The 55680-nt window shown below is 72.1% G+C and carries 56 protein-coding genes and 1 riboswitch (1 of these 57 running past the window's edge); of the genes, 27 read left to right on the top strand and 29 right to left on the bottom strand.

Features of this window, described 5'->3' with window-relative positions:
* Positions 1-1544, bottom strand: partial view of a sacsin N-terminal ATP-binding-like domain-containing protein gene (locus ACZ52C_RS18300; RefSeq protein WP_469075672.1) — the beginning only. The gene continues 1606 nt to the left of window position 1, outside the view; only the first 1544 of its 3150 coding nucleotides appear in the window; the start codon lies at positions 1542-1544; its stop codon lies beyond the left edge, outside the window.
* A 300-nt stretch (positions 1545-1844) separates the two neighbouring features.
* A complete protein-coding gene (locus ACZ52C_RS18305) occupies positions 1845-2774 on the bottom strand; it encodes a DUF3027 domain-containing protein (RefSeq protein ID WP_469075673.1) in 930 nt (309 codons plus the stop codon).
* A gap of 685 nt (positions 2775-3459) precedes the next feature.
* Here ACZ52C_RS18305 and ACZ52C_RS18310 point away from each other — a divergent pair.
* The 4 genes from ACZ52C_RS18310 to ACZ52C_RS18325 all read left to right on the top strand — a co-directional run bounded on the left by ACZ52C_RS18310 (position 3460) and on the right by ACZ52C_RS18325 (position 7033).
* On the top strand, positions 3460-4806 hold the full coding sequence (locus ACZ52C_RS18310; protein ID WP_469075674.1) for an MFS transporter: 1347 nt from the start codon (positions 3460-3462) through the stop codon (positions 4804-4806).
* A 74-nt stretch (positions 4807-4880) separates the two neighbouring features.
* A complete protein-coding gene (locus ACZ52C_RS18315; protein ID WP_469075675.1) occupies positions 4881-5375 on the top strand; it encodes a hypothetical protein in 495 nt (164 codons plus the stop codon).
* A gap of 16 nt (positions 5376-5391) precedes the next feature.
* Positions 5392-6144: a futalosine hydrolase gene (locus ACZ52C_RS18320; RefSeq protein WP_469075676.1), complete on the top strand. Its 753-nt coding sequence runs from the start codon at positions 5392-5394 to the stop codon at positions 6142-6144.
* Positions 6145-6205: 61 nt separating this feature from the next.
* A complete protein-coding gene (locus tag ACZ52C_RS18325) occupies positions 6206-7033 on the top strand; it encodes a 1,4-dihydroxy-6-naphthoate synthase (protein WP_469075775.1) in 828 nt (275 codons plus the stop codon).
* A 21-nt stretch (positions 7034-7054) separates the two neighbouring features.
* Here the strand turns inward: ACZ52C_RS18325 and ACZ52C_RS18330 are convergent, their stop codons facing one another.
* Complete coding sequence (locus ACZ52C_RS18330; protein ID WP_469075677.1) at positions 7055-7438, bottom strand: cold-shock protein; 384 nt, start codon at positions 7436-7438, stop codon at positions 7055-7057.
* A gap of 214 nt (positions 7439-7652) precedes the next feature.
* Here ACZ52C_RS18330 and ACZ52C_RS18335 point away from each other — a divergent pair, with 214 nt between their 5' ends.
* The gene (locus ACZ52C_RS18335; RefSeq protein WP_469075678.1) at positions 7653-7904 is read left to right on the top strand and encodes a hypothetical protein; all 252 of its coding nucleotides are present in this window, start codon (positions 7653-7655) and stop codon (positions 7902-7904) included.
* Here ACZ52C_RS18335 and ACZ52C_RS18340 read toward each other — a convergent pair.
* Positions 7901-8551 (bottom strand): HAD family hydrolase, encoded by a 651-nt coding sequence (locus ACZ52C_RS18340; RefSeq protein ID WP_469075679.1) that lies wholly within the window; start codon positions 8549-8551, stop codon positions 7901-7903. The two genes, ACZ52C_RS18335 and ACZ52C_RS18340, sit on opposite strands and share 4 nt — an antisense overlap.
* A gap of 193 nt (positions 8552-8744) precedes the next feature.
* Positions 8745-9851, bottom strand: a complete 1107-nt coding sequence (locus ACZ52C_RS18345; RefSeq protein WP_469075680.1) for a hypothetical protein — start codon at positions 9849-9851, stop codon at positions 8745-8747.
* Positions 9852-10080: 229 nt separating this feature from the next.
* Between ACZ52C_RS18345 and ACZ52C_RS18350 the strand changes: the two genes are divergently transcribed.
* Positions 10081-12771, top strand: coding sequence for a helicase-associated domain-containing protein (locus ACZ52C_RS18350; RefSeq protein WP_469075681.1), 2691 nt, complete (start codon positions 10081-10083; stop codon positions 12769-12771).
* A gap of 207 nt (positions 12772-12978) precedes the next feature.
* A complete protein-coding gene (locus tag ACZ52C_RS18355) occupies positions 12979-13185 on the top strand; it encodes a hypothetical protein (protein ID WP_469075682.1) in 207 nt (68 codons plus the stop codon).
* Here ACZ52C_RS18355 and istB read toward each other — a convergent pair.
* On the bottom strand, positions 13169-14626 hold the full coding sequence (gene istB, locus ACZ52C_RS18360) for an IS21-like element helper ATPase IstB (protein WP_469075683.1): 1458 nt from the start codon (positions 14624-14626) through the stop codon (positions 13169-13171). The genes ACZ52C_RS18355 and istB overlap by 17 nt on opposite strands.
* 142 nt (positions 14627-14768) lie before the next feature.
* Here istB and ACZ52C_RS18365 point away from each other — a divergent pair, with 142 nt between their 5' ends.
* Positions 14769-16412 (top strand): DNA repair helicase XPB, encoded by a 1644-nt coding sequence (locus ACZ52C_RS18365; protein ID WP_469075684.1) that lies wholly within the window; start codon positions 14769-14771, stop codon positions 16410-16412.
* A gap of 46 nt (positions 16413-16458) precedes the next feature.
* On the opposite strand, the gene ACZ52C_RS18370 is transcribed toward ACZ52C_RS18365, so the two are convergent.
* Together ACZ52C_RS18370 and ACZ52C_RS18375 are read right to left on the bottom strand one after the other, a co-directional pair.
* Positions 16459-16797 carry an SH3 domain-containing protein gene (locus tag ACZ52C_RS18370; RefSeq protein WP_319105195.1) on the bottom strand — a complete coding sequence of 113 codons (339 nt, stop codon included), beginning with the start codon at positions 16795-16797 and terminating at the stop codon, positions 16459-16461.
* A 274-nt stretch (positions 16798-17071) separates the two neighbouring features.
* Positions 17072-17269, bottom strand: coding sequence for a hypothetical protein (locus ACZ52C_RS18375; RefSeq protein WP_469075685.1), 198 nt, complete (start codon positions 17267-17269; stop codon positions 17072-17074).
* Between the two features lie 291 nt (positions 17270-17560).
* Between ACZ52C_RS18375 and ACZ52C_RS18380 the strand changes: the two genes are divergently transcribed.
* Positions 17561-19621 carry a HelD family protein gene (locus tag ACZ52C_RS18380; RefSeq protein ID WP_469075686.1) on the top strand — a complete coding sequence of 687 codons (2061 nt, stop codon included), beginning with the start codon at positions 17561-17563 and terminating at the stop codon, positions 19619-19621.
* On the opposite strand, the gene ACZ52C_RS18385 is transcribed toward ACZ52C_RS18380, so the two are convergent.
* Positions 19618-20229: a hypothetical protein gene (locus ACZ52C_RS18385; RefSeq protein ID WP_469075687.1), complete on the bottom strand. Its 612-nt coding sequence runs from the start codon at positions 20227-20229 to the stop codon at positions 19618-19620. The genes ACZ52C_RS18380 and ACZ52C_RS18385 overlap by 4 nt on opposite strands.
* A gap of 76 nt (positions 20230-20305) precedes the next feature.
* Positions 20306-21562 (bottom strand): trypsin-like serine peptidase, encoded by a 1257-nt coding sequence (locus ACZ52C_RS18390; RefSeq protein WP_469075688.1) that lies wholly within the window; start codon positions 21560-21562, stop codon positions 20306-20308.
* A 328-nt stretch (positions 21563-21890) separates the two neighbouring features.
* Here ACZ52C_RS18390 and ACZ52C_RS18395 point away from each other — a divergent pair, with 328 nt between their 5' ends.
* Positions 21891-22676: an NPP1 family protein gene (locus tag ACZ52C_RS18395; RefSeq protein ID WP_469075689.1), complete on the top strand. Its 786-nt coding sequence runs from the start codon at positions 21891-21893 to the stop codon at positions 22674-22676.
* Between the two features lie 138 nt (positions 22677-22814).
* On the opposite strand, the gene ACZ52C_RS18400 is transcribed toward ACZ52C_RS18395, so the two are convergent.
* Positions 22815-23531, bottom strand: coding sequence for a copper homeostasis protein CutC (locus ACZ52C_RS18400; protein WP_469075690.1), 717 nt, complete (start codon positions 23529-23531; stop codon positions 22815-22817).
* 171 nt (positions 23532-23702) lie between these two features.
* On the opposite strand from ACZ52C_RS18400, the gene ACZ52C_RS18405 reads away from it, so the two are divergent.
* On the top strand, positions 23703-24053 hold the full coding sequence (locus ACZ52C_RS18405) for an SGNH/GDSL hydrolase family protein (protein WP_469075691.1): 351 nt from the start codon (positions 23703-23705) through the stop codon (positions 24051-24053).
* A gap of 10 nt (positions 24054-24063) precedes the next feature.
* Here ACZ52C_RS18405 and ACZ52C_RS18410 read toward each other — a convergent pair whose 3' ends face one another.
* Positions 24064-24741, bottom strand: a complete 678-nt coding sequence (locus ACZ52C_RS18410; protein ID WP_469075692.1) for a maleylpyruvate isomerase family mycothiol-dependent enzyme — start codon at positions 24739-24741, stop codon at positions 24064-24066.
* A 55-nt stretch (positions 24742-24796) separates the two neighbouring features.
* On the opposite strand from ACZ52C_RS18410, the gene ACZ52C_RS18415 reads away from it, so the two are divergent.
* The 4 genes from ACZ52C_RS18415 to ACZ52C_RS18430 all read left to right on the top strand — a co-directional run bounded on the left by ACZ52C_RS18415 (position 24797) and on the right by ACZ52C_RS18430 (position 29105).
* Positions 24797-25519 (top strand): HD domain-containing protein, encoded by a 723-nt coding sequence (locus ACZ52C_RS18415; protein WP_469075693.1) that lies wholly within the window; start codon positions 24797-24799, stop codon positions 25517-25519.
* Positions 25520-25671: 152 nt separating this feature from the next.
* Complete coding sequence (locus ACZ52C_RS18420; protein WP_469075694.1) at positions 25672-26952, top strand: Cmx/CmrA family chloramphenicol efflux MFS transporter; 1281 nt, start codon at positions 25672-25674, stop codon at positions 26950-26952.
* Positions 26953-26981: 29 nt separating this feature from the next.
* Positions 26982-28091, top strand: coding sequence for a GNAT family N-acetyltransferase (locus ACZ52C_RS18425; RefSeq protein WP_469075776.1), 1110 nt, complete (start codon positions 26982-26984; stop codon positions 28089-28091).
* Positions 28092-28259: 168 nt separating this feature from the next.
* On the top strand, positions 28260-29105 hold the full coding sequence (locus ACZ52C_RS18430) for a hypothetical protein (protein WP_469075695.1): 846 nt from the start codon (positions 28260-28262) through the stop codon (positions 29103-29105).
* Positions 29106-29122: 17 nt separating this feature from the next.
* Here ACZ52C_RS18430 and ACZ52C_RS18435 read toward each other — a convergent pair whose 3' ends face one another.
* Together ACZ52C_RS18435 and ACZ52C_RS18440 are read right to left on the bottom strand one after the other, a co-directional pair.
* Entirely contained in the window at positions 29123-29401 is a 279-nt protein-coding gene (locus ACZ52C_RS18435) for a DUF4031 domain-containing protein (protein WP_469075696.1), read from the bottom strand.
* Positions 29398-29781 (bottom strand): hypothetical protein, encoded by a 384-nt coding sequence (locus ACZ52C_RS18440; RefSeq protein WP_469075697.1) that lies wholly within the window; start codon positions 29779-29781, stop codon positions 29398-29400. The genes ACZ52C_RS18435 and ACZ52C_RS18440 overlap by 4 nt, the downstream gene beginning before the upstream one ends.
* Positions 29782-29836: 55 nt before the next feature.
* On the opposite strand from ACZ52C_RS18440, the gene ACZ52C_RS18445 reads away from it, so the two are divergent.
* Positions 29837-30772, top strand: coding sequence for a MurR/RpiR family transcriptional regulator (locus ACZ52C_RS18445; protein WP_319105213.1), 936 nt, complete (start codon positions 29837-29839; stop codon positions 30770-30772).
* A gap of 505 nt (positions 30773-31277) precedes the next feature.
* Positions 31278-32177, top strand: a complete 900-nt coding sequence (gene murQ, locus ACZ52C_RS18450; protein WP_469075777.1) for an N-acetylmuramic acid 6-phosphate etherase — start codon at positions 31278-31280, stop codon at positions 32175-32177.
* Between the two features lie 18 nt (positions 32178-32195).
* Here murQ and ACZ52C_RS18455 read toward each other — a convergent pair whose 3' ends face one another.
* Both ACZ52C_RS18455 and ACZ52C_RS18460 read right to left on the bottom strand, forming a co-directional pair.
* Positions 32196-32612 carry a PIN domain-containing protein gene (locus ACZ52C_RS18455; protein WP_469075698.1) on the bottom strand — a complete coding sequence of 139 codons (417 nt, stop codon included), beginning with the start codon at positions 32610-32612 and terminating at the stop codon, positions 32196-32198.
* Entirely contained in the window at positions 32609-32833 is a 225-nt protein-coding gene (locus ACZ52C_RS18460) for a type II toxin-antitoxin system VapB family antitoxin (RefSeq protein WP_469075699.1), read from the bottom strand. Before ACZ52C_RS18460 ends, ACZ52C_RS18455 begins: the two co-directional genes overlap by 4 nt.
* A 183-nt stretch (positions 32834-33016) precedes the next feature.
* Between ACZ52C_RS18460 and ACZ52C_RS18465 the strand changes: the two genes are divergently transcribed.
* A complete protein-coding gene (locus ACZ52C_RS18465) occupies positions 33017-33595 on the top strand; it encodes a hypothetical protein (RefSeq protein ID WP_192332411.1) in 579 nt (192 codons plus the stop codon).
* 27 nt (positions 33596-33622) lie between these two features.
* Here the strand turns inward: ACZ52C_RS18465 and ACZ52C_RS18470 are convergent, their stop codons facing one another.
* Together ACZ52C_RS18470 and ACZ52C_RS18475 are read right to left on the bottom strand one after the other, a co-directional pair.
* Positions 33623-33841 carry a hypothetical protein gene (locus ACZ52C_RS18470; protein WP_045556013.1) on the bottom strand — a complete coding sequence of 73 codons (219 nt, stop codon included), beginning with the start codon at positions 33839-33841 and terminating at the stop codon, positions 33623-33625.
* On the bottom strand, positions 33838-34074 hold the full coding sequence (locus ACZ52C_RS18475) for a hypothetical protein (protein WP_469075700.1): 237 nt from the start codon (positions 34072-34074) through the stop codon (positions 33838-33840). The genes ACZ52C_RS18470 and ACZ52C_RS18475 overlap by 4 nt, the downstream gene beginning before the upstream one ends.
* A 116-nt stretch (positions 34075-34190) precedes the next feature.
* Between ACZ52C_RS18475 and ACZ52C_RS18480 the strand changes: the two genes are divergently transcribed.
* From ACZ52C_RS18480 to ACZ52C_RS18495, 4 genes are all read left to right on the top strand, one after another.
* Positions 34191-35030, top strand: a complete 840-nt coding sequence (locus ACZ52C_RS18480; RefSeq protein ID WP_469075701.1) for a helix-turn-helix domain-containing protein — start codon at positions 34191-34193, stop codon at positions 35028-35030.
* Positions 35014-35286 carry a DUF397 domain-containing protein gene (locus ACZ52C_RS18485; RefSeq protein ID WP_469075702.1) on the top strand — a complete coding sequence of 91 codons (273 nt, stop codon included), beginning with the start codon at positions 35014-35016 and terminating at the stop codon, positions 35284-35286. The genes ACZ52C_RS18480 and ACZ52C_RS18485 overlap by 17 nt, the downstream gene beginning before the upstream one ends.
* Before the next feature lie 48 nt (positions 35287-35334).
* Positions 35335-35880 carry a DinB family protein gene (locus ACZ52C_RS18490; RefSeq protein WP_469075703.1) on the top strand — a complete coding sequence of 182 codons (546 nt, stop codon included), beginning with the start codon at positions 35335-35337 and terminating at the stop codon, positions 35878-35880.
* 310 nt (positions 35881-36190) lie between these two features.
* A complete protein-coding gene (locus tag ACZ52C_RS18495) occupies positions 36191-37075 on the top strand; it encodes a hypothetical protein (protein ID WP_469075704.1) in 885 nt (294 codons plus the stop codon).
* A gap of 17 nt (positions 37076-37092) precedes the next feature.
* Here the strand turns inward: ACZ52C_RS18495 and ACZ52C_RS18500 are convergent, their stop codons facing one another.
* The 7 genes from ACZ52C_RS18500 to thrC all read right to left on the bottom strand — a co-directional run bounded on the left by ACZ52C_RS18500 (position 37093) and on the right by thrC (position 45358).
* Positions 37093-38655 carry a carboxylesterase/lipase family protein gene (locus ACZ52C_RS18500; protein ID WP_469075705.1) on the bottom strand — a complete coding sequence of 521 codons (1563 nt, stop codon included), beginning with the start codon at positions 38653-38655 and terminating at the stop codon, positions 37093-37095.
* 144 nt (positions 38656-38799) lie between these two features.
* Positions 38800-39438 (bottom strand): superoxide dismutase family protein, encoded by a 639-nt coding sequence (locus tag ACZ52C_RS18505; protein WP_469075706.1) that lies wholly within the window; start codon positions 39436-39438, stop codon positions 38800-38802.
* A gap of 227 nt (positions 39439-39665) precedes the next feature.
* Positions 39666-40808 (bottom strand): NADH:flavin oxidoreductase, encoded by a 1143-nt coding sequence (locus ACZ52C_RS18510; protein WP_469075707.1) that lies wholly within the window; start codon positions 40806-40808, stop codon positions 39666-39668.
* Between the two features lie 223 nt (positions 40809-41031).
* Complete coding sequence (gene groL, locus ACZ52C_RS18515; protein WP_469075708.1) at positions 41032-42654, bottom strand: chaperonin GroEL; 1623 nt, start codon at positions 42652-42654, stop codon at positions 41032-41034.
* A gap of 363 nt (positions 42655-43017) precedes the next feature.
* Entirely contained in the window at positions 43018-43224 is a 207-nt protein-coding gene (locus ACZ52C_RS18520; protein WP_005486335.1) for a cold-shock protein, read from the bottom strand.
* 462 nt (positions 43225-43686) lie between these two features.
* The gene (locus tag ACZ52C_RS18525; RefSeq protein WP_469075709.1) at positions 43687-43962 is read right to left on the bottom strand and encodes a MoaD/ThiS family protein; all 276 of its coding nucleotides are present in this window, start codon (positions 43960-43962) and stop codon (positions 43687-43689) included.
* Between the two features lie 103 nt (positions 43963-44065).
* Complete coding sequence (gene thrC / locus ACZ52C_RS18530; protein ID WP_469075710.1) at positions 44066-45358, bottom strand: threonine synthase; 1293 nt, start codon at positions 45356-45358, stop codon at positions 44066-44068.
* A 17-nt stretch (positions 45359-45375) separates the two neighbouring features.
* Positions 45376-45531, bottom strand: a riboswitch (SAM riboswitch).
* A 131-nt stretch (positions 45532-45662) separates the two neighbouring features.
* Here thrC and ACZ52C_RS18535 point away from each other — a divergent pair.
* Positions 45663-46607, top strand: coding sequence for a glucosyl-3-phosphoglycerate synthase (locus ACZ52C_RS18535; RefSeq protein ID WP_469075711.1), 945 nt, complete (start codon positions 45663-45665; stop codon positions 46605-46607).
* 287 nt (positions 46608-46894) lie between these two features.
* Positions 46895-48307 (top strand): alpha,alpha-trehalose-phosphate synthase (UDP-forming), encoded by a 1413-nt coding sequence (locus ACZ52C_RS18540; protein WP_469075712.1) that lies wholly within the window; start codon positions 46895-46897, stop codon positions 48305-48307.
* Positions 48308-48341: 34 nt separating this feature from the next.
* On the opposite strand, the gene otsB is transcribed toward ACZ52C_RS18540, so the two are convergent.
* The 3 genes from otsB to ACZ52C_RS18555 form a co-directional block, all read right to left on the bottom strand.
* Positions 48342-49202 carry a trehalose-phosphatase gene (gene otsB / locus ACZ52C_RS18545; RefSeq protein WP_469075778.1) on the bottom strand — a complete coding sequence of 287 codons (861 nt, stop codon included), beginning with the start codon at positions 49200-49202 and terminating at the stop codon, positions 48342-48344.
* A gap of 17 nt (positions 49203-49219) precedes the next feature.
* Positions 49220-49447, bottom strand: coding sequence for a DUF3263 domain-containing protein (locus tag ACZ52C_RS18550; protein WP_060886971.1), 228 nt, complete (start codon positions 49445-49447; stop codon positions 49220-49222).
* 233 nt (positions 49448-49680) lie between these two features.
* Positions 49681-50910, bottom strand: coding sequence for an ABC transporter substrate-binding protein (locus tag ACZ52C_RS18555; protein ID WP_469075713.1), 1230 nt, complete (start codon positions 50908-50910; stop codon positions 49681-49683).
* Between the two features lie 234 nt (positions 50911-51144).
* Between ACZ52C_RS18555 and ACZ52C_RS18560 the strand changes: the two genes are divergently transcribed.
* The 3 genes from ACZ52C_RS18560 (at position 51145) to ACZ52C_RS18570 (ending at position 54489) form a co-directional block, all read left to right on the top strand.
* Entirely contained in the window at positions 51145-52161 is a 1017-nt protein-coding gene (locus ACZ52C_RS18560) for an ROK family protein (RefSeq protein ID WP_469075714.1), read from the top strand.
* On the top strand, positions 52161-53402 hold the full coding sequence (gene nagA / locus ACZ52C_RS18565) for an N-acetylglucosamine-6-phosphate deacetylase (protein ID WP_469075715.1): 1242 nt from the start codon (positions 52161-52163) through the stop codon (positions 53400-53402). Before ACZ52C_RS18560 ends, nagA begins: the two co-directional genes overlap by 1 nt.
* Positions 53403-53562: 160 nt before the next feature.
* Positions 53563-54489 carry a 1-phosphofructokinase gene (locus tag ACZ52C_RS18570; RefSeq protein WP_086802375.1) on the top strand — a complete coding sequence of 309 codons (927 nt, stop codon included), beginning with the start codon at positions 53563-53565 and terminating at the stop codon, positions 54487-54489.
* 24 nt (positions 54490-54513) lie between these two features.
* Here ACZ52C_RS18570 and ACZ52C_RS18575 read toward each other — a convergent pair whose 3' ends face one another.
* Positions 54514-55497 carry a carbohydrate-binding protein gene (locus ACZ52C_RS18575; RefSeq protein WP_469075716.1) on the bottom strand — a complete coding sequence of 328 codons (984 nt, stop codon included), beginning with the start codon at positions 55495-55497 and terminating at the stop codon, positions 54514-54516.
* Positions 55498-55680 lie beyond the last annotated feature (183 nt).

Consider the following 55680-nt stretch of genomic DNA (forward strand, 5'->3'; position numbering starts at 1 on the left):
TCCGCCAGCGGCACCGGCAGACCGGACAGCCGGTCCGGGTCGACCCCGGCGAGGCTGTCGTAGAGGCGCCGCCACCAGTCGGGGGCCTTCTCCAGCCCCGCGAGCCGGTCGATCGCGTCCCCCAGCGGCAGGCGCGCGACACCCAACGTCCGCAGCTCCGTGCGCCGTTCGAGCCCGGCGGGCAGCAGGCTGGGCAGGACGTCCGCGAGCACCTGGACGGTCTCCGCGCCGCCCCCCTCCACGATCTCGGCGTCACGGGGACGCAGCGCGGCGGACAACTCGTCCAGCTCGTCGTCGGGTTCGGGCATCACGGCACGCGGCAGGAACGCGGTCCGCGGCAGCCGTTCCAGGATCGCCTGCCGCAGCGCCCCGTCCAGCTCGCCCTTGCCCAGCGGGCCGGGCACCAGGTCGATGACGCCCTCGCTCACCGGCTCCCAGGCGGCGAGGAGCGCGGCGTACGCGTCCGCCGCGCGCTGCACGAGGAAGTCGGTGAGCGGCCCGGGCGCGGCGTGCCGCCGGGTCGTGTCGAGCGGGAAGGAGGCGATGAGCAGCGCGGGGACGCCGAGGGCCTCGTCGCTGGGGGTGGGCGCGTGCACGACGGGGCTGGTGCGCGGGCGGACCGGCGCGCCGTCGGGACCGGTCGGCACCGCCCAGGTGACGGACCAGTGCGGCCGCAGCCGCTCCTCGACGGACCGGTCGGCCAGCAGCGCGGCCTCGATCGCCCCGTGCTCGGCGACGGTACGCCAGCGCGTGACCCCGTCCCGCGAGTCCTCCACGACGACGTACGCCCCCTCCACGCGCCGTCGCAGCGTCCGCGCCTCGTCGGCGCCGACCTCGATGACGACCTCGTCGAGACCGGGCAGGGCCAGCAGCAGCGCGTCGTCGACCGCGTGCAGCAGCCGCTCGGCGAGATCGGCGGCGGCGGTGTCGCGCAGCGGCAGGATCACGACGGTGTCGTACGACTCCGGAGCGGACCCCTCGGCCGCGAACGGCAGCCGCAGCAGCGGCACATGACCGTCCCGGCGGCGGATCTCGTCACCCAGTCCCGGGCTGTGCCGGGCGGTGTCGGCGGCGAGCAGCCGGGCCTCGGCGAGCGAGAAGCGGATGCCGCCGTGCCGTCCGACGACGGCGGGCTCGTCGGTGACGGCGAGGACGGCGGCGAAACCGACACCGAACCGGCCCACCGCACCCTCGTGGCCGCCGGCCGGGGTGTCGCGCTTCGCGGACGCGCGGAGCGTGGACAGCGACTCCACACCGCCCGCGTCCAGCGGGGCACCCGTGTTGGCGGCGACGAGGACACCGTCCCGGAGGGTCAGCCGCAGCCGTCCCGGCACCTTGGCCTTGGCGGCGGCGTCGGCGGCGTTCTGCGCCAGCTCCACGACGAGGCGGTCCCGGTAGCCGCCGAGAACGAGGTCCTCCTCGGCGTTGGCGTCCTCGCGGAACCGGGCGGGACTGGTCGCCCAGGCGTCCAGCACGCCCCGCCGCAGTCGCGCCGTCCCGAACGGGTCCGCACCCTCGGCTGCCGGCCGCACGAACTTGCTCACGGTTCACTTCTCCCTGTCGCGTGTGACCACGAAGGTACCGGGTCGCCGCGCCGGCTTGGCCGTGTGTCCAGGGGGGTGGGGGGTAGCTGGTATGTCCGAGGGTGCGGGTGGGTGGGGGGCTCGCGCAGTTCCCCGCGCCCCTGGAAAAGCGGGGCTGCGCCCCGGCCTTTTCAGGCCCGCAGGGCCTGAAGCTTTCAGGGGCGCGGGGAACTGCGCGAGAAGCCGCAGCGGAGCCGCACCCGCCGACGCACCCGAACCCCCGAGCTGTCAGGCGAACCCGCGCACAGTGAACCGGCGACCCTACGAATGCCCCAGATCCGCCTCGGACTCGGCCTCCTCGGACACCGGCACCGACCCGGAATCCCGCGCCGGCCGCAGCGGGAAGGGATCCACCCGCGTCTCGTCGAGCCGCGGCGGAGCCGGCCGCGGCGGCGTCGGCATGACCGCCGCCTCCGAGTGCCCCCCGCACCCGTACGTCAGGGACACCATCCGCCCGTCCGCCGGCGCGAACTCGTTCGCGCAGACGCCGAAGGCCTGCCCGAGCGACCCCCCGATCGGCACAAGGAATCCACAGCTCACACACGAGGCGGGCGCGGCCTGGGCCATCGCGGTCTTGGCCCCGAAGCCCTCCTCCCACCGGTCCGCCGCCGTGTGCAGCCCGTAGCGGGACAGGACGCGCGCCCGGCGCATCCCCAGCTCCTCGGCGACCGCGGCGATCGACCCACGGCTCGGCGCGAGCGGCAGATTCGCCGGCACCCCGCCGGTGACCTCGGCGTCCTCCGCCTCCACCAGCTCTGCCATGTCGTGCGAGACCGGCGAGTTGGGCAGCGGTTCGTCCTCGCCGGAGTACCCGGGCTCCAGCCGCAGGTCCTCGGCATCGGTCGGCAGCAGGTCGCCGGGGCCCATGTCGCCGGGCCGCAGCCGCTCGCTCCACGGCACCCACTCCGGCGCGAGCAGCGCGTCCGGGCCGGGCAGCAGCACGACCTCGTCCAGGGTCACGACCTTCGCGCGGGAGGCGCGGGCGACGGTGACGGCCCAGCGCCAGCCGCGGTAGCCCATCTCCTTGCACTCGAAGAAGTGCGTCACGACACGGTCGCCCTCGGAGACGAGCCCCGCGTGCTCGCCCACCACACCGGGTGCGGCGGCCTCCTCGGCTGCGGAGCGGGCGAGGTCGACGGCCTCGGCACACAGACGGTCGGGGGTGCGGCTTCGCGTTGTCGCTGCGCTCACAGGTATCGCTTCTCTCCTACGCCGTCTCACGAGTGCGCCTCCCTCGGCGGGGGGTGCGGACGGAGCGGACCAGGGGGCCGCGTCGACGTCCGCGCCCGATCGCACTCGGGCGCACCTATGTCATCCATTCTGCGGGATGAACGAGAGGCGCGCGGCCGAGAACAACCGCCGCAGGCGCGCTATGCACGCTACCTTCTCCGAGGCTCCGCGCCCACACCGACGTAAGGGTTCCGCGATTCCGCTGCGCTCGGCTCTGGCCGGAGACCGGGGGTGAGGGCGGACTTCGGAGGGTGCGGACGGTTGGCGAAAAACCGCCTTGGCCTGCGGTGGGCTCCGCGGCGGCCGGTGCGGAAGCCGGGGTGACGTGGGCATGCGCGGGCCCGGTGGGGCTTCTCACGCAGTTCCCCGCGCCCCTGAAAAAGCAGGGGCTGCGCCCCGTGCTTTTCGGCCCGCAGCCCCGTTGCCTTTCAGGCCCGCAGGGGCCTGATGCTTTTGGGGGCGCGGGGAACTGCGCGAGAAGCCCCACTCACCCGCACCCGCCGACGAAACAGGCGCCCCCACCCCCAAGGCGCCCCCCACACCTCCCACGGCCATACGAGCGGTAACCGCACTACGCCCCGCCATCTCGGGGCACTATGACGGGGTGACCGGCGCCGAGCGGAGCGGAGCGCGCGGATCGGGTCGGATGACCGGCGTGGTCCGCTCGGTGGGCCGCGCCCTGCACCTCCCGTTCACCGGCCCCGCCCGAGGCATCCGCAAGGCCACCCACGCCCACGGCGCCGGCGAGTCCGGCCTCGGCAAACTCATCGAACTCCACGGAGTGAACGGCGCCGGCGACGTGATGATCACCGTCTCCCTCGCCTCCACCGTCTTCTTCTCCGTCCCCACCGACGAGGCCCGCGGCCGCGTCGCGCTCTACCTCGCCATCACCCTCGCCCCCTTCGCCCTCCTCGCCCCCGTCGTCGGCCCCCTCCTGGACCGTCTCCCGCACGGCCGCCGCGCCGCCATGGCCGGCGCCATGCTGACCAGGGCGTTCCTCGCCCTGATCCTGGTCGGTGCCGTCGAGACCGGCCGGATCGAGATGTACCCCGCCGCCCTGGGCGTCCTCGTCGCGTCCAAGGCGTACGGCGTCGTCAGAAGCGCGGTCGTCCCCCGTCTCCTGCCACCCCGGTTCTCCCTGGTGAAGGCGAACTCCCGGGTCACCCTCTGCGGTCTGCTCGCCACCGGCGTCGCCGCGCCCATCGGCGCCGGACTCCAGGCCCTCGGCCCCCGCTGGCCGCTCTACGGCGCCTTCCTGATCTTCGTGGCGGGTACGTTCCTCTCCTTCACGCTGCCCGCGAAGGTCGACTCGGCGAAGGGCGAGGACCGGGCCCTGCTCGCGGCGGACGCCGAGCATCTGCACGGCCCGCACCGCACCAGCACCCTCAAGCGGCCGGGCCTGCGGACGGTCGGCCCGGCGGTCACCCACGCGCTCGGCGCGAACGCCGCCCTGCGCGGCCTCTCCGGCTTCCTGATCTTCTATCTGGCGTTCCTGCTGCGCATCCACCCGCTGCACGGGCAGAGCGCGGCCCTGTCGCTGGGCATGGTGGCCGTGGCCGCCGGCACCGGAAACGCGCTGGGCACGGCGGTCGGCGCGTGGGTGAAGCAGCGCTCGCCGGAGCTGATCATCGTGACCGTCGTCGCCGTGGAACTCGCCGTGGCGATCCTGGCGGCGCTGTTCTTCGGCACGTTCTTCATCGCCGCGCTCGCCGCGGTCGCCGGGTTCTCGCAGGCCCTGTCCAAGCTGTCGCTGGACGCCCTGATCCAACGGGACGTCCCCGAACTCGTACGGACCTCCGCCTTCGCCCGCTCCGAGACCCTGCTCCAGATGGCCTGGGTGGTCGGCGGCGCCGTCGGTATCGCCCTGCCGCTCAACGGCACTCTGGGGATGGCCGTGGCCGCCGCGATCGTCGCCGCCGGCTGGCTCACCACGGTCCGCGGACTGCTCTCCTCCGCCCGGCACGGGGGTGCGCCCCGCGCCCGGGTCGCCTGACCGGGCACCCGGCCGATCCGGCACGCCGTACCCCACGTAGGGGCACCCCTGGACGGGCCAGATAGCCTTCGCCCATGACCTTCCAGCCCCGCGGCGGAGCCGCTCGTCGACACAACCGTCGCGCCGCAGCCACTCTCGGCGCTGTCTCCGCCGGACTTCTCGTCCTGTCGGCCTGCGACGAGCCGACGCCGATGGCCACCGTCACGATCGGTACCGACTCGATCAGCTCCGAGGCCGCCTGCCACCGCACCCTCACCGCCGAGCAGGCCGTGGAGTGTGCCAAGGAGAAGCCCTCCAAGTCCGTCGAGCTGCCCGATGACGAGACCCTTCGCATCGGCGTCGACCCGGAGGTCGCGGACGCGGGTTGGACCCTGTGGATCGACGGGCGGCCGGTCGTCAACGAGACCTTCGACAAGACGTACAAGGCGTTCCCCAACCCCGGCCTCTTCGCGACCCAGCCCGGGCAGGCCGCCCCGAAGTCGCTGACCATCAGCGTCGTCCAGCAGAACGACGAGGGCTCGAAGATCGAGGGCGTGTGGAACTTCAAGCTGGAGAACCCGGACGCCTGATCCACCGCCGACCCCCATGCGCATCCTCGTAGCCACCGCCGTCCCGGCCGAACGGGACGCGGTGGCACGAGCGCTTCCGGCCCCGGCGACCGAGACCCGCCTCCCGGCCGCCACCCTCCACCGCTTCCGCCCCACCGCCCACGCCCCCGGCACCCTGCCCGCGCCCCCCACCGGACCGGAGTACGACCTCCTCGCCGCCGGTGTGGGTCCCGCGCTCGCCGCCGCCTGCACCGCCGGCGCGCTGACCGCCGCCGTCCTGGAGGGCAGGCCGTACGGGCTCGTCGTGTCCGCGGGGATCGCGGGCGGGTTCCTGCCCGAGGCGCCGCTCGGCTCGCTCGTCCTCGCCGCCGAGATCACCGCCGCCGATCTCGGCGCCGAGACACCGGACGGCTTCCTCCCGGTCACCGACCTGGGCTTCGGCACCGTCACCCACCACCCGCCGCGGGACCTCGTACACGCCGCCGCGACCGCCACCGGCGCCCGCACCGGCACCGTGCTCACCGTCTCCACGGTCACCGGCAGCGCCGAACGCGCGGCCGCCCTGCGCGCCCGCCACCCCCGCGCGCTGGCCGAGGCGATGGAGGGCTTCGGGGTCGCCGAGGCCGCAGCCGCGCACGCCACGCCCGTCCTGGAACTGCGGGCCGTCTCCAACCCCGTGGGCCCGCGCGACCGCGCCGCCTGGCGGATCGGCGACGCCCTGACCGCGCTCACCACGGCCTTCGGGAAGCTGACGCCCGTACTGGAGAGTTGGGACCCATATGAGCCCTGATCCGAGCACGAGCCCTGACACGAGCCCCGCGAGCGCGCCCGAGGCGACCGGCCCGCTGCGGATGGCGTACTCGCCCTGTCCGAACGACACCTTCGTCTTCGACGCCTGGGCGCACGGCCGGATCCCGGGCGCGCCCGCGCTCGACGTGACGTTCGCGGACATCGACATCACCAACGGGATGGCCGAACGCGGCGACCTCGACGTACTGAAGGTGTCGTACGCCGTCCTGCCGTACGTCCTCGACGAGTACGCGCTGCTGCCGTGCGGCGGTGCGCTCGGGCGGGGTTGCGGTCCGCTGGTGCTGACGCGGGAGCCGGGCGCGGACCTCACCGGCCGTACGGTGGCCGTGCCGAGCGAGCGCTCGACCGCCTATCTGCTCTTCCGCCTCTGGGCGGCGGACACCCTGCCCGGCGGGGTCGGCGAGATCGTGGTGATGCCGTTCCACGAGATCATGCCGGCCGTGCGGGACGGGAAGGTCGACGCCGGACTCGTGATCCACGAGGCCCGCTTCACGTACCAGAACTACGGCCTCCACAAGCGCGCCGACATGGGCGAACACTGGGAGGACACGACAGGGCTGCCGATCCCGCTCGGCGCGATCATCGCGAAGCGCTCACTGGGGCGGGAGACCCTGACGACGCTCGCCGACACGATCCGCGCCTCCGTCCACGCGGCCTGGGACGACCCCGAGGCCTCCCGCCCGTACGTCCTGGCACACGCCCAGGAGATGGATCCGGCCGTCGCCGACCAGCACATCGGGCTGTACGTCAACGAGTTCACCGCCGACCTCGGCGAGGACGGTTACGCGGCGGTCAGGGGGCTGCTCACTCGCGCGGCGGCCGAGGGACTGCTGCCGCCCCTCGGCCCGGACGCGCTCGAATTCCCTTGAGAGGGACGGGAGTCGGCGGGGTCACACGTCCAACTGGTCGGCCACGGCGCGCAGCAGACCGGCGATCTTCTTGCCGGCGGCACGGTCGGGATAGCGGCCCCGCTCCAGCATCGGCGTGATGTTCTCCAGCAGTGTGGTCAGGTCCTGCACGATCGAGGCCAGCTCGTCGGGCTTCTTGCGCTGGGCGGCGGCGACCGAGGGGGCGGCCTCCAGGATCGTCACGGAAAGGGCCTGGTCACCGCGCTGACCGGCGACGACGCCGAACTCGACCTTCTGGCCCGGCTTCAAGGTGTCGACACCGGCGGGCAGTACGGAGGAGTGGACGAAGACGTCACCGCCGTCGTCGCGGGAGAGAAAGCCGAAGCCCTTCTCACTGTTGAACCATTTGACCTTGCCGGTAGGCACGTCTGTCCTCGTCCTCGTACTCGTCGGAAACTGCGTCTGAAAGGTGTTCGAAGGTGTTCTGAGTGTGTTCTGAACGTGGTATCGGTGTGCGCAAACTGCTCTGGACAGCACTACAGCGGGTCGTCGGACCCGCCGGTCCCCAGCCTATTGGTCCGGGGGCGGGTGACAAGACGTCGGCCGACTGTTCCCTCGCGCTGGGAACTACCCTGGTCGGGTGCGTGACAAAACCCAACCGAATTCCGCCGAACCCGGTGACCGACTGATCCGAGTCGGCGGCATCGTCTTCATCATCGGCGCGGTGGCCACACTCGTCACCGTGGCCCCGCTCCTCCTCGGAACGACGCCGTTCCCCACCTACATGTTCGTTCTGAGCATGCTCATGGGGGTCGGATTCCTCATCGCCGGCGCGGGCGTCCTCCAGTCCGTCGCGGCGGGCCGCCGAAGGGCCCGCGAGGCGCGCTTCTAGCGAAGGGCCCGCAGGGCACGTTTCCAGCCTCGGTGCGCGGCGAGCCACGCGGGGAAGGCCGTCAGGTCCGCGAGGACGACGTCGGCGCCCGCCTCGCGCAGCTCGCGCTCGTCGCAGGGGCCGGTGGCGACGGCGACCGAGTACGCCTCGGCCGTGCGCGCGCCCCGTACGTCGCCGGTGTGGTCGCCGACGTACACGCTCGCGCCGTACTCGCGCAGCGCGTCCGCCTTGGCCTCCGCCCACAGGTCGCCGACGAGCACGTCGGGCTCGATGCCGAGGTGTTCCAGGTGCAGCTTCGCGTTCGGCTCGTACTTGGCCGTGACCACGATCGCCCGGCCCCCGGCGGCCCGGACCGCCGCGATCGCCTCCGGCGCACCCGGCATCGCGGGGGTCGCGGCGATGGCGATCGACGGGTACATCTCCCGGTAGAGGTCGGCCATGGCCGGGATCTCGGCGGCCGGGAACCAGTGCGCCAGCTCGTCCGCCAAGGGCGGTCCCAGCCGGGTGATCGCGAGGTCGGCGTCTATGTACGCACCCGTCCGCGCGGCCAGCGCCACGTAACAGGCGTGGATCCCCGGCCGCGAGTCGATCAACGTCATATCGAGATCGAACCCGACGGTCAGCATGCGAGAACTCATGCGGTCCATTGTGGGGGCGGGGTGGGGCGGGGTGCGTTGTCGGGTGCGGGTGCGTGGGGCTTCTCGCGCAGTTCCCCGCGCCCCTAAAAGCATCAGGCCCCCGCCGGCCTGAAAGACCACGCACGGCCTCGCGGGCCTGAAAAGCATGGGGCGCAGCCCCTGCTTCTCAGGGGCGCGGGGAACTGCGCGAGCCACCCCCAGCTCACCGAGGCCGCTGCGACCGCCACAACAGATAGAGCGCGGACGACACGGCCGCGACCCGCAGCACCCACGGCCATGTCTCCGCCAACGCCCCGCTCATCTGCCCCTGGGCGATCGGATCCCCCCAGCGCCCGTCGCTGCGTCCCCACAGCCACACCACACCCCCGGCGGCCACGACACCGGGAACCCCCATCACCGCCCACTTCGACTCCGAGGGCGTCAGCCTCCGCGAGAGGTAGGCGATCAACCACCCCAGCCCCAGCGGCACCAGACTCCCCATCACCGCCCCCGCGACCAACAGCACGGCCGCCAGCAACAGCAGCGGATTGCTCCACCCCCCACCCGCGGGCCGCAACCGGGGCAACGGCACCCACCGCCGAGCCGGGGCCCGAACCGTGGCCTCCTCCTCCGCCTCGCCCGCCGAAGCCGCCGCCCCCTTCTCGACGACCGCCCCGCGCTCCCCGCCCTGCGCCCGGTCCCCGGCCCCGTCCCCCTCCCCCTTCACCGGAGGCGGCTTCAGCAGCTCGGGGATCTCCACACCCCCGACGAACCCCGGTACGGAGTCCCCGAGTCCGAACCCGATGTCACCGCCGGGCACCCCGCCCCCGCCGACCCGCCACCAGTCGGGCTGGGCGTCCCCCTCCCCCAGCTCGTGCAGCGGAGCGAGATGCGGTGGAACGGCGCCCCCGGCCACCGGCGGCGGCACGGGATCGGAGGAACGCGGTCGCGGCACGACCCGCCGCAGCCCCCTGGACAGCCCCTTGGTCCGCTCCCCGGCGTCCCTGGCGCCCTTGGTGTCCTTGGCGTCCTCGTCGGCCGCGTCCCCGCCGGTCACCCGCTGCACGGGCACGGCGGCGGCCGGCGGTTCCGGTACGTCACCGGGCGCGCCCGCCGCCTCCACGATCTCGTCCGGCGTACCCAGGCGGGCGATGATGCGGCGCACGGCGGCCGGGCTGTCGACCGGCGCCTTCGCCCGCCGCCGGTCGATCTCGTCCCGCAGCCCCGACACCAGCCGCATCCGCGTCGACGACGGCAACTGCCGCTGCTGGGCCAGGTCACCGACCCGGCTCAGATACTCGTAGACGACCTGGTCGCTCTCAATCCCCACGAAGCCCCTCCGGGGTTGGCGCGCGTACTTCCTCCCGACGGTATCGCTTCCGGGGAGGGCCCTCAGGCGCCGGACAGGCAAGGGGCGCAGCCCCTGCCGTTCAGGGGCGCGGGGAAGGCGCGAGCAACCACGACCCACCCGCACCCGCCGACGAAGCAGGCGCCCCGAGCCATGCGGCACCCCAAGCCAAGAGGCGCCCCCGTCCGGCGCAGCCGCTACCGTTGGCCGGATGAGCACCGAGGAGCAGTTCCCCACGGAGGCGGCGCCCGCCGGTGGCGCCCCCCGTTCGCTGGCGGAAGCCCTGCGCGGGCGGGACGACCGCTCGCTCGCCGTGCTGCTCCGGGCGCGACCGGACCTCATCACGCCCGTGCCCACCGACCTGACCCAGCTGGCGACCCGCGCCGGTACCCGCGCGTCGGTCGTCCGGGCCCTGGAGCGGCTGGACCGGTTCGCCCTTCAGACCGCCCAGGCCCTGGCTGTGGCGGCGGACCCGGCGTCGTACGACGAACTCGCCTCCCTGCTGGCCGGTGACGACGCGGACCCCGCTGTCACCGCCGCGCTGCCCCACGCCCTCGGCACCCTGCGCGACCAGGCCCTCGTATGGGGCCCCGAGCACCGGCTGCGTCTGGTCCGCACGGCCCGTGAGCTGCTCGCGCCCTCGCCGCAGCACCCCTCCCCCACCGGCCTCGGCCCGACCGTCGCGGAGGCCACGGCGGGCATGTCGCCGGGGCGGGTCCAGGAGATCGTCGCGGCGGCCGGCCTGGCGAGCACCCATGACTCGGTCTCGGCGGTCACCTCCCTCGCGGCGCTCTTCACCGACCGCCGCCGCATGGCCGCGCTCCTCGCCACCGCGCCCGCGGAGTCCCTCGACGTCCTGACCCGGCTGGTGTGGGGGCCGCCGTACGGCCAGGTCACCGCCAACCCCGCGCCGCATCTGCGCTGGCTGCTGGACCGGGGGCTGCTCCTGCCGACCGCACCCGGCACCGTCGTCATCCCCCGCGAGGTCGCCCTGCATCTGCGGACGGGCCGGGCGCACCGGGACGTCCAGCCGGTGCCGCCGCCCGTCGAGGCGTCGGGCACGTACCGTCCACAGGTGGTGGACGCGACGGCGGCCGGGCAGGCGTACACCGCGCTGGCGACCGTGGAGGAGCTGCTGAAGGACTGGGACGAGGGCGGTCCCGGTGTCCTGCGTGCGGGCGGGCTCAGCGTGCGGGACCTGAAACGGACCGCGGTGGCCCTCGACCTGCCCGAGCCGGTCGCCGCCTTCTGGGTCGAACTCGCCTACGCCGCCGGGCTGTTGGCCTCCGACGGCGAGGCCGACGAGCGGTACGCCGCGACGCCCGCGTACGACGAGTGGCTGGAGCTGCCCGCCGCCGACCGCTGGGCGCGGCTCGCCACGGCCTGGCTGACGGCGACCCGTACGCCGGGCGTGATCGGGGAGCGGGACGCCAAGGACCGTACGCTGTCGGCGCTCGGCCCGGGGCTGGACCGGTCGGCCGCGCCCGAGGTGCGCCACCGGGTCCTCGCCCTGCTCGCCGGGCTCCCCGAGGGCACCTCGGCCACCCCCGACTCCGTCCTGGCCCGCCTCCACTGGGAGCGCCCCACGCGCGGCGGCCAGCACCCCCACCAGGCCCCCGCACAGTCCTCGCCGGCGCAACAGCCCCCGCAGTCCCAGGCGTCTCAAGCAGCGCCGGCCTCGTCGGCGTCCCAGCAACCGGGCGCCCGGTCGCGGCAGGGCGAGGATCTGCGGGCCCGGATCGCCCGGTGGACCCTGTCCGAGGCCGAGTCGCTCGGGATCACCGGCCGCGGCGCGCTGTCCTCGCACGGCCGCGCGCTCCTCGGGCTCCCCGACGAGGCCCCCGCCCCGGCCGAGCTGCCGGAGACCCCCGGCGACAAGCTGCCGGCCCACCACGTGCCCCTGTCGCACCCTCCCGCGTCCGCGCCCGCCCCCGACCCCGTCGCCGAGCGGGCCGCGGCGGCGGCCCGGGCCGCCCGGCTGCTCGCACCGCTGCTTCCCGAGCCGCTGGACCACGTCCTGCTCCAGGCGGACCTGACGGCCGTCGCGCCCGGACCGCTGAAGCGTCCGCTGGCGGACATGCTGGGGGTGCTGGCGGACGTGGAGTCGAAGGGTGGCGCGACGGTGTACCGGTTCACGCCGGGGTCCGTACGCCGAGCCCTCGACGCGGGCCGCAGCGCCTCCGACCTGCACGACTTCCTGACCGCCCACTCCCGTACGCCGGTCCCGCAGCCGCTCGCGTATCTGATCGACGACGTGGCCCGGCGCCACGGCCATCTGCGGATCGGCGCGGCGTCGGCGTACGTCCGCTGCGACGACGACGCGATGCTCAGCGAGATCCTCGCCGACAAGCGCTCGCAGGGGCTCGGGCTGCGGCGGCTCGCGCCGACCGTCCTCGCCGCCCAGACCGACCCGGCGGCGCTCCTCGACGGGCTGCGGGCGATGGGGTACGCGCCGGCCGCCGAGTCGGCGGAGGGCGATGTGCTGATCACCCGGGCGCACGCCCGCCGCACCCCGCCCCGGACGGCCCCGGAGCCCGTCCCGGACGGCCCCCCGGCCCCGGACGACACCCTGCTGGGCGCCGCGATCCGCGCCATCCGCGCCGGTGACCTCGCCTCCACCACGCCCCGTCGACCGTCCGGCGGTCCGGCCACCGCGCCGGGCGCGCTGCCCCGTACCGGCTCCGCCGAGACCCTGGCGACGATGCAGGCCGCCGTCCTCACCGGCGAGGCCCTCTGGATCGGCTACGTCAACGCCGAGGGCTCCGCCAGCCAGCGCGTCATCGCCCCGGTCCGCGTCGAGGGCGGCTTCGTGACGGCGTACGACCACACGGCGGACGAGGTCCGCACCTTCCCGCTCCACCGGATCACGGGCGTCGCGGAGCTGGCGGACGACTCGACCTGACCCACCGGGTCCGGGTGACGCCGTTGATCAAACCGCCTCCCGGAGATCACCCGTTCGGGCGTACGTCGGCTTTCATGCAGGCCACGCCCGGTTTCCCCCCTCACGGGCGAGCGCGGACCCTCCGGCGCATCGACTCCCCTGACGCCGGGCAGCCACCCTGTGTCCGATCGAGATCGACTCCTGCGCTCGAAAGGCCCACCCGCACGCATGCGCCCTCTCGCCAAGCTCGCCCCGCGCGTCTCCGCGTCCGCCGCCTCCGCCCTCGTCGCCGCCGTCGCCGTCGTCCTGGTGGGCGCCCTCGCCACCCCGGCTGCCGCGAACCCGCCCCTGCCCCTCCCCGAACTCGGCACCCTCGTCGGCGAGGGCATCGGCGTGGAGGGCCCCCTGATCCAGAACGTCAGCCTGCTGAAGTAGCCCTGCGCAGGCGGTAGCTGTCGCCTTCGAGGTGGACGGTTTCGGCGTGGTGCGCGAGGCGGTCGGTCATCGCCGGGGCGGCCCCGCCGAAGATCTCCTCCCACCGGTCGAGCGGGCGGTCGCTGGTCACGATCAGCGAGGCCCGCTCGTAGCGGTGCGCGATCAGCTGGTAGAGGAGCCGGGCGGCGTCCGTGTCGAAGGGGAGGTAGCCGGCCTCGTCGACGATCAGCAGGGGGCAGGCGTCGAGCGCCGACAGTTCCTCGGCGAGCCTGCCCCCGTCCCGTGCCCCGGCCAGCCGTGCGGCCCACTCCGCCGCCGTCGCGAACAGCACCCGGTGTCCGGCCTGGCAGGCCCGTACACCGAGCCCGATCGCCAGATGCGTCTTGCCGGTGCCGGGGGCGCCGACGAACACCACGTTCCGCCCGGTGTCGACGAAGTCCAGCGTGCCCAGCCGGGCCAGCAGCCGGCGGTCGAACGCGCGCGGGTGCCCCTCGTCGAACTCCTCCAGCAGCTTCCGCGCCGGAAACCCGGCCGCCCGCACCCGCGCCTCGCCCCCGGCCCCGGCTGCCGTGTCGACCCCGGCCCCGGCCCCCACTCCGACTCCGACTCCGGGCGCGGTCGTGTGCGGCGCCCGCCGGGCCTCGTACGGCACCAGCCGTGTCCCGCCCCGGGTGAAGCGGGTCTCCCGCCTCTCGCGGCCGTCGAGCCGCTCGCGGTTCTCGTACGACGTGGCCTGGGCCGGGATCGGCAGCGGCGGCGGCGGCCGGAGCGTCACGGGGGCGGGGGCCGGCGCCGGCTCGCCGTGGTCCGTCGGCGCGACCGGCCCGCGCGGGCCCTGCGGCGGCTTCGGGGCGTGGGACGGGCCGTGGTGGGATCCGTGGCCCTTGTCCTCGCGCAGCATCGGCCCCGACATGTACGCGAGGAGGACCGCCGAGGCGATGAAGGCCATGTGGATCACCGTGCCCCACAGCAGGGCGTGGTGGGAGGTGTGGTGGACGTCCACGAACATCTGGAGCAGATGCACGGAGGAGATGCCCACGATGGCGGTGGCGAGCTTGACCTTCAGTACGTTGGAATTGACGTGCGAGAGCCACTCGGGCTGGTCGCGGTGGCCCTGGAGACCGATGCGGGAGACGAAGGTCTCATAGCCCCCGACGATCGTCATGATCAGCAGGTTGGCGATCATGACGACGTCGACCAGTTTGAGCACGGCGAGCATCACATAGGTCTCGGTGGCGCTCCCGCTCACGCACCGGACGATTAACGTCCACAGCTCGTTGAAGAACTTGTAGACGTACACCCCCTGTGCCGCCACCAGACCGAAGTACAGCGGCGCCTGGAGCCAGCGCGTGGCGAACAGGGCGTAGCCGAGCGTGGTGCCCTGCGGGGAGACGGACGGGGTGACCGGGTCGGCGCCGTCGGTCGGGGTGGGTGGGTGCACGGTTCGCATTCTTCGGAACCGTTGCCGCAAATCTGAATTCCAGCCACTCATCGGAATGAATAGACATCCAATAGGACTGGAGGCCTGTCAGGGGGAACGATCAGGCACACTGGACGTTTGGCCGAATCGAAAGGTGTCGCGCGTGAACGGTCCCCTCATCGTCCAGTCCGACAAGACACTGCTTCTGGAAGTCGACCACGAGCAGGCGGACGAGTGCCGTCGGGCCATCGCGCCCTTCGCCGAGCTGGAGCGGGCGCCGGAGCACATCCACACCTACCGGGTGACGCCGCTCGGGCTGTGGAACGCGCGGGCCGCCGGGCACGACGCCGAGCAGGTCGTGGACGCGCTGGTGCAGTACAGCCGCTACCCGGTGCCGCACGCGCTGCTGGTGGACGTCGCCGAGACGATGGACCGGTACGGCCGCCTCACCCTCTCCAAGCACCCGACGCACGGTCTCGTGCTGACCACCACCGACCGGCCGGTGCTGGAGGAGATCCTGCGGTCGAAGAAGGTCGCCCCGCTCGTCGGGGCCCGCATCGACCCCGACACCGTCGCCGTGCACCCCTCCGAGCGCGGGCAGATCAAGCAGACCCTGCTCAAGCTGGGCTGGCCCGCCGAGGACCTCGCCGGGTACGTGGACGGCGAGGCGCACCCGATCGAGCTGGCCGAGGACGGCTGGGCGCTGCGGCCCTACCAGAAGCAGGCGGTGGAGAACTTCTGGCACGGCGGCAGCGGTGTCGTCGTCCTGCCGTGCGGGGCCGGGAAGACGCTGGTCGGCGCCGGGTCCATGGCCCAGGCGAAGTCGACGACCCTCATCCTCGTCACCAACACCGTCTCCGCGCGGCAGTGGAAGCACGAGCTGGTGAAGCGGACCTCGCTGACCGAGGAGGAGATCGGGGAGTACAGCGGGACCCGGAAGGAGATCCGGCCGGTCACCATCGCCACCTACCAGGTGCTGACGACCCGCCGGAAGGGCGTCTACCCGCACCTGGAGCTGTTCGACTCCCGTGACTGGGGCCTCATCGTCTACGACGAGGTGCACCTGCTGCCCGCGCCCGTCTTCAAGTTCACCGCCGATCTCCAGGCCCGCCGCCGGCTGGGGCTGACCGCCACGCTCGTCCGGGAGGACGGGCGCGAGTCGGACGTGTTCTCGCTGATCGGGCCCAAGCGGTTCGACGCGCCCTGGAAGGAGATCGAGGCGCAGGGCTACATCGCGCCCGCCGACTGCGTCGAGGTCCGGGTGAACCTGACCGACTCCGAGCGGCTCGCCTACGCCACCGCCGAGCAGGAGGAGAAGTACCGCTTCTGTTCCACCACCGCGACCAAGCGGAAGGTGGCCGAGGCGATCGTCCGCCGTTTCGCGGGTCAGCAGATCCTCGTCATCGGCCAGTACATCGACCAGCTCGACGAGTTGGGCGCCCACCTGGACGCGCCGGTGATCAAGGGCGAGACCAGCAACGCGCAGCGCGAGAAGCTCTTCGACGCGTTCCGGCAGGGCGAGATCAACGTCCTCGTGGTGTCGAAGGTCGCGAACTTCTCCATCGACCTGCCCGAGGCGACCGTCGCCATCCAGGTCTCCGGCACCTTCGGCTCCCGCCAGGAGGAGGCCCAGCGCCTCGGCCGCGTCCTGCGCCCCAAGGCCGACGGTCACCAGGCCCACTTCTACTCCGTGGTCGCCCGCGACACCATCGACCAGGACTTCGCCGCCCACCGCCAGCGCTTCCTCGCCGAACAGGGCTACGCCTACCGGATCATGGACGCGGACGAGCTCCTGGCGGAGGGCTGAGGCCGGGGCCGGTGACCGGTCTCGGTCACCGGCCCCGGTGCCGGTCCTAGTGGAAGTCCCTGGAGACGACCCAGCCCTTCTTCTTGCCGGCTTTGCCGTAGTACCAGTTGTAACCGTTCTTGTACGTCTCGCAGTACACGCGCACATCGGTGCCGAGTTCGAGGAACTTGACGTCCTTGTACTTGTAGCCCGGGCCCGACTGCATGGTGGTACCGGCGTAGTTGTTGACCATGTAGGTCGCGTCCTTGATGTTCTTCGTGCACGCGGACGAACCGACGGCCGCGGAGGCGCTCGGCGCGGCCACGAGGGTGACGCCGAGGGCGAGTGCGGTGGCGGCGGTCAGGCCGCTCACCGCCGTGCGCAGCCGATGCGAGGCGAAACGCATGAAGAGTCCCCGTTCCTTGATCGATTGGGCTTGATCGATTGAGCTTGTCGATCATGCTGCCACATCGAATCTTTGCGTCTGTGACGGGGGTTGAGGCTGAAGAGGGGGCGGACGGTGCGTGGCGTCGAGGACGAAGGCCGCCTTGAGTGCGGGCAGCGGGAACCACGTCCTCGGGCCGGAGACCGGGCCGGAGATCTGGCCGACGATCGGGCCGAAGGTCCTCGGGCCGGAGAGAGGCATGGGTGATCAGCGGGTCACGCGCGAGGGCCGGCGTTCACCGGCGGCGTACGCCCGCTTCCTCCGCGTACTCGCCGAGGACGACGACGCCGAAGGCGGCGCTCGCGAAGACCTTGACGGCGCGCAGGGCGTCGGCGAGTCGGTGACGGTTGTGGTGGTCGTCGAGGCCGGTCGCGCCGGGCGGCGGACCGGGTCGGCCGGAGGCCGAGGCTGGGATGAAGGTCGCTGCACTCATGTCTCCATGGTGGAACGTCCGCCTGGGGAACGCGTCGGTCTCCGGAGTGAATGCCCTGTGCCCTCGGCTCCCTCTCAGGTCCAGCCCTCCCGTAATACCGGCGGCGTACGAACCCCCTAGGGGTACGGCGGGATCACCGAAAAAAATCCGTTGGCCTCCGCCCCCTCCCCTCACCTACACTCTCCGCTCTTGCCCGCCTCCCATCCGTGGAGCGCCGCCGCCCGGACGGAAACCGGTCGGTCACCGCCGTCAGGCGTACCCCCAGCTCCCGCAGGCCCCGGAGGCACCCCCTTGTCCGCGCAGCCCACCGCCGACCCCGCCGCGCCCGCCGACCCCCTCTCCCGCGAGCGCTCCCATCTCGCCGCCTCCCGTGCCGCGCTGCGGACCATGCGGGAGGACGTGGAGGCGCTGGACATCAAGGACGTCACCGCGAACTGGGTGAACGCGGAGGTGTTGTCCCGCCAGATCGAGGAGCGGATCAAGGCCCTCGCGGACCTCAGCCACACCCCGCTCTTCTTCGGCCGCCTCGACTATCTGCACGCGCCGGGCGCGGAGCAGGCCGAGGGGGCGGAGGGGGAGAGGTTCTACATCGGGCGCCGGCATGTGCACGACGCGGACGGCGATCCGATGGTCATCGACTGGCGCGCCCCCGTCTCGCAGCCGTTCTACCGGGCCTCGAAGACCGACCCCATGGATGTGGGGCTGCGGCGCCGCTTCGGGTACACCGGCGGTGAACTCACCGCGTACGAGGACGAGCACCTGTCCGACCCCGCCGAGGCGGCGGCCACCAGCAAGCTGCTCCAGCAGGAGATCGAGCGTCCGCGTGTCGGCCCGATGCGGGACATCGTGGCGACGATCCAGCCGGAGCAGGACGAGATCGTCCGCTCGGACCTCTCCGGCAGTCTCTGTGTGCAGGGCGGTCCCGGCACCGGGAAGACCGCCGTCGGCCTGCACCGGGTCGCCTACCTCCTGTACGCCCACCGCGAGCGGCTGTCCCGTACCGGCACCCTCGTGATCGGGCCGAACCGGTCCTTCCTGCACTACATCGAGCAGGTGCTGCCCGCGCTGGGCGAGCTGGAGGTCAGGCAGGCGACCGTCGACGACCTCGTCGCGCATGTCGAGGTGCGGGGCACGGACGACGCGGCGGCGGCCGTCGTCAAGGGCGACGCCCGCATGGCCGAGGTGCTGCGGCGGGCCGTACGCGCGCACGTCACGCTGCCCACGGAGCCGGTCGTGGTCGTCCGGGGTTCGCGTCGCTGGCGGTTGCCGGCGTACGAACTCGAGGGGATCGTGCGGGAGTTGCTGGACCGGGACATCCGTTACGGGGCCGCGCGGGACGCCCTGCCGCAGCGGATCGCGCACGCCGTGCTGGTGCAGATGGAGCGGTCCGGTGAGGCGCCGGACGACCGGGTGCAGGACGCGGTGGCGCGCCACGCGGCCGTGAAGGCGGCCGTCAAGGCGATCTGGCCGCCCGTCGACCCCGCGAAGCTCGTCATGCGGCTGCTCTCCGACGCGGACTTCCTGGCCGAGCACGCGGACGGGATCCTGAGCGAGGAGGAGCGGAAGACCGTCCTGTGGGCGAAGCCGGCGCGGAGCGTGAAGTCGGTGAAGTGGTCGGCCGCCGATGCCGTGCTGGTCGACGAGGCCACCGACCTGGTGCAGCGGACGCATTCGCTGGGGCATGTGGTCCTCGACGAGGCGCAGGACCTCTCCCCGATGCAGTACCGGGCGGTGGGCCGCCGTTGCACCACCGGCTCGGCGACGGTCCTCGGTGACCTGGCGCAGGGCACGACGCCCTGGGCGACGCGGAGTTGGGAGGAGGCGCTGGCCCATCTGGGCAAGGCGGAGGCCCATGTGGAGGAGCTGACGGCCGGTTTCCGCGTCCCGACCGATGTGATCACGTACGCCTCCCGGCTGCTGCCGCACATCGCGCCCGGTCTGACGCCGGTGGCGTCGGTCCGGGAGAACCCGGGCTTCTTCGACGTACGGCCGAGCGCCGGCGACTTCGACGTGGTCGCGGCCTGCGAGGAGTTGCTCGGCAACGAGGGGTCGGTCGGCCTCATCGCCGCCGACCTCCGTGTCCCCGCGCTCGCCGAGGCGCTGACGGCGGCGGGCATCGCCTACCTGGCCCCGGGTGAGGAGACGACGCGCGAGATCCGCCTCACCCTGGTCCCGGCCTCTCTCGCCAAGGGCCTCGAATACGACTACGTGGTACTGGACGAGCCCCGGGCGGTGATCGACGCCGAACCGGACGAACGCACGGGCCTGCGCCGCCTCTACGTGACCCTGACCCGAGCGGTCTCGGGCCTGATCGTGACGCACGCGGCCCCGCTGCCGGAACAGCTCGACTAGCCGGCGTCCCGTCCGTCCCGCACGTCCCCTGGCTCCCCTGCATCCCCTGCCTTCCCTCCGTCCCCTGCGTCCCATCGGGCCCGGTCGTCCGGGGTGTGCGGGGAGGCGAAGCGGAAGGGGACCGAGAGACGGGCGGCCAGGGCTCGGCCGCAGCGGCCGGCGGCCACGGCCGACGGGTGGCCCATGACCCGGTCCTTCTCCTCCCCGAGGTACCGCTCGGCCGTCGCCCGGTAGAGGGTGGCCAGCCGGTGTTCACCCGCCGGGTCGGCGGTGAGGGCCAGCAGCTCCACGAACCAGTCGTGGAACGTGTCGCCGTCCCAGACCGCCTCGATCGCGGTGACGCGGCCGGGGCAGCCGGCGGCGAGGGCGGCCAGGGAGTCCGGGTCGAGGGGGCTGTCGGGGGTGCGGGCCACGCGGTCTCCGTGGTGGAGATAGCGGTCGTTGACGACGTGCTGGGCCTCGACGAGCCCCAGGCCGAGGGCCCGGCCGGCGGTGAAGACGACGCGGATCGCCTGGAAGCCGGCGTCCTGGAGGACGTAGCCGTCGACCTGTTCACGGATGCCGGCGGGCAGCCGTTCCCACCACTCGGATGTGTTCGACGCGTTCATGATGCCAAAGGTACGAGGACACGCGCCGGCCCCCGGCGACCGAGGTCGCCGGGGGCCGGTCGGGCGTGGTGCGGGCCTACTTGAACTTGTTGCTGGTCGCCAGGTAGACCTGCTTCGCGTTCTTGCCGAGGCGCGGCCCGGTGATGAACGTGGAGCGGTCGCTGAGGGAGTTGTTGGAGACCAGGTAGGTGCGGCCCTTGTAGGACATGAACCAGGGGCCGCCGGAGGCGCCGCCGTTCATGGTGCAGCCGACCATGTACTGGGCCGGGTAGTCGCTCGGGTAGCTGTAGCCGAGGACGAAGCGCTTGGTGGCGCCCTGGCAGTGGTACATCTTGGAGCCGTCGTACGGGGCCTCGGCCGGGTAGCCGCGCACCTTCATGTTCTTGACCTTGTTGGCGGCGGGGGCGTTGAACCACACCGGCAGCGCCGAACCGAGGCGCTCCTCGAGGGACTTGGCGCCCTTCTCCGGCTTCACATGCAGCACCGCGTAGTCGTACGCGGCGGCCACGGTGCCCTGGCTCGCGGCGCCGCCCTTGATCCAGGGGCCGGAGGTGGTGGCCCAGTCGGCCCAGGCGATGCCGTACGGGGAGACGTTGCTCGCGCGGTAGTTGGCCGACGCCTGGCTGATGTTCAGCTTGCCCGTGTTGTTGAAGGACGGGACGAAGGCGATGTTGCGGTACCAGCCGCCGCCCTTGCCCGCGTGCACGCAGTGTCCGGCGGTCCACACGAGGTTGGACTTGCCCGGGTGCGCCGGGTCCTTCACGACCGCGGCGGAGCAGACGCTGGACCCCTGGGGGGTGGTGAAGAAGAGCTTGCCGACCGGGGGCGCGTACTTGTGGTAGGTCGCCTTGACCCGGCTGGCCTTCTGCTTCTTGACCTTGCCGTCGGGCAGCCAGACCTGGGTGGTCTTTCTCGAACCGGTGGCGGTGTTGCCGGCCTCGGCGACCGCCGGCAGGTCGGGCAGGTTCTCCTTGGCCTCGGCGATGCGCTCCGGCGTCCAGAAGTTCTCGATGTACGGGTTGGCGAAGTCCTCCGCCTTGGAGGCCCAGTCGCCGCTGAAGTCCTGCCAGCCACCGTCCTTCCACTTCTGCAGCGCGTCACCGGTCAGCTCGGTCGGCACGCCCTCGGGGAGCTTGAAGCCGCCGATGGTCGTGTCACCGCCGCTCTCGTTCTCGCCGGTGTCGATGTTGTCGCCCGCGTCCGCCTGGGCGGTCGTGGAGTCGGAGGCCTTGGCCCCGCTCTCCTCGGTCTTGTTGCAGGCGGTGGTAGTGACCATGACCGCGGCGATCACGGCGGCAGCGGCCGTGAGGCCGCGGCGGCGTATGAATGGCATGGAGCCCGTCCCCGTGTGATGAAACTTGTCATGCCCCCGCTTGGCTGGGGCGGAGACCACTATGCACGCGCGCGGGCGCCCGATGATCGCCGGGAGGCCCTTCACGGCGACTTCGCACACAACAACTACGTGGCGGATATCTACCTGTGATGTGGCGGGTCCGTATCCATCGGTCGAGGCAGGGCCCAACGCACAGGTTCTTCACAATGATTGATTCGTCATCACTCCGACACCTCCGGCCCCTTGTGCACTACCCGCGAGTAGCGCCAATCTGACCTGCGCATGCCATGGCGCTCGCCATCCCTCGCGGCAGGCTCAGGAGGTCGCAGTGAAGACAGGTTCGCGCACCCGCGCTTCGCGTCGTTTCCGCAGATCCGCCGTGGTGCTCGGCGCCACCGTCACCCTGGTGGTCGGCGTCGCCGGCAGCGCGTTCGCGGCGCCGCCCGCCGCGCTGCCCGCCAACGCGGAGGCTCTGGAGACGACTTGGCAGCCGGCGTACGACTACGACACGGACGGCTGCTACTCGACACCGGCGATCGGCCCGACCGGTACGGTCAACGGCGGCCTGAAGCCGACCGGTTCACTGAGGGGCGACTGCCGCGACCAGTCCGACCTGGACAACACCAACGGCTACTCGCGCTCCAAGTGCAACAACGGCTGGTGCGCGATCATGTACGACCTCTACTTCGAGAAGGACCAGGCCGTCGCCGGCAGCGGCATCGGCGGCCACCGGCACGACTGGGAGCACGTCGTGGTCTGGGTGCAGAACGGCGCTGCCCAGTACGTGTCGACCTCCGCCCACGGCGGCTTCACCGTGCACGCCGCGTCCTCGGTCCGCTGGGACGGCACCCACCCGAAGATCGTCTACCACAAGGACGGCATCCGGACGCACTGTTTCCGCCTCGCGGGCTCCAACGACGAGCCGCCGGAGAACCACGAGGGCACCTGGCAGTACCCGCCGCTCGTCGGCTGGAACGGCTACCCCGCCGGCATCCGCGACATCCTCGTCTCCTACGACTTCGGCAGCGCCAACTTCGGTCTCAAGGACGGAAGTTTCACCTCCAACCTCACCAAGGCCATGCCGTCGGGGATCTCCTTCGACCCGAACGCGTGACCCCTGCGGGGGGCTTGGCCGGGGGGTGCGGTGGCCTCGGGGTGCGTCGTCGGGTGCGACCGGGTGGGGCTTCTCGCGCAGTTCCCCGCGCCCCTGAAAAAGCGGGGCCGCGCTTCTGCTTTTTCACCCACCCCGTGCTCAGCGTGAAGCCGTCGCGCGGCCGATGCGCACGTCCAGGGCCGTACGCCAGGCGCGTACGGCCTCGGCCTCGACCGGCGCGGTCCAGCCCCCGGGACGGGCCGCGCCACCGATGTGGAAGGCGTCGATCCGGGCGGCGCGCAGCCGGGAGAGGTGGCTGAGGCGGAGACCACCGCCGATCATGAGGCGTTGCGTGTAGCCGGGGTCCCCACGTCTCACGGCCTCCGCCAGCAGGACCGGCACACCGTCGTCCACGCCCCGCGCCGACCCCGCCGTCAGATAGGTGTCCAGCCCCGGCAGGTCCGCGAGCTGCTTACGCAGGGCGTCCCGGTCGGCGGCACGGTCGATCGCCCGGTGGAACGTCCACGGCCGCCCGTCCAGCTCGGCGACCACCCGTTCCACGGCGTCCAGGTCCGGTCCACCGTCCTCCCCGAGGAACCCGAGCACGAACTCCTCCGCCCCGGCGGCCCGCATGTCGCACGCGATCCGCACCAGCGCGTCCACCCGCCCCGCCGCGAACCCGTCCGCGAGCCGCAGCATGACCCGTACGGGGATGTCGACGGCCGCCTGCACCTCCACGAACGTCGCGACCGTCGGGCTGAGCCCGTCGGCCGCCATGTCCGCCACCAGCTCCAGCCGGTCGGCACCTCCGGCCTGGGCGGCGACGGCGTCCTCGGCGTCGAGGGCGATCACCTCCAGAAGCGCGCGCGTGGTCATGGGGCCCCTTCCGTCGGGCTTCGCGTGACGACAACAGGTCTAGTCCAATTTACCAACAACCCGCACCGTTGGATGCGATCGTCACGTTCAGCACGCGGTCGACCACTGTCCGCGTCTACCCTCGATCCGGCGCGCAACAACAAGACCGGCTGTCCGAGAGGGAGTTGCCCCATGCCGAAGCAGGGCATCAAGGCCCGGTCGCCGAAGGCCCTGATCCTCGTCTTCGGCTACCCGCAGGCGCTGTCCACGACCGGTACGTGCTCCCCGGTCGAGCTGAGCGCCACGAAGCGCGCCGGGATGAACGGGCCGGCCGACGCGCTCGCGGAGGGCGGGCGGAAGGCGGCGGCCGACGCGGGTGTCCACTTCGTCGACATGCGGGGGCAGTTCACCGGCCACGGGGCGTGCGGCACGGACCCGTGGATCCACGGACTGAACCTCACCGAATCGGCCGCGACCTTCCACCCGAACACGGCGGGCCAGGACAAGGGCTACGCGGCGAGGTTCAAGTCGCTGTGGGGCTGATCCCCGGCGCTCACGCGTAGAGGTTCAGCTCGGCCTCGGTGGCGCCCGCCAGCTCGTACGACGTACCGGTCGGCGGGCGGCGCCCCGAGTAGAGGCGTACGAGGGTGGGGGCGTCGCCGATGTAACGGGCGGGCGGGGCGTCGCCGCTGGGGGCGCCGAGCAGCAGGGGTGTGTCGGTGTCGTCGAGGTCGGCGTGCAGCGGGCGGGTGCCGCGGACCCGGGTGAGGTGGGTCAACAGCTCGACGGCGAGGCCGAGTTGGGGGCCGCCGTACGCTCCGGGCAGGCCCCACGCCTCTCGGACGTCACCGGCGTGCACCCACTCGCCGAGGGCGAGGCCGTCCAGGGAGCCATCGGCCTCGGCGATGACCGGGCCCGCCTCGGTCATGCCACGCTCCAGCTCGTCCACGATCCGTGCGACGGGCCACTCGTGCCGCTCGGCGATGTCGCGGTCGTTCGCCTCCGGGCTGAACACGCCCTTCTCGAACCGGCCCTCCACCACGCGGGACAGCGCGGCCGCGCAGTGCGCCAGCACGTCCCGCACACTCCACCCCGGACAACAGGTCGCCGCCCCGAAGTCGCCCTCCGGCCGCGCCCGCAACAGCGGCACCAGCGCGTCCCGCTCCCCGGCCAGCAGCCGCGCGGGGAGTCCGGGGTCCCGTACATCGTGCGTATCAGCCACAGTCGTCATGCCCTCCACGCTAGAGGGAGAGGGCCGCTGAGTGCACACACGGCACAATGCGTGCATGCCCGACCCCGAGACCACGCCCGAGACCCCCGGCCCGCCCGGTGTCGACGAGAGCCGGCGTACGGCCCTGCGCCACCGCTGGCTGCCCGCGCTGCTGTCGGCGCGGGACGGGGCCTGCGATCCCGCGCCGCTCCCGTACGCCGACGCCCTGATCGCGCGGTGGGCCGAGCCGCAGCGGAAGTACCACACCCTCGACCACCTCACGGCGGTGCTGGACCGTATCGAGGTGCTGGAGGACCACGCGGCGGACCCGGACCTCGTCCGGCTGGCCGCCTGGTTCCACGACGCGGTGTATCTGCCGGAGCGGTCGGAGAACGAGGAGCGGTCGGCGCGGCTCGCGGAGCGGGCGCTGCGGGAGGCGGGGGTGCCGGAGGAGCGGACGGCGGAGGTGGCGCGGCTGGTGCGGCTCACCGTCACGCACGATCCGGCCGACGACGACCCCAACGGGCAGGTGCTGTGCGACGCGGACCTCGCGATCCTGGCGTCACCGCCGGCGGCGTACGCCGCGTACGCCGCCGCCGTACGGGAGGAGTACGGCTTCGTCCCGGACGACGCGTTCCGCACGGGCCGCACGGCGGTGCTGCGTCAACTCCTCGACCTGCCACGGCTGTTCAGGACGCCGTACGGACAGCGGGAGTGGGAGGACCGGGCCCGGGAGAACCTGCGGTCGGAACTGGCGGAGCTGACGGCACCGACAGGGCGGACGGGAAACCACGGCTGACAACCGACGGGCTGACAACCCACGACTGACAACCGACGGGCTGACAACCCACGGGCTGAGAACCGACGGCTGAGAACCGTCAGCCGTCTCGGTCGGTGGGACGAGCGGCACGTGGGGGAATGCGGTCCCGAGGGAGCCGGTTGCCCAGGGATATGCCCTCTTCCGCCGCCGCTCCTGACCCCGCCGCCCGCTTCCGCGTACCCCTGTCCGTCTACGTCCTCGGTCTCGCCGTCTTCGCGCTCGGGACCAGCGAGTTCATGCTGTCGGGGCTGTTGCCACCCATCGCCGAGGACATGGACGTGTCCATTCCCCGGGCGGGGCTGCTGATCTCGGCGTTCGCGGTCGGGATGGTCGTCGGGGCGCCCCTGCTGGCCGTGGCGACCCTGCGGCTGCCGCGCCGCACGACCCTCGTCAGCCTGATCACCGTCTTCGGCCTCGGACAGATCGCCGGCGCCCTCGCCCCCACCTACGCCGTCCTCTTCGCCTCCCGGATCGTGAGCGCACTCGCCTGCGCGGGGTTCTGGGCGGTCGGGGCGGCCGTGGCCGTCGCCATGGTGCCCGTCAACGCCCGTGCCCGCGCCCTGGCCATCATGATCGGCGGCTTGTCGATCGCGAACGTGCTGGGCGTACCGGCGGGCGCGTTCCTCGGGGAGCACTTCGGATGGCGGTCGGCGTTCTGGGCGGTGGCGGTGGCCTCGGCGATCGCGCTGGTCGGCGTCGTCACGCTCGTCCCGGCCATCCCGCTGCCCGACGAGCGGCCCCGGCTCGCCCAGGAGGTCCGGATCTACCGGGACGGACAGGTGTGGCTCTCCATCGCCGTCGTGGCGCTCGCCGCCGGTGGCGTCTTCTGCGCGTTCAGCTATCTCGCGCCGCTGCTCACGGACGTCTCCGGCCTGGACGCCGGCTGGGTGCCGACGGTGCTCGCGCTGTTCGGGATCGGGGCGCTGATCGGCACGGCGGTCGGGGGCCGGTTCGCGGACGCGCACCTCTTCGGGGTGCTGCTCAGCGGGACCGCCGCCTCCACGGTCCTGCTCGTCGCCCTGGCGCTGCTCGCCCAGTACGCCGTCGCCGCGGTGCTCCTCTCCTTCCTCCTCGGGGTGTCCTGCTTCTACACCGCCCCCGCCCTCAACGCCCGCCTGTTCAACGTCGCCGGCGCCGCCCCGACCCTGGCCGGTGCCACCACGACCGCCGCGTTCAACCTCGGCAACACCGGTGGCCCCTGGATCGGCGGGGTCGTCATCGACGCGGGCCAGGGCTTCGCCGCCACGGCCTGGGCGGGCGGCGCCCTCACCGCGGCCGCCATCGGCACGACCGCCGTCTCGCTCCGTCTGCACCAGCGGACGCGGGCCTCCCGCCGGGTGGCCGGGAGCAGTGACAGCGCCGACGCGGGCGCGGGTGCGGGCACCGTAAATCCGGTACGTACGAAGGCCTGAGCCCACCTATCCTCACCGCCATGCGACACATGGGTGGGGAACAGGTGCGGGAAGCCGTCGAGCACAGCCTCGCGGTGCTGGGGGCGGTGGCCGAACGGGACTGGAAGGGCGTCAAGGCCGGGCGGCTGGACTGGGACTGCCGGGAGACCGCCGAGCACATCGCGTCCGACCTGATCGCCTACGCGGGGCAGTTGGCGGGGCGGCCGACGACCCGCTGGGCACCGTTCGAGATCGAGATGTCGGAGTGCGAGAACAACGCCGACCTGCTGGAGGTGATCCGGACGACCGGCGCCCTGCTCACCGCCGTCGTCCGCACCACCCCGCGCTCGGTCCGTGCCTTCCACCCGTACCCGTTCCGCGCCGCCGACCGCGACGGCTTCGCGGCGATGGGCGTCGCCGAGGTGCTGCTGCACACGCACGACATCGTGGAGGGTCTCGGGCTGCCGGTGTCCGCGGCCGTGCCGCCCGCCGGGCTCGGACTGCCGGAGACCGTGCTCGCCCGCCTCTTCCCGCACGTCAGACCCGGTGACGACCCCTGGACGACGCTGCTGTGGGCCACCGGCCGGGGCGATCTGCCGGGCCGGGCGCCCGTCACGGAGTGGAAGTGGAGCAACCCGTTGCACATCGACGCCGAGCGGCTCGTCCTCCAGGGCGTGCACCCGGCCGCCGCGGCCGATCTCGCCGAGGGCGGCACCGGCGGCTTCGACTGGATCGTGGGCGGCCCGGTCGACGGGACCCGGGTCGGCGCGGGCCTGGTGTTCCAGGCGTACGAGGCGGGGGTGCACCGGCCGGAGTGGGGCATGTTCGTGCTCGTGCGCAGGGAGGACGGGCTGGCCGTCGGCGCGCTCGGCTACCACGGGGCGCCGGACGAGGAGGGCCGCGTCGAGATCGGGTACGACCTGGTGGAGGGGGCGCGCGGGCGCGGTTACATGACCGAGGCGGTGGGCGCGCTGACGGCCTGGGCGCGGGAGCGGAACCGGGAGCAGGGAGATGTACGGTCGCTGTTCGCGGTCGTCGAGAAGGCCAACACCCCTTCGCAGAACGTGGTTTCGCGCGCCGGATTCGACAAGGTGAGCGACGACTGGGGTGACGGGGAGGACGGGGAGCAGTTCGCGTACGAACTCCGTCTGCGCGCCTGACGTACGCCGGGCCCAACCGCTCCGGTTTCTTGCCGTATCCCCTGTCCGGGGCCCTGTCGCAGTCCCGATAATTCGGTCACGGCGGCGCGAATGCCGTCATCGCGGCGCGAAAGCGTCGTGCGCGCTCGCGTGCGTCGGGGGCGCGCGTCGGGGGATCGGGGGATCGCGATGAGTCAGCCCACACCGCCGCCGGGGCCTCCGGTGCCGGACCCGGACGGCGATCACGGACGCCGGAGCGTCCGTATCGCCATGATCAGCCTGGTCGTCAGCAGCGTGCTCACGGTGATCGGCTTCGTGGTGACGGCGACGACAGCGGACAGGGGCGGCGGCTCGAACGGCGGCACGACCGGCGGCACGACCTCCGGCACGACCTCCGGCGGCACGACCTCCGGCAGCACCACGACAACAGGCGGGACGGACGGCGGCGACACGGAGGGCACCGATTCCGGCGGCACGGCGGGCGCGACCGCCGGCGGCACGGACACGAGCGGGACGGACTCCGGCGGCACGGACTCCGGTGCCGACAGCGGCGGCGACGACAGCGGCGGCGACGGAAGCACCGACGACGGCCTCACCACCGCCGAGCGCGACCTGCGCGACTCGCTCAACGACAGCCAGTGGACGCGCGAGAGCTGCGTGAGCGAGATCGCGCCGGGCTCCGACGCCGCCGTGACCTGCACGGTGACCACGGAGAGCGTCACCATGGGCGAGGTCACGACGAAGGCGAGCGTCGCCGTGTATCCGTCCCGGAGCAAGCAGCAGGAGGTCTACCTGGCCTACGGCGGCACCCTCCAGGAGGGCGACTGCTCACAGATGTGGAACGTGCGCGGCTCCTGGTACGAGTCGGACTCCGGCGGGCCCACCGGCGACATGTCCTGCTACACGCCCAACGGCACCCAGTACGTGATCGTCTGCACCTACTACGACCGGAACGCCATCTTCCAGGTGATGGGAGGCGACCCGAGGACCCTGATCACCTGGTGGAAGGGGATGGAGCCGGTCTTCGTCGACTGACCGTACGGGCCGTGCCCTCAGGCCGAAGCCGCCGTCCCCCGCCGCTTCGGCCGGCGCAGCCCCGCTGCCGTCAGTCTGCGCAGCAGCTCCTTCGACCCCACCTCGACCGCACCCGCCCGCACGACCTCCGCGTACCGGTGGGACGGGATGTCGTAGTGGTCGCGCTCGAAGGCGCGCTCGGGGACGCCCGCCTCCCGGGCGAACGCGTGCAGTTCGTCGAAGGACACGTCGCTCACGAGGTGGGACCACATCCGCCCGTGCCCCGGCCAGGTGGGCGGGTCGATGTAGAGGGTCACGAGGACGCCGCCCCGCCCAGCGCGCCCAGCGCCGCGACCCGCACCCCCGCCTTGTGACACACCCACTGCGGATCGGGCCCGAGCTCCGGCTCCACGTCGAGCGCGTGCGGGTCACCGTCACCGCAGACCGGGCACAGGGGCCAGCGGCCGTACCGTTCGAGCAGGGCGTCCTGGACGTCCTGGGCGACGAGCCCGGCGACGTACTCCGCGCCGTCCGGCCACTGCTCGACCCACCAGCGGCGCTGTGCGACGGAGTCCTCGACCATCGAGACGATGTCCGCCTCGGCGACCTGCCCGGACACCAGATCGGCGAGCACGAGGGCACGGGCGGCGTGCAGCGTCTGCTCAAGGGTGCTCACGGGGTCACTACCGGTACTCATGCATCCATTGTGCGGCCCTTGACCATCCACCCCGGCGGAAAATATCTTTCAAGATGTGAGCGATGACGTGAAGGAAATTTTCTCCCCGGCGTCCACCACGGCCGCGCCGCCCGCCCCCGCCGCCCTCGCGGCGAAGGTGCGGACGCTGGCGCCCTCCATGACCCGCTCCATGCAGCGCGTCGCGGAGGCCGTGGCGAACGACCCGGCCGCGTGCGCGGCGCTCACCGTCACCGGCCTCGCCGAACTCACCGGCACCAGCGAGGCGACGGTGGTCCGCACCGCCCGCATCCTCGGCTACCCCGGCTACCGCGACCTGCGCCTCGCCCTCGCCGGTCTCGCCGCCCACCAGCAGTCGGGCCGCGCGCCCTCGGTCACGGCCGACATCGCGGTGGACGACCCGCTGCCCGACGTGGTGGCCAAGCTCGCGTACGACGAGCAGCAGACCCTCGCGGACACGGCGGCCGGACTCGACATGGGCCAGCTCGGCGCGGCGGTCGGAGCGCTCGCCGGGGCCCGGCGCATCGATGTGTACGGGGTGGGGGCGTCCGGGCTGGTCGCCCAGGACCTCACGCAGAAGCTGCTCCGCATAGGGCTGATAGCCCAGGCGCACAGCGATCCGCACCTCGCCGTCACCAACGCGGTGCAGCTCCGCGCGAAGGACGTGGCCGTGGCGATCACCCACTCCGGCTCCACGGGTGACGTGATCGAGCCGCTGCGGGTCGCCTTCGACCACGGGGCGACGACGGTCGCGATCACCGGCCGCCCCGACGGCCCGGTCTCCCAGTACGCCGACCACGTCCTGACCACGTCCACGGCACGGGAGAGCGAGCTGCGACCGGCGGCGATGTCGTCCCGGACGAGTCAACTGCTGGTCGTGGACTGCCTGTTCGTCGGCGTAGCGCAACGGACGTACGAGTCGGCCGCGCCGGCACTGTCGGCATCGTACGAGGCGCTGGCCCACCGGCATCGGATCGGGGGCCCCTCGCGGTAGCCGGGCCGACGCCCACGAAGTCCGCGCCGACCGCCTGGACCACCGGGGCGTCCCCCGGACCACCGAGGCGTCCACCCCGAAGGCACAGTCGCTCCACCGCACGGAATGAGTCGCCATGCCCCCCACCCCCCGGGAAACCTCCGCCCTCCCGCCCTCCACCGACCTTCCGCTCCCCACCGACGCCCCGGCCGCTTCCGACCTCCCCGGTACGCCCGGCGGCCTCCCCGGTACGCCCGGCGGCCTCCCCGACGCCTCCCACCGTCCGAGCAGCCCCGCCGTCCCCAACACCTCCGACGTCCCCGATCCCTCCCGGCTCCCGGACTCCGCCGCCCTCCTCGGCAGCTCCGGCCTCCCCGACGGCCCCGGCCTCCCCGACGGCCCCGGTCTCCCCCACGGCCAAGGCCTCCCCGACCCCTCCGGGCTCCCGGACGCCTCCGCCCTCCCCGACCCCTCCGGCCTCCCCGACGCCCTCGCCCTCCCCAACCACCTCGCCGTCCGGGCCGAGTTGGAGTCGTTGACGACCGAGGCGTTCCGGCCGGAGCTCGCCGACATCGATCAGCTTCCGACGCTCGACATCGCCAAGCTGATGAACACCGAGGACGCGGCGGTGCCGACGGCCGTGGCCGCGCAGTTGCCGCTGATCGCGGCGGCGATCGACGCGATCGCGGAGCGGATGGGCCGCGGCGGCCGGCTGATCTACGCGGGCGCCGGGACGGCGGGCCGCCTGGGCGTGCTGGACGCGTCCGAGTGCCCGCCCACGTTCAACACGGCCCCGACGCAGGTCGTGGGCCTGATCGCGGGCGGCCGGGAGGCCATGGTCACCTCGATCGAGGGCGCGGAGGACTCGGCGGACCTGGCCCGCACCGACCTCGACGCCCTCGCCCTGACCCCCGACGACACGGTGGTCGGCGTCTCTGCCTCGGGCCGCACCCCGTACGCGGTGGGCGCCGTGGAGCACGCACGCGCGGCCGGCGCGCTCACCGTCGGCCTGTCCTGCAACGCGGCCAGCGCCCTCGCCGCGGCGGCCGAGCACGGCATCGAGATCGTCGTCGGGCCGGAGCTGGTCACCGGCTCCACCCGCCTCAAGGCGGGCACGGCCCAGAAGCTCGTCCTCAACATGTTCTCGACGATCACCATGATCCGCCTGGGCAAGACCTACGGAAACCTGATGGTCGACGTCCGGGCCACCAACGACAAGCTCCGCGCCCGCTCCCACCGCATCGTCGCCCTCGCCACCGGCGCGACGGACGACGAGATCGAGAAAGCCCTCACCGCCTCGAACGGCCAGGTCAAGAACGCCATCCTCACCATCCTGAGCGGCGTCGACGCCCCCACGGCCACCCGCCTCCTGACAGAGAACGAGGGCCACCTGAGAGCAGCCCTGGCGACGGCGATGTCACGCTGAGACGCGCGCGGCGGCACCCTACAGCGGCCCCTGATGCACGTTGAGCTGCCTCAGTTCGACCGCCAGGCGAGCAGCTGTCACGAAGTCCCTGTCGTCGTGCAGGACGACCAGACCGTGGTGAGCGGCGGTGGCACAGATCTGGAGATCGACCGCGGACAGCGCCTGGTGCTCCCCTCGCTCGGCGGCCCTCAGCTGGAGACCGCCGATCCAGTGGTGCGCGTTCTTCGGGACGGAGATGTCGTCGTAGAGCTCCGTGAACATCGCGCTGTAGGCCTCGTACTCCTTGAGGCCGCGTGCCGACCGGAGGAACTCCGCCCGCTGCGGGTAGCACGACCGGATGTCGCCGTCCATGACGATCGGGCGCCAGGCCTCATGCAGATGCCGATTCCGGAGCAGGCGCCGCAGGGCCGACGAGTCCAGCAGGTAACCGCTCACGTGCGGTGGGCCTCCTTGTCCGCGCGGTGCGCGGCCTCCGCCCCCTCGATGTCCCACTCCTGGGCGAGCTCGAAGTACTTGTCATAGGCGGCGGCACGCAGCAGCCGCAGGTTGTACTCCTCCAGCGCCTTCGCGACCGCGGCGGTCTTCGTCCGGTGCCCGCCCAGACGCTTCGCGGTCTCCAGCGCCTCGTCGTCGATATCGATGTGCGTCAGAGACATGCCACCCTCCACCCATGTACATGTTTCCCATCCACCCGCTCATCGAGTGTACATAGACCTCAACGGCCGGGACGGCCGAGCCGCCAGGGGGATCGGAGGGTTGTCGGTGCCGCATGGCACCCTGCATAGGTCAGAAGTCAGCAGACCGTCCGCGCGCACACCACCCGGGGTGAGACCACCACCATGAACCACGCCCAGCTCACCGCCCTCGGCCGTGCCCTGCGGGTCCTCGGGGAGCACGGTGAGGCACTGACCGCCGACACCCCCGACGCCCGCCTCCACGAGGTCAAGGCCGACCTCAAGCGAGCCCTGGAGCTGCTGGACGAGACGGTCACGAGGGCCGCCCCCACCACCCGCTGCGCCGAGCACCCCAGCGGCCCGGTGGACGAGGAGGCCCCCGACCGCTGCCTGCTCTGCGAGACCCGCCGCCGCGCCGCCCGCCGCACCCAGCTGAACGACAGCTACGGCCAGCCCCGCCCCACCGGCCCCACCACCCCGACCCCCTCCCGCTACGGCGTACGGGACGACCGCCCCGAACCCCAGCAGCGCTGGCTCCCGGAAGCGTGGAACGGCCAGGTCTGGCAGCTCTGCGGCACCCCCCGCCGCGACCGCCGCGAGGCCGAGCTGTACCTCGCCGCCCAGCGCCGCGGCCCCCGCCCCGCCCTCGCCTACCGCCTGGTCCAGGAGTTCACCGACTACGACGTGACCCGCATCTGGGGCGAGCCGGTCCGGGTGGACATCGAACCACTGGGGAACATGTGAGCGGCCCCGGGCACCCGGGGGTCCCGCTCAGCACGGCAGCCGCCCCTCCGCGTTGACCCGTCGCACCCGGGCGCGCAGCACCTCCCCCGGCGTGGCCTCGCGCAGCGACCCCGGCGGGCAGTCCCACTCCCGCCCGCCCCCGACCGGCCGCAACTGCACGTAACCGCCCTCGCGCCCCATCACCTCACCGAGCCGCCCGTCCCGTACGTCCACGGCGTACGACCGCGAGCCCTGCGGAGCGGTCACGTCTCGGCCGCCTTGCGCAGCACGCCGGCGAGCTGGGCGGCGACCTGGAGGTTGCAGCGGCCCAACTCCACGAGCGGATACGGCAGTTCACTGGCACCGGTGATCGGATCGACGCGCAGGGACGGCAGGATGATCCCGACCCCGCGCAGGGCCTGGTCGAGCTGCTCCACGGCGTCCTCCGTCGAGAACGCGGAGTTGCGCCGCCGCCGCCCGTTCACCGCTCTGTTCTTCACGTCGCCCGCTCCTCCACGCTGGGTTGCCGATTCACCACACAGCGTGTCCGACACGGCCCTAACCTGGCCAGACACGCCGCCCCAACAAGGGGACTGCTGCACAGGGAGTGACACCCATGCCAGGACCGAAGGACCTCGACCCGTCGTCGTCGCCCCGGGCACTCCTGGGCGCGGAGCTGCGCCACGCGAGAGAGCGGGCAGAGCTGAGCCAGGAGGATCTGGGCCAACGGCTCTTCGTGAGCGGTTCGTTCGTGGGCCAACTGGAGGCGGCGGTACGGCGCATGCAGCCGGAGATCGCCCGCCTGATCGATGTCGCCCTGGACACGGGGGACTTCTTCCTACGGAACTGCCAGGCCACCGCGAAGTCCAAGTATCCGGAGCACTTCGCGGAAGCGGCGGACGCGGAAGCGGAGGCCACGGAAATCAGGGAGTACGCGCCGCTGCTGATCCCCGGGTTGCTCCAGACAGCGGAGTACGCACGCGCCGTGTTCCGCGCGTACCAGCCGACGGCACCGCAGAGAGTGATCGACGAACTGGTGACGGCCAGAATGGAGCGCGTCCGTATCCTCGACGATCCAGCAGACCCCTTGTTGTGGGTGGTCCTGGACGAGGCCTCGTTGCGCCGCGCCACGGGCGGGCCCAAGGTGATGGCCGAGGCCCTAAAGCACATCGCCGGGATGATCCACCAGAGCCGGGCGATCGTGCAGGTGCTGCCCTTCAACTCGGGCGCCCACGCGTCGATGGAGGGCTCCATCAAGTTGATGGACTTCACGGAGGCGCCTCCGCTCGTCTATTACGAGGGTGTCGGCACCGGCCGCCTGGAGGACGACCCCGCTACCGTCCGCCACCAGCGACGCACCTTCGAGTTCCTCACCGCCGCCGCGCTACCGCCGGAGAACTCCCTGGTCATGCTCGAAGCAATGGCCCAGGATTATGCGCATGAGGAGCACTCCTGAGTACGACCTGGGCTCGGCCACTTGGCACAAGTCCAGCTACAGCGGCGGCAGTGGCGGAAACTGCCTGGAGGTTGCCCGCTGGCACAAGTCGAGCTACAGCGGCGGCGACGGCGGCAACTGCCTCGAAGTCCACCTCGCCCACCCCTCCCCCTCCCCCCACATCCCCGTGCGCGACTCCAAGAACCCCCTCGGCCCGAAGCTCGTGTTCCGGGCGGAGAGTTGGTCCTTCTTCATCGAGAATCTGAAGCGCGACTGACCCGCCAAGAGGTCAGGATCTGACCTACATGGCTCCTACTGTGAAGCCATGAACACCACGACGAACACCCCCGCCCCCGCCCTGCCCACCGGCGAGCGCGCCGACCTCCTGGAAACCCTCGCCAAGCAGCGCCACTTCCTCCGCTTCACCACCCGCGACCTCACCGACGAGCAGGCCGGCCGACGCACCACGGCCAGCGAACTGTGCCTCGGCGGCCTGATCAAGCACGTCACCTCGGTGGAACGGAACTGGGCCGCGTTCATCGTGGACGGCCCCTCGACGATGCCCGACTTCACCGCCATGACCGAGGCCGACTGGGCCAAGCGCGCCGACGAGTTCCGCATGCTGCCCGGCGAGACGCTGACCGACGTGCTCGCGGAGTACGCCGAGGTGGCCGACCGGACGGACGAACTCGTGACCACGCTGCCCGACCTGAACGCGTCGCACCCGCTGCCGAAGGCCCCGTGGTTCGAGGGGGAGGCGAGCTGGTCGGCCCGCAGGGTGCTGCTGCACATCGCCGCCGAGACCGCGCAGCACGCCGGCCACGCGGACATCATCCGGGAGTCCCTGGACGGCGCGAAGAGCATGGGCTGACGCGCGGCGGGACCCGGCCCCGAAGCTCAAGCCATCAGCCCCGAGCACTCTTTTTTCGGAACGGGAATGGGCCTCAACCCACCCTCCCACCCGGCAAGTTGACGGCACGCGTTCGAGTTGCCACGCACCGTGACGGTGCTGATACGGTGCCCCCAGACGAAACAGCCCCCGCCAGGTGCTACCAACACCTGCGGGGGCTTGACCTACGAGATCGAAGAAACGCGAGAGTTCGATCCCCATGGCTGCTGCCAACTCTAGTGCCGCCACCCTGCCCGCGCACGCGGACCCGCACCCTCCGCGCCCCCATCCCATGGCCTCCCCGGGCTACGGCAAGCGAGCCACCCCCGGCCAACACCCGCGCACGGCCCACGACTTCGCCGCACTCCCACCCCGCGAGGCAGCGATCGCCGCGTACATCGACCGTCTCCCCGACGGCGCCGACATCAGCGTGAAAACGCTGGCCAAGGAGCTGCCGTACGGCCAATGTGCCCTGCGCACGGCCCTCAACAGGATCCAGGACGCGGGTCACTTGCGCCGGGGCCGCGAACACCTGACGACCAAGTCGGGGACGGCGCAGTGGATCACCCGAACGTGGTTCTCCCGTACCGCGCGCGACGACACCTGGTGGGCGAGGTTCACCCGGGGAGACGTACCGGACGACGAACCGGTCCGAGCCCGCCCCACCGGCTCCTCCACCCGGACCCGCGCCCACATCCTGCTCGCCGCCCTCGGCCGTACGGCCCCGGCCCTGTCCCTCTCCCAGGCCGACTGCGTGGCCCTGGCCCCGCTCCTGACGCCGTGGTTCGAGCGCGGCGCCACCGACGAGTCCGTACGCCGGGCCCTCACCAGCGGGCTCCCCACCCCCGTCCACAGCCCGGCCGCCCTCATCCGCACCCGCCTGCGCGACAAGCTCCCGCCTGAACCGGTGCCGGTGCCGGAACGCACCCCGGAGCCAGACCCCTCACGCCCTCCCCTCCGCATGCTGGAATGCGCCCACTGCCGCGCCCCGGGCCGCCCGGAAGCCCTGGCGGGCGGCGTCTGCGGCGCGTGCCGAGGCGAACGCGCTCCGGCCCGCCACCCCGACGCGCCCCTCTCCTCCTCCACGATCCACGCCCGCGCGGCGGAGATCCGCGCCGCGATGCACCGGCAACGGCACGAATCTCAGGACGCCCGGAGGCAGGAGACGACACCATGACCCCGGACACCGCACGCTCATCGCAGCAGTGGTAGCGCCGCGAACTCGTGCCCCTCCCACAGCCGGCGCGAGACCTCCTCCGGATACGGCCGCACCTCCGGCTGCACATCCAGCACCTGCGTCAGCCGACCACCGTCCCCGGCGTCTTCGCCCCGACCGGCACCCGGGACCTCGTACGCCGGCCAGCCCGGCTCCCCCGTCCGCGCGAACGCCGTCCATGACCTCTGGAAGCGGTCGGTCAGCGCCCTGGCCTCCGGCGGGACCCCGCTGCCCGCGAACAGCAGCTGGCCGAGGTCCGCCTCGTACGTGCCGAAGAGCAAGGGGATGTCCAGGCCGTGGCACGCGCCGAGCACGCCTCCGTAGCCGGGGGCCGGCCAGGTCAGTTCGTAAAGGTGCGCCCGGCCGCCACCGGCGATCTGCGCCTCGGCCAGCCGGAGGGTGGGCATGCTGAACAGCCAGTCCGTCTGCACCCGGGTGTAGAGCTCGCTCGGCGTGGCGTCCGGGTAGGCCGCGCGATAGGCGCGCGCGCCGTCCGGGCCGGGCGCGAACGTGCGCAGCGCCCAGTCCGCCCGGTCCTCGCCGATCGCGTCGAGCTGACCGGCGAGGACGAGGAAAAGCTGGTACTCGTCCCGGTTGTGGCCGACCATCAGCTCCACGTCCCGAGCCGCGCCCGCCGCCAGCGCCTCCCAGGGGGTGCACGGCAGTATCTCGCCGTCGACGACCGGCGAGAACGGCGTGACGGTGGGCGCCGCCTGGCCCCACCGGTCCTCGTACTTCGCCATCCGCGCCCCCAACGCCTCACCGGCCGAGGTGAGTTGACGCGGGTCGACGGTGGACAGGGCGGCGGCCGTCGGCGGCAGGCCCGCCTCCTCGGCTATCTCGGCCGCGATGTCCCGGGCGAGCTCGTCGGAGAAGAAGGTGCCGGGCACGCTCTGCGCGACGGCCCGCCGGAACAGACCCCGGGCACGCGGCATGGCCAGCAGCGAGGCGACGGACCCCGCGCCCGCCGACTCCCCGAAGACCGTTACCTGGCCGGGGTCGCCACCGAACGCCGTGATGTTGTCCCGCACCCACTCCAGCGCGGCGACCTGGTCCAGCAGACCCCGGTTCGCGGGCGCCCCGTCGAAACTCGTGAAGCCCTCGATCCCGACGCGGTAGTTGAAGGTGACGACGACCAGGTCGCCGGCGCGCGCGAGGTGCCGCGCGTCGTAACCGGGGCTGCCGGAATGGCCGAGCTTGTAGGCACCGCCGTAGATCCACACCATCACCGGGCGGCGGGCGGCCGGGTCCGCCTCGGGCGTCCAGACGTTGACGGTCAGCCAGTCGTCGCCCAGGTCGCCCGCGGGCCCGCCCGGCGCGCCCATGCCCTGGAAGCCCGACTCCTGCGGGGGCGGCGGACCGAAGGCGTACGCCTCCCTGGTCCCTTCCCAGGCCGATGCGGGCCGGGGCGCGCCGAAGCGGGCCTCCCCCACCGGGGGTTCGGCGAACGGGATACCCCGGAAGACGGTGAGCCCGCCCTCCTCCCGCCCGCGCACGGCTCCGGCCACGGTGCGTACGACAAGTCCATCAGCTGACGTCATGCGTCGACTCCTCACGGGTGCGGCAGCGATTGCCCCGGCTCACTCGAACCACAAGCTTGCCCAAATCAACCAACTGACGTCCGCACCCGTGAGTTCCCCGGCCCGGGGAGAGGTCCGCACCCGTGGGTCGCGGACCCGGGACTCCTACTTGAAGGGCACGTTCACGCAGGCCAGCCGAGCCCCGGCCGTCCCCGCGTGGCCCTCGTGGGTGGAGGTGGCCGCCGTGTGCAGGACCACCGAACGGGCTCCGCCGTCCCGGAAGCGCCAGTCGACGGCAGCGATCGAACGCGCCGAACCGTCCTCGTTGGTCCGCACGTCCAGCCACACCTCGTTCTCGGGGTTGGCGTACGCGGGGTCGACGGACGGCTGCTTCGGGTCCAGCTCGTCCTGGTAGTGCGGCCCGGCGTCGGCGGGCAGCTCGCCGCACGGCTTGGTGTGGACGTGCGCGCCGTAGACACGGTTCGCGGCGAGGTCCCGCAGCCGCAGCTCGATCCGCGTGCCGCCGTCGCGCCGCAGCTCCTCCTTGACCTGCACCCGGCCCGCGACCGGCACCAGCGCGGTGTCGTAGGTGACGGCGGGCGCCACGTCGGCGGTGGCGGCCGGGGCGAACACCGTCTTCACGACGACCTTCGCCACCGGCGCCTTCTTCTCGACCGTCTGCTTCTCGACCGTCTCGCTGGCGCCCGCGTTCGCGGCGACGCCGAGGCCGCCGGCGATCGCCGCGACGGCGGCACCGGCCGCGATGAACCGCTTGTGCTTGAGGGTGAGCTTGTGTCGTGCCATGGGATCTCGTCCGATTCGTGGGGGAAGGGGACCATCATGGGATGATCAGCACGTCGGCGCCCCAACTACCGTTGTCATCAACGGAGTTGGGGCGCCGACGGCGCTGTGCCACGACACTACAACGACACTTATGACGGAATTGGCTCGCTACCGCCGGGTACTGGGGAGACTTGGCGAAAGATCCCCGTCCCGGCGGCGGCTCCCGCGACGGCTCACCCGGCGGCGACTCAGCTGAGCGAGGCCAGCGCCGACGGCTCGAACGCCTTCAGCTCGTCGAAGCGGCCGTCGAGCACCTTCGCCGCCCACTCGGGGTCCTGGAGCAGCGCACGGCCCACGGCGACGAGGTCGAACTCCTCGGCCTCCAGCCCGTCCAGCAGATCGTCGATCGCCTTCGTCGACGCGTTCTCGCCGGCGAACGCGGCGAGGAACTCCCCGTCCAGGCCGACCGAGCCGACCGTGATGGTGGGCTTGCCGGTGAGCTTCTTCGTCCAGCCCGCGAGGTTCAGCTCGGACCCCTCGAACTCCGCCTGCCAGTAGCGGCGCGTGGACGCGTGGAAGGCGTCGACACCGGCCGCGACCAGCGGGCTCAGCACCGCCTCCAGCTCCTGGGGCGTCTCCGCGAGGCGCGCGTCGTACGCCTCCTGCTTCCACTGCGAGTAGCGGAAGATGACGGGGAAGCCGGCGGAGACGGAGTCCCGTACGGCCGCCACGATCTCCGCCGCGAACTTCACGCGGGCGACCGGGTCACCGCCGTAGGCGTCCGTACGGCGGTTGGTGCCCTCCCAGAGGAACTGGTCGATCAGGTAGCCGTGGGCGCCGTGGATCTCGACGCCGTCCATGCCGATGCGCTCGGCCTCGGCGGCGGACTTGGCGAAGGCCGCGATGACCTCGTCGATGTCGGCCTGCGTCATGGCCCGGCCGCCCTCGGCCGGGGTGCCGTCGAGCCGCAGCCCGGACGGGCCGAACACGGGCGCCTCCGGGAAGAGCTTGCCCTGCTGCCGGACGGCCCCGATGTGCCACAGCTGCGGCACGATCGTGCCGCCCCCGGCGTGCACGGCCTCGGCGACCTTCGCCCACCCGGCGAGCTGCTCCTCACCGGCGAACCGGGGCACCCGGTCGAGATCCCCCGCCGTCTCGTGCCCGACGTACGTCCCCTCGGTCACGATCAGCCCGACACCCGCGGCCGCCCGCCGCCCGTAGTACGAGGCCACGTCCGCCCCGGGCACCCCACCAGGCGAGAACGTCCGCGTCATCGGCGCCATCGCGATCCGGTTCGGCACGGTCAGCCCATTGATCTGCACGGGCCGAGCCAACACCTCGGCGGCCCGGGACGCGGGAACGGGAACGGAGGCGGTGGGGGCGGTGGTCACGTGGAGACTCCTCAAGGGTCAAGGGATGCGGGCGCCGACGGAGTGAGCGGGATGCATTCCATGCGCACGCATATAGCTTCTCCTCGCACAACCTCCCCAGCCGTCCCGGCATTCCACCGACGCGACGATGCCGGTGTGACCCCGGACACGCCCGAGGGCGGCACCCCCCGCGTCCAGGGGGTGCCGCCCTCGGTACTGAAGGACGGTGATCGACCGGGGTCGATCAGAAGTCCATGTCACCGCCCGGCATGCCGCCGCCGGCCGGCGCGGCGGCCTTCTCCGGCTTGTCGGCGATGACGGCCTCGGTGGTGAGGAAGAGCGCGGCGATGGAGGCGGCGTTCTGCAGGGCAGAGCGGGTCACCTTCGCCGGGTCGATGATGCCTTCGGCGATCATGTCGACGTACTCACCGGTCGCGGCGTTCAGACCGTGGCCGACGGGCAGGTTGCGCACCTTCTCGACGATGACGCCACCCTCGAGGCCGCCGTTGACGGCGATCTGCTTGAGCGGGGCCTCCAGGGCGAGCTTCACGGCGTTGGCGCCGGTCGCCTCGTCACCCTCCAGGTCCAGCTTCTCGAAGACCGTGGAAGCCTGGAGCAGGGCCACGCCACCACCGGCGACGATGCCCTCCTCGACGGCCGCCTTCGCGTTGCGAACGGCGTCCTCGATGCGGTGCTTGCGCTCCTTGAGCTCCACCTCGGTCGCGGCACCGGCCTTGATGACGGCCACGCCGCCCGCGAGCTTCGCCAGGCGCTCCTGGAGCTTCTCGCGGTCGTAGTCCGAGTCGCTGTTCTCGATCTCGGCGCGGATCTGGTTGACCCGGCCCTGGACCTGGTCGGTGTCACCGGCACCGTCGACGATGGTGGTCTCGTCCTTGGTGATGACGACCTTGCGGGCGCGGCCCAGGAGGTCCAGGGTCGCGTTCTCCAGCTTGAGGCCGACCTCCTCGGAGATGACCTCGCCGCCCGTGAGGATGGCGATGTCGCCGAGCATGGCCTTGCGGCGGTCACCGAAGCCCGGGGCCTTGACGGCGACGGACTTGAAGGTGCCACGGATCTTGTTGACGACCAGGGTCGACAGGGCCTCGCCCTCGACGTCCTCGGCGATGATCAGCAGCGGCTTGCCGCCCTGCATGACCTTCTCCAGGAGCGGGAGCAGGTCCTTGACGTTGGTGACCTTGGAGTTGGCGATGAGGATGTAGGGGTCCTCCAGGACCGCCTCCATGCGCTCCATGTCGGTCGCGAAGTACGCCGAGATGTAGCCCTTGTCGAAGCGCATGCCCTCGGTGAGCTCGAGCTCCAGACCGAAGGTCTGCGACTCCTCGACGGTGATGACGCCTTCCTTGCCGACCTTGTCCATGGCCTCGGCGATGAGCTCGCCGATCTGGGTGTCGGCGGCGGAGATGGAGGCCGTGGAGGCGATCTGCTCCTTGGTCTCGACCTCCTTGGCCTGGTCGAGCAGCGCACCGGAGACGGCCTCGACGGCCTTCTCGATGCCGCGCTTGAGGGCCATCGGGTTGGCGCCGGCGGCTACGTTGCGCAGGCCTTCCTTGACCAGGGCCTGGGCGAGAACGGTCGCGGTGGTCGTACCGTCACCGGCGACGTCGTCCGTCTTCTTGGCGACTTCCTTGACCAGCTCGGCGCCGATCTTCTCGTACGGGTCCTCGAGCTCGATCTCCTTGGCGATGGAGACACCATCGTTGGTGATCGTGGGGGCGCCCCACTTCTTCTCGAGGACGACGTTCCGGCCCTTGGGGCCGAGCGTCACCTTGACGGCGTCCGCGAGCTGGTTCATGCCGCGCTCGAGGCCGCGCCGCGCCTCCTCGTCGAACGCGATGATCTTGGCCATGTGAAGTGGTCCCTCCAGGACTGGGGGTGATTCCTTCGGACCGCGCCCGCGCCCGCGACGGACGGCTCGCCTGCCTCGTGGTTCCTTGCCCCACCTGGCCTGCGGGCCTCACCGACCCGGTCCTTCGTTGTCACTCTCACCTTCAGAGTGCTAACGCCAATGATTAGCACTCGGCATGGTCGAGTGCAAGCGGCTCTCGATGATCCGCAGGTGAACGCGCCCCCGCGCGCCCCGTCGGCGGCGCCCCGGACCGGGCGCGTCCGGGTGCAGCCGGGCACACAAGAGGGCTCGCACCCCGGTGCGGGGTGCGAGCCCTCCTATGAAGAACGAAGAACGTCGCTGCGTTGAACCCGGCGCGTTACTTCAGCCGGCCGCCAGTCGGACCATGTCCGCCTGGGGCCCCTTCTGACCCTGCGAGATCTCGAACTCGACCCGCTGGCCCTCTTCCAGGGTGCGGTAACCGTCCATCTGGATCGCGCTGTAGTGGACGAAAACATCCGCACCACCGTCGACCGCGATGAAGCCGTACCCCTTCTCCGCGTTGAACCACTTGACGGTGCCCTGAGCCATGCCTAACTCCCCTATTACTGGCCCTTGCACAGATCCACACTTCGCGGATCCGGGTCAGACCTCACCCCCCAACGGTTGGGGGTGTGCGCCGGAACGCGTCGACCGCGGCCGAATGTATCTGTCCAACTGCCCTCTGCAACAGGTCAATCGGACGAGAATTCTGGACACGACCGGTCGGGAATGTACGAACAATTCACCCGAATTCAGGGCAAGTCGGGCCCCACAAAAGGAACGAAATACACAAATGGCCTGCACACTTTGGCTACTTCATATAGGGCGTGCGGCGCGATCACATATGCGCCCGGCAAGGATTCACTACGTCGATCGGGCCGGGTTCCCCAACTCTACAGTGCTCAACCATAGAGAATTGCCCCCTCCGCTTCTCTCACGGTGGGGGCAATTCGATGAACTCTCGGTAATCGAAGTTACCGACGGTTACTACCGATGGGTACGGAGCGTCGGTCAGCCACCGGCGACGGCGGGAATGATCGACACACCCGCACCGTCCGGAGTCGCCGTCTCCAGGCCCTGCTCGAACCGGACATCGTCGTCATTCACGTACACATTCACGAACCGCCGCAGCTTGCCCTGATCGTCGAGAACCCGGGCGGCGATCCCGTTGTGGTTCTTCTCCAGGTCGGCGATCACCTCGGCGAGGGTGGCCCCTTCGGCGGCGACCTCGGCCTGCCCACCGGTGTAGGTGCGAAGGATGGTCGGAATGCGGACGTTGACGGACATGATGGGAAACCTCCGGGGAGTGCAGAGAACCTAAGGGGCGCGGGGAACTGCGCGACCAGCCCCCGCTCACCCGCAGCCGAACGACTTGCTGACGGGGTCCTGCCTACGCGAGACCAGCCTCACGGAACGAATCAAGGCTGGGCCGGATGGTCGCGGTCAGGCCGGTCCCGGCCACCGCGTCCAGCGTCTTCAGGCCGTCACCGGTGTTGAGTACGACCGTGGTCAGCGTCGGGTCGAGAACGCCGTCCTCGATCAGCTTCTTCGTCACGCCCACGGTCACCCCACCGGCGGTCTCCGCGAAGATCCCCTCGGTCCGCGCCAGCAGCTTGATCGCGTCGACGATCTGCTCGTCCGTCACGTCCTCCACGGCACCGCCGGTCCGCCGCGCGATGTCCAGCACGTACGGCCCGTCCGCCGGGTTGCCGATCGCGAGCGACTTGGCGATGGTGTTCGGCTTCTGCGGGCGCACCACGTCGTGCCCGGCCTTGAAGGCCACCGACACCGGCGAGCACCCCTCGGCCTGCGCACCGAAGATCTTGTACGGCTTGTCCTCGACGAGCCCGAGCTTGATCAGCTCCTGGAGTCCCTTGTCGATCTTCGTGAGCTGCGACCCGGAGGCGATCGGCACGACCAGCTGGTCGGGGAGCCGCCAGCCGAGCTGCTCGCAGATCTCGTACGCGAGCGTCTTCGAGCCCTCGGCGTAGTACGGCCGGAGGTTGACGTTCACGAAGCCCCAGCCCTCGCCGGCCGGGTCGCCGATCAGCTCGGAGCAGAAGCGGTTCACGTCGTCGTAGTTGCCCTCGATGCCGACGAGCTCGCCGCCGTAGACCGCGGCCATGACGACCTTGCCCTGCTCCAGGTCGTGCGGGATGAACACACAGGACCGGAAGCCGGCGCGGGCGGCGGCGGCGCCGACGGCACCGGCCAGGTTGCCCGTGGAGGAGCAGGAGAGGGTGGTGAAGCCGAAGGCGCGGGCCGCCTCCAGGGCCTGGGCGACGACGCGGTCCTTGAAGGAGTGCGTCGGGTTGCCGGAGTCGTCCTTGACGAAGAGCTTGCCGGCGTCGACACCAAGCGCGGCGGCCAGGTTGTCGGCCTTCACCAGCTGGGTCCAGCCCGGGTTGATGTTGGGCTTGGTGGCCACGTCCGCCGGGACGGGCAGCAGGGGCGCGTACCGCCAGATGTTCGCGGGACCGGACTCGATCCGCTTGCGCAGCTCGTCCGTGTCGTAGGCGGAGTAGTCGTACGCGATCTCCAGGGGCCCGAAACACTCCTCGCAGGCGAAGACCGGCCCGAGGGGTACGCGGTGACCGCACTCCCGACAGCTCAGGGCCGAGGCGGGCCCGAGGTCTACTGTGGAGGTGGAGTCGGTGGTGCTTGCAACAGTCTGCGCAGCCATGGAGGCGAGGCCCTTTCTCCTCATCTTCCTCACGACGCACTTCGCCGTGAGACGGATTTGGCACCTTCCCTAGCCGGGAGCCTCGCGGGCGATCGACAGTGATCACTACGAGACCGGCTGGAGGGTTGCCGGGGCTTCATCGGGCCGTATCCCTCTGCCCCTCTGGATGAGCGGTATTTGGTTGTATACGCCGACGAGCAGCGACATGCGATGGTCACCAGCGTTGTCCAAGACTGTAACCGAAGGCCAGGACAGTTGAGAGAGCCGTCCGAACCGCGAGATGAACGCAGAGGAGCCGCGCACTGTGCTGAAGGAAGTCGAGCGCTGGCTGAACACCCGCTCCTGGTCCATGGCCGACCGACCGCTCCACCGGATCATGGCCGCGAAACGGGCCTCGGGACAGACGGTCAGCGTCGTCCTGCCCGCGCTGAACGAAGAGGAGACGGTCGGCGACATCGTCGCGATCATCCGCCACGACCTGATGCGGCAGGTGCCGCTCGTGGACGAGATCGTGGTCGTCGACTCCGGCTCCACCGACCGGACGTCCCAGGTCGCGGCGGCGGCCGGGGCGACGGTCGTGCACCGCGACGCCATCCTGCCCCGCATCCCGGCCGTGCCCGGCAAGGGTGAGGTGCTGTGGCGGTCGCTGATGGTGACGTCCGGCGACATCGTCTGCTTCATCGACGCGGACCTCAAGGAGTTCTCGTCGGACTTCGTCTCCGGGATCGTCGGCCCGCTGCTCACCGACCCCGGTGTCGACCTCGTCAAGGCGATGTACGACCGCCCCCTGGGCTCCGCCGCCGGGCAGGGGGGCCGTGTGACGGAACTCATGGCCCGGCCGCTGCTCAACATGCACTGGCCGCAGCTGGCCGGCTTCGTCCAGCCGCTCGGCGGCGAGTACGCGGCCCGGCGCTCGCTCCTGGAGCGGCTGCCGTTCCCCGTGGGGTACGGCGTCGAGCTGGGCATGCTGGTCGACGCGCTGCACCTGGTCGGCCTCGACGCGCTCGCCCAGGTCGACGTGGGGGTCCGCAAACACCGCCACCAGGACGGGGCGGCGCTGGGGCGCATGTCCGCGGCGATCTACCGCACGGCTCAGCTGCGGCTGGCGCGGGGGCATCTGATCCGCCCGGTGCTGACGCAGTTCGAACGGGGGCGGGAGGGTTTTGAGCCGCGCACGTACTCGGTGGACCTGGAGGAACGGCCCCCGATGGCGCAGATAGGGGAGTACGTGGAGCGAAAGGCCGCGTGAGGGAGTGGGGGCGCCTGTTGTGTGGCGACCGCGGGCCCGGTGGGGCTTCTCGCGCAGTTCCCCGCGCCCCTGAAGAACCAGGCCCCTGCGGGCCTGGAAGACCACGGCCGTGCGGGCCTGAAAAGCACGGGGCGCAGCCCCTGCTTTTCAGGGGCGCGGGGAACTGCGCGACCAGCCCCCGCTCACCCGCACCCGCCACACAACAGGCACCCCACCCCCATGCGGCGCTCCTGTATACGGCCGCACCCCACGTTTGACCGGCGGAGCCCTTGGCTAGGTTGTGCCGTATGGCATCGACGCACAGCGCGCGGATCCTCGTCGCCTCCAACCGCGGCCCCATCTCGTACACCGAGGACGAATCCGGCGCCCTCACAGCGAAGCGCGGCGGCGGCGGCCTCGTCTCGGGGCTCTCCGCGATCGACTCGGAGGCGGGCGCCGTCTGGGTGTGCTCCGCCCTCGGCGACGGCGACCGCGAGGCCGTGCGCCGCGGTGTCGGCGAGCCCGGCGTCCGCATGCTCGACATCCCCGCCGACGTGCACCACGACGCGTACAACGGCGTGGCCAACTCCACGCTGTGGTTCGTGAACCACATGCTCTACCAGACCCCGCTGGAGCCGTCCTTCGACGCGGAGTTCCGGCGCCAGTGGGCGTCGTACGAGACGTACAACCGTGCCTTCGCCGAGGCGCTCGCGCAGGAGGCGGCGGACGGCGCGGCCGTGCTCGTCCAGGACTACCACCTGACCCTGGTCCCCCGGATGCTCCGCGAACTCCGCCCCGACCTGCGGATCGGCCACTTCTCCCACACCCCGTGGGCGCCCGTCGACTACTTCCGGCTGCTGCCCGACGACATCGCCGCGCAGGTGCTCGACGGCATCCTCGGCGCCGACCGGGCCGCGTTCCTCACCCGGCGGTGGGCCGACGCGTTCGCCGAGTGCGCCCGCGCCGTCCTCGGCCCCGACGCCACGTCCGGCACCCGCATCGGCGTGCACGGCCTGGGCGCCGACGCGGACTTCCTGCGGGCCCGCGCCCACCAGGCGGACGTCGACGACCGCATGGTCGCGCTGCGGGAGCAGATCGGTACGGCCCCCGACGGGACCCCGCGCCGGGCGATCGTCCGCGTCGACCGCACGGAACTCTCCAAGAACATCGTGCGCGGCCTGCACGCCTTCCGGGCACTCCTCGACGACCGGCCGGCCTGGCGCGAGCGCGTCGTGCACATCGCCCTCGCCTACCCGTCGCGGCAGGACCTGGCGGTGTACCGGGACTACATGACCGAGGTCCAGCGGGTCGCGGACGACATCAACGAGCGGTACGGGACGCCGGACTGGACCCCGGTCGTCCTCCACCTCAAGGACGACTTCGCCCGCTCGCTGGCGGCGTACCGGCTCGCCGACGTGGCCCTGGTGAACCCCATCCGCGACGGCATGAACCTCGTCGCCAAGGAGGTGCCGGTCGTCTCCGACGAGGGGTGCGCGCTCGTGCTGTCGCGGGAGGCCGGGGCGTACGAGGAGCTGCGGGACGACTCGTTCGTGGTGAACCCGTACGACGTGGTGGGTACGGCGGCCGCCCTGCACGAGGCGTTGTCCCTGCCGGCGGCGGAGCGGGCGGAGCGGACGAAGCGGCTCGCGGGGGCAGCCACGGCGTTGCCGCCCACGCGGTGGTTCCTGGACCAGTTGGAGGCGTTGGAGGGCGCCCGGTAGCCCTCGCCCCTGAAAGAGCTGGGGCGCCCCCCGCCTATACGTGCTCGGCGATTGTCGCCAGCAGGTGGACGACCCCTGCCGGGCCGTCGACCACCAGGTCCGCCCTCTCCGACAGTTCCGTGACCTCCGCGCTGCCGCTGCACACCAGCAGGCCCGGGGTGCCCTCGGTGCGGAGTTTCTCGATGGCGGCGAAGGCGGGGAGGTCGCCGAGGTCGTCGCCGGCGTAGAGGACGGACTCGGCGGCGGTCCGCGTGAGGTGATCGCGCAGGGCGACGCCCTTGTCCATGCCCGGGGGGCGGAGTTCGAGGACGAGGCGGCCGGGTTCGACGATGAGGCCATGGCGGTGGGCGAGGTCGGCCAGCGGGGCGCGCAGGGCCTCGAAGGCAGCCTGGGGGTCGGTGGCGCGACGGGTGTGGACGGCGACCGCGCGGCCCTTCTCCTCGATCCAGGTGCCCTGCCGGGCGCCGACGCCGTCCAGCACACCGGGCAGCTCCGCGCGGACCGCGGCGACACCGGGGTGCGGGGCGGGGGCGCTGACGGTGCCGGTGGCGGCGTCCCAGCGTTCGGCGCCGTAGTGGCCGAGGACCACGAGGTGCTCCAGGCCGGGGACGCCGGCGAAGCCGCCGTGGCGGACGGCGACGCTCGCGGGGCGGCCGGTCACCACGGCGACGGAGGCGACCTTGGGGGCGAGTGCGGCGAGGGCGGCGACCGCGTCGGGGTGGGCGCGGGCCTGTTCGGGGTCGGGGACGATGGGGGCGAGGGTGCCGTCGAAGTCGAGGGCGATCACCGTACGGCCGGGTCGTTCGAGGATCGCCTCCAGCGCGGCCCGCCCGGCGGGGGTGACGGGTGTCGGCAAGGTGGCCTGGGGGTTCTCTGCGTCCTTGTGGCTGCCCATGGCGTCGACCCTATCCGTCATCTCTCCTCCCGGCGGGCCTCTCTGACCCTTCGCAGCCGGTTGACGGTGACCGGGTCGTGGGCGAGGGCGCGTGGGTCGTCGAGCAGGGCGTTGAGCAGCTGGTAGTAGCGCACGGGCGCGATCCCGAGCCGCTCCCGTATGGCCCGCTCCTTGGCCCCCGGCCCCTCCCACCCCTGCCGCTCCACAGCGAGGATGGCCTGTTCACGAGGCTCTAGCGCGTCCATGCGACGACGGTAACGGAAGGGTGTGACAGGGCGCCCAGCAGCTCGGGGGTACGGGAGCGAGGGCGACTGCGGGTGGTTCGTGGTTGCTCGCGCAGTTCCCCGCGCCCCTGAAAGGCCGGGGCTGCGCCCCAGGCTTTTCAGGCCCGCAGGGGCCTGGTCTTCCAGGGGGCGGGGAACTGCGCGAGAAGCCCCACCGGGCCGCACCCGCCAACGCACCCCGCACCCTCGAGCTACTACGCGCCCGCCCCCTCCCGATCCGCCACCGTCGCCGTCCGCTGCAACTCCTCCAGCACAACCCCCGGCTCCACCCCCACCCGCACCGCCCGCCCGATCCGCTTCTTGACCGCCGCGCTGACATCCGCCCACGACGTCTTGCCCACCGGCGGCAACACCGCGTCGGGCAGCGCCGCGAGGAACGGGCCGAGGTCCGCGTCGTCCGGGTCCGCCGCCATCTCCTCGGACGCGGACGCGGTCACCGGCAGCAGGTCGTACTCCCGCGAGAAGTCGAGCACGTTCTCGTCGCTGTACACGAAGTCGAGGAAGTCACCGATCTCCTCCCCGTGGCCGTTCTGCTTGAAGGCCATCATCCAGTCGGCGACCCCCATCGTCGCGTGCTTGCGCCCGTCGTACCCCGGCATGACCGCCGTCCCGTAGTCGACCCCCTCGTCCGCGGCCATCCGCATCAGGCTGGGATGCCCGTTGAGCATGCCCACCTCCCCCCGCGCGAACGCCGCGAACGCGTCGGCCCGGTCGAGCTCCGCCGGCGCGGTCGGCCCGGTGAGCCCCTTGTCGACCAGCTCGTCCTTGAGCCAGGTGAAGGTCCGGACGTTCTCCTCGGAGTCGAGCCGGTAGGTGCCGACGTCGTCGACGTATCCCGCCCCGCCGCTGAGCAGCCACTGCATGGTCTCGGCCTGGGCCTCCTCGGGCCCGAGCGGCAGCGCGTACGGGGTCTCGACCCCGGCGTCGTCGAGGGCCGCGGCGTCGGCCGCCAGCTCGCTCCAGCTGCGCGGGGCGCCGTCGAGGCCCGCCTCGGCGAAGAGCTTCTTGTTGTAGAAGAGGACGCGGGTGGACGCGGCGAACGGCATCCCGTAGGCCACCCGCCGCACCTTGCCCGCGTCGGCGAGCTGGGGCAGGAAACCGGCCTGGACGGGGATGGAGAGCAGGTCGTCCACCTCGTAGAGCCGGTCGGCGGCGGCATAGTCCGCATAGGTGCCCGCCTGCGCCAGGTCGGGCGCGTCGCCGGCGGCGACCATCTCCCTGACCTTGCGGTCGACGTCGTTCCAGGAGTGGACGGTGACATCGACCGTGACGCCCGGCGTCTTCTTCTCGTACGCCTTCACGACCGCGTCCCAGTACTTGCGGGAGCTGTTGGCCTTGGAGTCGCCGTAGTCGGCGGCGACCAGCTTCAGGGTGACGCCGGGGCCGTCGGCCGCCGAGGCACCACAGCCCGCAAGCGTCGCCATCAGTCCCAGCGCGGCCAGTGCCGCGGTTCCGCTGTTCCTGACGCCGGTCTTCGTCCGCCTCTGCCGCTGTCGCACTCGTACTGCCCCAAACACATCGCACTTGCCCCGCGTGGACCAGCCTGAGTCACCGGCTCGGCACCCAAGGCCGTTGATCACTCGACTTCTCGAACTCTCCATAAGGTCTACACCACTCTCCTCTAGAGGTCTAGACCATGCGAGTGGACTAGACCTCTCATGGGTCAAAGGGCCACACTGTCCTCCGTGAGACATGTCATCGCCCTCGATGTGGGCGGCACCGGGATGAAGGCCGCACTGGTCGGGGCCGGCACCACGCCCTCCGGGGACACACCCCCCGGCGCCCCGGTCCTGCTGCACCAGGCGCGCCTGGCGACCGGCCGCGAGCGCGGGCCGGAGGCCGTCGTCGCGTCGATCCTCGACTTCGCCGCCGAGCTGCGCGCCTACGGCGAACGGCACTTCGGCGAACCCGCGGTCGCCGTCGGCGTCGCCGTGCCCGGCATCGTCGACGCCGAGCGGGGCACCGCCGTCTACGCCGCCAACCTCGGCTGGCGCGACGTCCCGCTGCGCGCGCTCCTCGCCGAACGCCTCGGCGGCGTCCCGGTCGCCCTCGGCCACGACGTGCGCACCGGAGGGCTCGCGGAGGGACGCGTCGGCGCGGGCCGGGGCGCGGACCGCTATCTCTTCGTGGCGCTCGGCACCGGGATCGCCGGCGCGATCGGCGTCGACGGCCGGGTGGAGGCGGGCGCCCACGGCTTCGCGGGCGAGATCGGCCACATCGTCGTACGCCCCGGGGGCATCCCGTGCCCCTGCGGCCAGCACGGCTGTCTGGAGCGGTACGCCTCGGCGGCGGCCGTCAGCCAGGCCTGGGCCGAGGCCTGCGGGGACCCCGAGGCCGACGCGGCGGACTGCGCCAAGGCCGTCGAGTCGGGCGACCCGCGCGCGAGCGCCGTCTGGCAGCACGCCGTCGACGCCCTCGCCGACGGCCTGGTCACCGCGCTCACCCTGCTCGACCCCCGCACCCTCATCATCGGCGGCGGCCTCGCGGAGGCCGGCGACACCCTGTTCGCCCCGCTGCGCGCCGCCGTGGAACACCGCGTGACCTTCCAGAAGGTCCCCACGATCGTCCCGGCGGCCCTGGGCGACACAGCAGGCAGCCTGGGCGCCGGCCTGATGGCCTGGGACCTCATCACCAAAGCCAAGCCCCCCACGGACCCTTCGGAGGTATCCGCCTGATGGCCCCCGCACTATCCGACTCCGGGTCCGACAGCGCCCTGAAAGGGGCGCGGGGAACTGCGCGACCAGCCCCCACCCACCCGCAGCCGCCGAACCCGGCGCACCCCTACGTCCTGGATGGCGCCACCGTCGTCCTCCCCACCGGCGCCGTGCAGAACGCCCGTCTCACCATCGACGGCACCAAGATCGCCGCCCACTCCCCCGAGAACGCCCACACCATCGACGTCCGCGGCCACTGGGTGGTCCCCGGCTTCGTCGACCTGCACAACCACGGCGGCGGCGGAGCCTCCTTCACCTCCGGCACCGTCGACGACGTACTGACCGGCATCCGCACCCACCGCCTCCACGGCACCACCACCCTCGTCGCCTCCACGGTCACCGGCGACATGGACGGCCTCGCCCATCGCGCCGGCCTCCTCTCCGAACTCGCCGAACAGGGCGACATCGCCGGCATCCACTTCGAGGGCCCCTTCATCTCCCCCTGCCGCAAGGGCGCACACTCGGAGGAACTGCTCCGCGACCCCGACCCGGCGGAGGTCCGCAAGCTGATCGACGCGGCGCGCGGCCGGGCCGCGATGGTCACCCTCGCCACCGAACTCCCCGGCGGCCTCGACTCCGTACGCCTCCTCGCCGAACACGGCGTCATCGCGGCGATCGGCCACACGGACGCGACGTACGAGCAGACGGTTCAGGCCATCGACGCGGGCGCGACCGTCGCCACCCACCTCTTCAACGCGATGCCACCCCTCGGCCACCGCGAGCCCGGCCCGATCGCCGTGCTCCTGGAGGACGAGCGGATCACCGTCGAGCTGATCAACGACGGCACCCATCTCCACCCCGCCTCCCTCCAGCTGGCGTTCCGTCACGCGGGCGCCGACCGGGTCGCGTTCATCACCGACGCGATGGACGCCGCCGGCTTCGGCGACGGCCGCTACGCGCTCGGCCCGCTGGCGGTCGAGGTCGTGGACGGTGTGGCCCGCCTGGTGGAGGGCGGCTCGATCGCGGGCTCGACCCTCACCCAGGACCGCGCCCTCAAACGGTCCGTCACCGTCGACCGCATCCCCGTCGAGGACGCCGTCGCCGCCCTGTCCGCCAACCCGGCGAAACTCCTCGGCCTCTACGACCGCGTCGGCTCCCTGGAGCCCGGCAAGGACGCCGACCTCGTCCTCCTCGACGCGGACTTCGACGTCAAGGGCGTACTGCGCAAGGGCGAGTGGGTGGTCGATCCCCAACTGGGCTGATCAGCCCGGTTGTTGACGGAGTGCGAAGAGTGCGGCGGTTGTCCCGGGGGGCTGGGCCGACCGCCGCTCTTTTGGCATGATCGAGCCTCCGCAATCGCGTCCGGACGAGCGCACTCTGTTACTCGGCAGGCAGCTCACGAGCACGAGGGGGTAGGCCCAGGTGATCCTCACGGTCACACTGAACACCGCTCTCGACATCACCTACCGCGTACGGGACCTCAGGCCCCACGCCACGCACCGGGTGACCGATGTGACCGAGCGGCCCGGCGGCAAGGGCCTGAACGTGGCCCGGGTGCTGGCGGCGCTCGGCCACGAGGTGACGGTCACCGGTTTCGTCGGCGGCGCGACCGGCCGGGCCGTGCAGGACCGGCTCACGCACACCCCGGGTGTGGTGGACGCGCTGCTGCCGGTGGAAGGTGCGACGCGCCGGACGATCGCCGTGGCCGACGCGAGCGGTGACACGACTCAGCTCAACGAACCGGGCCCGCTCATCACCCCCGCCGAGTGGTCCGCCTTCCAGGAGGCGTACGTCGATCTGCTGCGCTCCGCCTCGGTGGTGGCCCTGTGCGGCAGTCTGCCGCCGGGGGTTCCGGTGGGGGCGTACGCCGGTCTGGTCCGTACGGCCCGCACGCTGTCCGTGCCGGTCCTGCTGGACACCGGCGGCGAGCCGCTGCGTCGCGGAGTGGCGGCCCGCCCCGACCTGGTGAAGCCGAACGCCGACGAACTGGCCGAACTCACCGGCTCCCACGAGCCGTCCCGCGCGACCCGGGACGCCCGCCGCCGGGGCGCACAGGCGGTCGTCGCCTCCCTCGGCCCGGACGGTCTCCTCGCCCACACCCCCGAGGGCCAGTGGCGCGCCACCCCGCCACGCCGGCTGCGGGGCAACCCGACCGGGGCGGGCGACTCGGCGGTGGCGGGCCTGCTGTCGGGTCTGGTCGACCGCCTCCCCTGGCCCGACCGCCTGGCCCGCGCGGTCGCCCTGTCGGCGGCGACCGTACGGGCCCCGGTGGCGGGCGAGTTCGACCGTCAGACGTACGAGGAACTGGTGGGACAGGTGACGGTGACGGGGGAGGTCACGGCGGCGTGAGGCATCGGCTCCGGCGAGCGGGCCTCAGCTCTTCCAGCCCTTTTCCAGGTACAGCTGGTCGAAGTTGACGTCGCAGGAGTTGCCGTCCTCGCAGGAGATCTTGACCTCGTTGCTGCCCTTGTTGAGCTGGATGGACGCGTAGGTGTTCGTCCAGCCCTTCTCGTAGTCGCCCTCGGGGCCCTTGGCGAAGTTGTCCAGGTTGAGCGGGCGGGTCTGGGCGGTGCCGTTGACCGTGAGGGTCGCGTCGGCCTTCTTGCCCGGGACTCCGTAGAGGACGTAGAGCGTGTACTTGCCGCCCGTCGGGACGTCCTCCATCTTCCAGGTGATGGACGACCCCACCGAGTTGAAGTTCCCCACATAGAACCCGCCCTCCGACTTCGCGCCGGGGACGTCGGAGGCGATGGCCGCGTTACCGCCGAGGAGGAGGGTCTTGGCCTCGGCCTTGGGGAGTTCGGCGGTCTCCGCGTCCTTGGACTTGCTGGGCGTCGGGCTGGGGTCGGCGCTCTCCTGGGTGTTGGGGCCGGCGGAGGCACCGGTGTCGTTGCCCGAGGCGTTGTCGGAGTCGTCGCCGCCGAGCATGGCGACGCTGATGCCGATCACCACGGCGGCCACCACGGCGATCGCGCCGATGAGGAGGCCCTTGGTGTTGGGGCCACGGCCCCGGCCACCGCCCCCGCCGCTGTTGTAGGCCTGCTGACGCGTCGTCTGGGCGCCGCCGGAGAAGCTCTCGGGGGCCTGGTAGTGCGCGTTCGGCTGGCCCGGTGCGCCCTGCGGCTGGCCGTACGCCTGCTGCGGGACCTGCCCGTACTGCGCGGTCGCGGCCTGCGGAGCCTGCTGGGTCTGCTGCCCGTACTGCCGCTCGCCGACCGGTCGCACCCGGTTGACCGCGTTCGGGTAGCCGTAGCTCGCGGTGGGCGGCTGGGCTCCTCGGGCCTGCCCGTCGGCGTAGAGGTAGCCGAACGGGTCGTCGTCCTCGGGCGTGCTCGCGCCGTTGTTGCCGGGCGTCATCCCTAGGTCTCCTCAGCGGTGCGGTACATGCGGTACGGGTGGCGGGTTGGTGCGTAGGGGTGCAGGAGAGCGAGCCTACCCGCTCGCAGTGACCCAAACGGGTGACTCGGACCTCATCGGCGGACCGGCACCTCGCCGACCAGGCGCTTTTCAGCCGCCGCACGCCGCTGACCTGGGCTTCCG

The sequence above is a fragment of the Streptomyces sp. NPDC034049 genome, from assembly GCF_055575575.1.

Coding starts and splice junctions, on each gene's coding strand:
- ACZ52C_RS18500 (WP_469075705.1), bottom strand. CDS start 38,655: ATGACGTCAGCTGATGGACTTGTCGTACGCACCGTGGCCGGAGCCGTG.
- ACZ52C_RS18385 (WP_469075687.1), bottom strand. CDS start 20,229: ATGAACGCGTCGAACACATCCGAGTGGTGGGAACGGCTGCCCGCCGGC.
- ACZ52C_RS18390 (WP_469075688.1), bottom strand. CDS start 21,562: ATGCCATTCATACGCCGCCGCGGCCTCACGGCCGCTGCCGCCGTGATC.
- nagA (WP_469075715.1), top strand. CDS start 52,161: ATGGCCCCCGCACTATCCGACTCCGGGTCCGACAGCGCCCTGAAAGGG.
- ACZ52C_RS18430 (WP_469075695.1), top strand. CDS start 28,260: ATGAGTCAGCCCACACCGCCGCCGGGGCCTCCGGTGCCGGACCCGGAC.
- ACZ52C_RS18340 (WP_469075679.1), bottom strand. CDS start 8,551: ATGGACCGCATGAGTTCTCGCATGCTGACCGTCGGGTTCGATCTCGAT.
- ACZ52C_RS18425 (WP_469075776.1), top strand. CDS start 26,982: ATGGGTGGGGAACAGGTGCGGGAAGCCGTCGAGCACAGCCTCGCGGTG.
- ACZ52C_RS18520 (WP_005486335.1), bottom strand. CDS start 43,224: ATGGCTCAGGGCACCGTCAAGTGGTTCAACGCGGAGAAGGGGTACGGC.
- ACZ52C_RS18480 (WP_469075701.1), top strand. CDS start 34,191: ATGCCAGGACCGAAGGACCTCGACCCGTCGTCGTCGCCCCGGGCACTC.
- ACZ52C_RS18325 (WP_469075775.1), top strand. CDS start 6,206: ATGGCGTACTCGCCCTGTCCGAACGACACCTTCGTCTTCGACGCCTGG.
- ACZ52C_RS18375 (WP_469075685.1), bottom strand. CDS start 17,269: ATGAGTGCAGCGACCTTCATCCCAGCCTCGGCCTCCGGCCGACCCGGT.
- ACZ52C_RS18415 (WP_469075693.1), top strand. CDS start 24,797: ATGCCCGACCCCGAGACCACGCCCGAGACCCCCGGCCCGCCCGGTGTC.
- ACZ52C_RS18560 (WP_469075714.1), top strand. CDS start 51,145: ATGGGTCAAAGGGCCACACTGTCCTCCGTGAGACATGTCATCGCCCTC.
- thrC (WP_469075710.1), bottom strand. CDS start 45,358: ATGGCTGCGCAGACTGTTGCAAGCACCACCGACTCCACCTCCACAGTA.
- ACZ52C_RS18460 (WP_469075699.1), bottom strand. CDS start 32,833: ATGTCTCTGACGCACATCGATATCGACGACGAGGCGCTGGAGACCGCG.
- ACZ52C_RS18490 (WP_469075703.1), top strand. CDS start 35,335: ATGAACACCACGACGAACACCCCCGCCCCCGCCCTGCCCACCGGCGAG.
- ACZ52C_RS18310 (WP_469075674.1), top strand. CDS start 3,460: ATGACCGGCGTGGTCCGCTCGGTGGGCCGCGCCCTGCACCTCCCGTTC.
- ACZ52C_RS18540 (WP_469075712.1), top strand. CDS start 46,895: ATGGCATCGACGCACAGCGCGCGGATCCTCGTCGCCTCCAACCGCGGC.
- ACZ52C_RS18555 (WP_469075713.1), bottom strand. CDS start 50,910: ATGGCGACGCTTGCGGGCTGTGGTGCCTCGGCGGCCGACGGCCCCGGC.
- ACZ52C_RS18495 (WP_469075704.1), top strand. CDS start 36,191: ATGGCCTCCCCGGGCTACGGCAAGCGAGCCACCCCCGGCCAACACCCG.
- ACZ52C_RS18575 (WP_469075716.1), bottom strand. CDS start 55,497: ATGACGCCCGGCAACAACGGCGCGAGCACGCCCGAGGACGACGACCCG.
- ACZ52C_RS18350 (WP_469075681.1), top strand. CDS start 10,081: ATGAGCACCGAGGAGCAGTTCCCCACGGAGGCGGCGCCCGCCGGTGGC.
- ACZ52C_RS18550 (WP_060886971.1), bottom strand. CDS start 49,447: ATGGACGCGCTAGAGCCTCGTGAACAGGCCATCCTCGCTGTGGAGCGG.
- ACZ52C_RS18320 (WP_469075676.1), top strand. CDS start 5,392: ATGCGCATCCTCGTAGCCACCGCCGTCCCGGCCGAACGGGACGCGGTG.
- ACZ52C_RS18370 (WP_319105195.1), bottom strand. CDS start 16,797: ATGCGTTTCGCCTCGCATCGGCTGCGCACGGCGGTGAGCGGCCTGACC.
- ACZ52C_RS18505 (WP_469075706.1), bottom strand. CDS start 39,438: ATGGCACGACACAAGCTCACCCTCAAGCACAAGCGGTTCATCGCGGCC.
- ACZ52C_RS18420 (WP_469075694.1), top strand. CDS start 25,672: ATGCCCTCTTCCGCCGCCGCTCCTGACCCCGCCGCCCGCTTCCGCGTA.
- ACZ52C_RS18355 (WP_469075682.1), top strand. CDS start 12,979: ATGCGCCCTCTCGCCAAGCTCGCCCCGCGCGTCTCCGCGTCCGCCGCC.
- ACZ52C_RS18525 (WP_469075709.1), bottom strand. CDS start 43,962: ATGTCCGTCAACGTCCGCATTCCGACCATCCTTCGCACCTACACCGGT.
- ACZ52C_RS18405 (WP_469075691.1), top strand. CDS start 23,703: ATGCCGAAGCAGGGCATCAAGGCCCGGTCGCCGAAGGCCCTGATCCTC.
- ACZ52C_RS18410 (WP_469075692.1), bottom strand. CDS start 24,741: ATGACGACTGTGGCTGATACGCACGATGTACGGGACCCCGGACTCCCC.
- ACZ52C_RS18485 (WP_469075702.1), top strand. CDS start 35,014: ATGAGGAGCACTCCTGAGTACGACCTGGGCTCGGCCACTTGGCACAAG.
- ACZ52C_RS18315 (WP_469075675.1), top strand. CDS start 4,881: ATGACCTTCCAGCCCCGCGGCGGAGCCGCTCGTCGACACAACCGTCGC.
- ACZ52C_RS18465 (WP_192332411.1), top strand. CDS start 33,017: ATGAACCACGCCCAGCTCACCGCCCTCGGCCGTGCCCTGCGGGTCCTC.
- ACZ52C_RS18440 (WP_469075697.1), bottom strand. CDS start 29,781: ATGAGTACCGGTAGTGACCCCGTGAGCACCCTTGAGCAGACGCTGCAC.
- ACZ52C_RS18400 (WP_469075690.1), bottom strand. CDS start 23,531: ATGACCACGCGCGCGCTTCTGGAGGTGATCGCCCTCGACGCCGAGGAC.
- groL (WP_469075708.1), bottom strand. CDS start 42,654: ATGGCCAAGATCATCGCGTTCGACGAGGAGGCGCGGCGCGGCCTCGAG.
- otsB (WP_469075778.1), bottom strand. CDS start 49,202: ATGGGCAGCCACAAGGACGCAGAGAACCCCCAGGCCACCTTGCCGACA.